Origin of the sequence: Ureibacillus sp. FSL W8-0352, from assembly GCF_038004345.1 — a bacterium.
Classification (GTDB): Bacteria; Bacillota; Bacilli; order Bacillales_A; family Planococcaceae; genus Ureibacillus; species Ureibacillus thermosphaericus.
Genome location: NZ_JBBOQT010000001.1, coordinates 1614803 through 1672473, shown reverse-complemented (window position 1 = coordinate 1672473; position 57671 = coordinate 1614803). Strand labels below are relative to the sequence as shown.

At 37.6% G+C, this 57671-nt stretch carries 60 protein-coding genes and 1 other annotated feature; of the genes, 26 read left to right on the top strand and 34 right to left on the bottom strand.

What is annotated here, in order from left to right; all coding sequences use genetic code 11:
- Positions 1–439 precede the first annotated feature (439 nt).
- On the bottom strand, positions 440–955 hold the full coding sequence (locus NST98_RS08580) for a DIP1984 family protein (RefSeq protein ID WP_096551997.1): 516 nt from the start codon (positions 953–955) through the stop codon (positions 440–442).
- A complete protein-coding gene (locus NST98_RS08575) occupies positions 952–1431 on the bottom strand; it encodes a B3/B4 domain-containing protein (RefSeq protein WP_340714918.1) in 480 nt (159 codons plus the stop codon). Before NST98_RS08575 ends, NST98_RS08580 begins: the two co-directional genes overlap by 4 nt.
- Before the next feature lie 89 nt (positions 1432–1520).
- On the opposite strand from NST98_RS08575, the gene NST98_RS08570 reads away from it, so the two are divergent.
- Entirely contained in the window at positions 1521–3101 is a 1581-nt protein-coding gene (locus NST98_RS08570) for a hypothetical protein (RefSeq protein ID WP_340714917.1), read from the top strand.
- Between the two features lie 484 nt (positions 3102–3585).
- Positions 3586–5325: an aminodeoxychorismate synthase component I gene (gene pabB / locus NST98_RS08565; protein WP_340714916.1), complete on the top strand. Its 1740-nt coding sequence runs from the start codon at positions 3586–3588 to the stop codon at positions 5323–5325.
- A 294-nt stretch (positions 5326–5619) separates the two neighbouring features.
- Here pabB and NST98_RS08560 read toward each other — a convergent pair whose 3' ends face one another.
- The 3 genes from NST98_RS08560 to fdhF all read right to left on the bottom strand — a co-directional run bounded on the left by NST98_RS08560 (position 5620) and on the right by fdhF (position 9362).
- Complete coding sequence (locus NST98_RS08560) at positions 5620–5808, bottom strand: hypothetical protein (RefSeq protein ID WP_340714915.1); 189 nt, start codon at positions 5806–5808, stop codon at positions 5620–5622.
- A 52-nt stretch (positions 5809–5860) separates the two neighbouring features.
- Entirely contained in the window at positions 5861–6340 is a 480-nt protein-coding gene (locus tag NST98_RS08555; RefSeq protein ID WP_340714914.1) for a DUF1641 domain-containing protein, read from the bottom strand.
- A gap of 97 nt (positions 6341–6437) precedes the next feature.
- Positions 6438–9362, bottom strand: coding sequence for a formate dehydrogenase subunit alpha (gene fdhF / locus NST98_RS08550; RefSeq protein WP_340714913.1), 2925 nt, complete (start codon positions 9360–9362; stop codon positions 6438–6440).
- 384 nt (positions 9363–9746) lie between these two features.
- On the opposite strand from fdhF, the gene NST98_RS08545 reads away from it, so the two are divergent.
- Genes NST98_RS08545 through moaA form a run of 3 tightly spaced genes read left to right on the top strand, consistent with a single transcriptional unit; the run spans position 9747 to position 11917 of the window.
- Positions 9747–10094: a DUF2294 domain-containing protein gene (locus NST98_RS08545; RefSeq protein WP_208650554.1), complete on the top strand. Its 348-nt coding sequence runs from the start codon at positions 9747–9749 to the stop codon at positions 10092–10094.
- A gap of 12 nt (positions 10095–10106) precedes the next feature.
- Entirely contained in the window at positions 10107–10907 is an 801-nt protein-coding gene (gene fdhD, locus NST98_RS08540; RefSeq protein ID WP_208650553.1) for a formate dehydrogenase accessory sulfurtransferase FdhD, read from the top strand.
- Between the two features lie 8 nt (positions 10908–10915).
- Complete coding sequence (gene moaA, locus NST98_RS08535; RefSeq protein ID WP_340714912.1) at positions 10916–11917, top strand: GTP 3',8-cyclase MoaA; 1002 nt, start codon at positions 10916–10918, stop codon at positions 11915–11917.
- Between the two features lie 23 nt (positions 11918–11940).
- On the opposite strand, the gene moaC is transcribed toward moaA, so the two are convergent.
- Genes moaC through NST98_RS08520 form a run of 3 tightly spaced genes read right to left on the bottom strand, consistent with a single transcriptional unit; the run spans position 11941 to position 13498 of the window.
- Positions 11941–12426, bottom strand: coding sequence for a cyclic pyranopterin monophosphate synthase MoaC (gene moaC, locus NST98_RS08530; RefSeq protein WP_340715703.1), 486 nt, complete (start codon positions 12424–12426; stop codon positions 11941–11943).
- The gene (locus tag NST98_RS08525; RefSeq protein ID WP_340715702.1) at positions 12426–13004 is read right to left on the bottom strand and encodes a molybdenum cofactor guanylyltransferase; all 579 of its coding nucleotides are present in this window, start codon (positions 13002–13004) and stop codon (positions 12426–12428) included. Before NST98_RS08525 ends, moaC begins: the two co-directional genes overlap by 1 nt.
- 2 nt (positions 13005–13006) lie before the next feature.
- The gene (locus NST98_RS08520; RefSeq protein WP_096552052.1) at positions 13007–13498 is read right to left on the bottom strand and encodes a MogA/MoaB family molybdenum cofactor biosynthesis protein; all 492 of its coding nucleotides are present in this window, start codon (positions 13496–13498) and stop codon (positions 13007–13009) included.
- A 93-nt stretch (positions 13499–13591) separates the two neighbouring features.
- Here NST98_RS08520 and NST98_RS08515 point away from each other — a divergent pair, with 93 nt between their 5' ends.
- From NST98_RS08515 to mobB, 3 genes are read left to right on the top strand one after another with little or no spacing between them, the layout of a single operon-like run.
- Positions 13592–14608, top strand: coding sequence for a MoeB/ThiF family adenylyltransferase (locus NST98_RS08515; protein WP_096552578.1), 1017 nt, complete (start codon positions 13592–13594; stop codon positions 14606–14608).
- Between the two features lie 15 nt (positions 14609–14623).
- The gene (locus NST98_RS08510; protein WP_340714911.1) at positions 14624–15916 is read left to right on the top strand and encodes a molybdopterin molybdotransferase MoeA; all 1293 of its coding nucleotides are present in this window, start codon (positions 14624–14626) and stop codon (positions 15914–15916) included.
- Complete coding sequence (mobB, locus tag NST98_RS08505) at positions 15877–16383, top strand: molybdopterin-guanine dinucleotide biosynthesis protein B (protein ID WP_340714910.1); 507 nt, start codon at positions 15877–15879, stop codon at positions 16381–16383. The genes NST98_RS08510 and mobB overlap by 40 nt, the downstream gene beginning before the upstream one ends.
- 244 nt (positions 16384–16627) lie before the next feature.
- Here the strand turns inward: mobB and NST98_RS08500 are convergent, their stop codons facing one another.
- The gene (locus NST98_RS08500; RefSeq protein WP_340714909.1) at positions 16628–18046 is read right to left on the bottom strand and encodes a DDE-type integrase/transposase/recombinase; all 1419 of its coding nucleotides are present in this window, start codon (positions 18044–18046) and stop codon (positions 16628–16630) included.
- 167 nt (positions 18047–18213) lie between these two features.
- Here NST98_RS08500 and NST98_RS08495 point away from each other — a divergent pair, with 167 nt between their 5' ends.
- Complete coding sequence (locus tag NST98_RS08495; RefSeq protein ID WP_340435280.1) at positions 18214–18672, top strand: molybdenum cofactor biosynthesis protein MoaE; 459 nt, start codon at positions 18214–18216, stop codon at positions 18670–18672.
- Between the two features lie 13 nt (positions 18673–18685).
- Entirely contained in the window at positions 18686–18919 is a 234-nt protein-coding gene (gene moaD / locus NST98_RS08490; protein WP_096552044.1) for a molybdopterin converting factor subunit 1, read from the top strand.
- A gap of 34 nt (positions 18920–18953) precedes the next feature.
- Here moaD and modB read toward each other — a convergent pair whose 3' ends face one another.
- From modB to NST98_RS08475, 3 genes are read right to left on the bottom strand one after another with little or no spacing between them, the layout of a single operon-like run.
- The gene (modB, locus tag NST98_RS08485) at positions 18954–19631 is read right to left on the bottom strand and encodes a molybdate ABC transporter permease subunit (protein WP_096552042.1); all 678 of its coding nucleotides are present in this window, start codon (positions 19629–19631) and stop codon (positions 18954–18956) included.
- Positions 19612–20379: a molybdate ABC transporter substrate-binding protein gene (modA, locus tag NST98_RS08480; protein ID WP_340714908.1), complete on the bottom strand. Its 768-nt coding sequence runs from the start codon at positions 20377–20379 to the stop codon at positions 19612–19614. Before modA ends, modB begins: the two co-directional genes overlap by 20 nt.
- Positions 20380–20397: 18 nt before the next feature.
- On the bottom strand, positions 20398–21471 hold the full coding sequence (locus NST98_RS08475; RefSeq protein WP_340714907.1) for an ABC transporter ATP-binding protein: 1074 nt from the start codon (positions 21469–21471) through the stop codon (positions 20398–20400).
- Between the two features lie 183 nt (positions 21472–21654).
- On the opposite strand from NST98_RS08475, the gene NST98_RS08470 reads away from it, so the two are divergent.
- Complete coding sequence (locus NST98_RS08470) at positions 21655–22536, top strand: S66 peptidase family protein (protein ID WP_340714906.1); 882 nt, start codon at positions 21655–21657, stop codon at positions 22534–22536.
- Positions 22537–22886: 350 nt separating this feature from the next.
- Here NST98_RS08470 and NST98_RS08465 read toward each other — a convergent pair whose 3' ends face one another.
- The 4 genes from NST98_RS08465 to NST98_RS08450 all read right to left on the bottom strand — a co-directional run bounded on the left by NST98_RS08465 (position 22887) and on the right by NST98_RS08450 (position 25885).
- A complete protein-coding gene (locus NST98_RS08465; protein ID WP_096550742.1) occupies positions 22887–23759 on the bottom strand; it encodes an IS3 family transposase in 873 nt (290 codons plus the stop codon).
- Positions 23756–24049 carry a helix-turn-helix domain-containing protein gene (locus tag NST98_RS08460; RefSeq protein ID WP_172597841.1) on the bottom strand — a complete coding sequence of 98 codons (294 nt, stop codon included), beginning with the start codon at positions 24047–24049 and terminating at the stop codon, positions 23756–23758. Before NST98_RS08460 ends, NST98_RS08465 begins: the two co-directional genes overlap by 4 nt.
- A 622-nt stretch (positions 24050–24671) precedes the next feature.
- Positions 24672–25187, bottom strand: coding sequence for a DIP1984 family protein (locus tag NST98_RS08455; protein WP_340714905.1), 516 nt, complete (start codon positions 25185–25187; stop codon positions 24672–24674).
- The gene (locus NST98_RS08450) at positions 25184–25885 is read right to left on the bottom strand and encodes a B3/B4 domain-containing protein (protein WP_340714904.1); all 702 of its coding nucleotides are present in this window, start codon (positions 25883–25885) and stop codon (positions 25184–25186) included. The genes NST98_RS08455 and NST98_RS08450 overlap by 4 nt, the downstream gene beginning before the upstream one ends.
- A gap of 133 nt (positions 25886–26018) precedes the next feature.
- Here NST98_RS08450 and queG point away from each other — a divergent pair, with 133 nt between their 5' ends.
- Together queG and trmL are read left to right on the top strand one after the other, a co-directional pair.
- Positions 26019–27155 carry a tRNA epoxyqueuosine(34) reductase QueG gene (gene queG, locus NST98_RS08445; RefSeq protein ID WP_340714903.1) on the top strand — a complete coding sequence of 379 codons (1137 nt, stop codon included), beginning with the start codon at positions 26019–26021 and terminating at the stop codon, positions 27153–27155.
- A gap of 19 nt (positions 27156–27174) precedes the next feature.
- Positions 27175–27675 carry a tRNA (uridine(34)/cytosine(34)/5-carboxymethylaminomethyluridine(34)-2'-O)-methyltransferase TrmL gene (trmL, locus tag NST98_RS08440; protein ID WP_445684035.1) on the top strand — a complete coding sequence of 167 codons (501 nt, stop codon included), beginning with the start codon at positions 27175–27177 and terminating at the stop codon, positions 27673–27675.
- Between the two features lie 175 nt (positions 27676–27850).
- Here trmL and NST98_RS08435 read toward each other — a convergent pair whose 3' ends face one another.
- Positions 27851–28735, bottom strand: a complete 885-nt coding sequence (locus NST98_RS08435; RefSeq protein ID WP_340714902.1) for a VOC family protein — start codon at positions 28733–28735, stop codon at positions 27851–27853.
- A gap of 362 nt (positions 28736–29097) precedes the next feature.
- Between NST98_RS08435 and NST98_RS08430 the strand changes: the two genes are divergently transcribed.
- Entirely contained in the window at positions 29098–29292 is a 195-nt protein-coding gene (locus tag NST98_RS08430; RefSeq protein ID WP_340714901.1) for a multidrug ABC transporter ATPase, read from the top strand.
- A gap of 40 nt (positions 29293–29332) precedes the next feature.
- On the opposite strand, the gene NST98_RS08425 is transcribed toward NST98_RS08430, so the two are convergent.
- Positions 29333–30943, bottom strand: a complete 1611-nt coding sequence (locus NST98_RS08425; protein WP_340714900.1) for a long-chain fatty acid--CoA ligase — start codon at positions 30941–30943, stop codon at positions 29333–29335.
- Positions 30944–31184: 241 nt separating this feature from the next.
- Between NST98_RS08425 and NST98_RS08420 the strand changes: the two genes are divergently transcribed.
- Entirely contained in the window at positions 31185–32012 is an 828-nt protein-coding gene (locus tag NST98_RS08420; protein WP_016838174.1) for an aldo/keto reductase, read from the top strand.
- A 405-nt stretch (positions 32013–32417) separates the two neighbouring features.
- On the opposite strand, the gene NST98_RS08415 is transcribed toward NST98_RS08420, so the two are convergent.
- The 3 genes from NST98_RS08415 to NST98_RS08405 are packed head-to-tail and all read right to left on the bottom strand — an operon-like array spanning position 32418 to position 34219.
- The gene (locus tag NST98_RS08415; protein WP_340714899.1) at positions 32418–33266 is read right to left on the bottom strand and encodes an RluA family pseudouridine synthase; all 849 of its coding nucleotides are present in this window, start codon (positions 33264–33266) and stop codon (positions 32418–32420) included.
- Positions 33267–33322: 56 nt separating this feature from the next.
- Positions 33323–33793, bottom strand: coding sequence for a thioredoxin family protein (locus tag NST98_RS08410; RefSeq protein ID WP_340714898.1), 471 nt, complete (start codon positions 33791–33793; stop codon positions 33323–33325).
- On the bottom strand, positions 33794–34219 hold the full coding sequence (locus NST98_RS08405) for a disulfide formation protein C (protein ID WP_016838171.1): 426 nt from the start codon (positions 34217–34219) through the stop codon (positions 33794–33796). It lies immediately after the preceding gene.
- 195 nt (positions 34220–34414) lie between these two features.
- Here NST98_RS08405 and NST98_RS08400 point away from each other — a divergent pair, with 195 nt between their 5' ends.
- The gene (locus NST98_RS08400) at positions 34415–35530 is read left to right on the top strand and encodes a GAF domain-containing sensor histidine kinase (RefSeq protein WP_340714897.1); all 1116 of its coding nucleotides are present in this window, start codon (positions 34415–34417) and stop codon (positions 35528–35530) included.
- A gap of 13 nt (positions 35531–35543) precedes the next feature.
- Complete coding sequence (locus tag NST98_RS08395) at positions 35544–36194, top strand: response regulator (RefSeq protein ID WP_016838168.1); 651 nt, start codon at positions 35544–35546, stop codon at positions 36192–36194.
- A gap of 115 nt (positions 36195–36309) precedes the next feature.
- On the opposite strand, the gene NST98_RS08390 is transcribed toward NST98_RS08395, so the two are convergent.
- Together NST98_RS08390 and NST98_RS08385 are read right to left on the bottom strand one after the other, a co-directional pair.
- Positions 36310–37194 (bottom strand): cation diffusion facilitator family transporter, encoded by an 885-nt coding sequence (locus NST98_RS08390; protein ID WP_340714896.1) that lies wholly within the window; start codon positions 37192–37194, stop codon positions 36310–36312.
- A 75-nt stretch (positions 37195–37269) separates the two neighbouring features.
- A complete protein-coding gene (locus tag NST98_RS08385) occupies positions 37270–38604 on the bottom strand; it encodes a hemolysin family protein (RefSeq protein ID WP_172597925.1) in 1335 nt (444 codons plus the stop codon).
- 416 nt (positions 38605–39020) lie between these two features.
- Here NST98_RS08385 and NST98_RS08380 point away from each other — a divergent pair, with 416 nt between their 5' ends.
- The 4 genes from NST98_RS08380 (at position 39021) to NST98_RS08365 (ending at position 43183) form a co-directional block, all read left to right on the top strand.
- Positions 39021–40163: a DUF445 family protein gene (locus NST98_RS08380; RefSeq protein WP_168412584.1), complete on the top strand. Its 1143-nt coding sequence runs from the start codon at positions 39021–39023 to the stop codon at positions 40161–40163.
- Positions 40164–40181: 18 nt separating this feature from the next.
- Positions 40182–40526 (top strand): YlbF family regulator, encoded by a 345-nt coding sequence (locus tag NST98_RS08375; protein ID WP_016838160.1) that lies wholly within the window; start codon positions 40182–40184, stop codon positions 40524–40526.
- 170 nt (positions 40527–40696) lie between these two features.
- The gene (locus NST98_RS08370) at positions 40697–42217 is read left to right on the top strand and encodes a coproporphyrinogen III oxidase (protein WP_016838159.1); all 1521 of its coding nucleotides are present in this window, start codon (positions 40697–40699) and stop codon (positions 42215–42217) included.
- Positions 42218–42391: 174 nt separating this feature from the next.
- Entirely contained in the window at positions 42392–43183 is a 792-nt protein-coding gene (locus tag NST98_RS08365; RefSeq protein WP_340714895.1) for an HAD family hydrolase, read from the top strand.
- A gap of 448 nt (positions 43184–43631) precedes the next feature.
- Here the strand turns inward: NST98_RS08365 and NST98_RS08360 are convergent, their stop codons facing one another.
- From NST98_RS08360 to serA, 3 genes are all read right to left on the bottom strand, one after another.
- Positions 43632–44912: an IS4 family transposase gene (locus tag NST98_RS08360; protein WP_340715701.1), complete on the bottom strand. Its 1281-nt coding sequence runs from the start codon at positions 44910–44912 to the stop codon at positions 43632–43634.
- Positions 44913–45178: 266 nt separating this feature from the next.
- The gene (locus NST98_RS08355; RefSeq protein ID WP_340714894.1) at positions 45179–45865 is read right to left on the bottom strand and encodes a TraR/DksA C4-type zinc finger protein; all 687 of its coding nucleotides are present in this window, start codon (positions 45863–45865) and stop codon (positions 45179–45181) included.
- 181 nt (positions 45866–46046) lie between these two features.
- A complete protein-coding gene (serA, locus tag NST98_RS08350) occupies positions 46047–47666 on the bottom strand; it encodes a phosphoglycerate dehydrogenase (protein WP_340714893.1) in 1620 nt (539 codons plus the stop codon).
- Between the two features lie 150 nt (positions 47667–47816).
- Positions 47817–48048 (bottom strand) — a binding site (T-box leader).
- A gap of 288 nt (positions 48049–48336) precedes the next feature.
- Here serA and NST98_RS08345 point away from each other — a divergent pair.
- Complete coding sequence (locus NST98_RS08345; protein WP_340714892.1) at positions 48337–49119, top strand: enoyl-CoA hydratase; 783 nt, start codon at positions 48337–48339, stop codon at positions 49117–49119.
- 70 nt (positions 49120–49189) lie between these two features.
- Here NST98_RS08345 and NST98_RS08340 read toward each other — a convergent pair whose 3' ends face one another.
- Entirely contained in the window at positions 49190–49375 is a 186-nt protein-coding gene (locus NST98_RS08340; protein ID WP_016838154.1) for a YhzD family protein, read from the bottom strand.
- 171 nt (positions 49376–49546) lie between these two features.
- On the opposite strand from NST98_RS08340, the gene yhaM reads away from it, so the two are divergent.
- Complete coding sequence (gene yhaM / locus NST98_RS08335; RefSeq protein ID WP_096551957.1) at positions 49547–50494, top strand: 3'-5' exoribonuclease YhaM; 948 nt, start codon at positions 49547–49549, stop codon at positions 50492–50494.
- Positions 50495–50747: 253 nt separating this feature from the next.
- Here the strand turns inward: yhaM and NST98_RS08330 are convergent, their stop codons facing one another.
- The gene (locus NST98_RS08330; RefSeq protein ID WP_340714891.1) at positions 50748–51620 is read right to left on the bottom strand and encodes a peptidylprolyl isomerase; all 873 of its coding nucleotides are present in this window, start codon (positions 51618–51620) and stop codon (positions 50748–50750) included.
- Positions 51621–51763: 143 nt separating this feature from the next.
- Here NST98_RS08330 and NST98_RS08325 point away from each other — a divergent pair, with 143 nt between their 5' ends.
- The gene (locus tag NST98_RS08325; RefSeq protein ID WP_096551953.1) at positions 51764–51868 is read left to right on the top strand and encodes a YjcZ family sporulation protein; all 105 of its coding nucleotides are present in this window, start codon (positions 51764–51766) and stop codon (positions 51866–51868) included.
- An 80-nt stretch (positions 51869–51948) separates the two neighbouring features.
- Here the strand turns inward: NST98_RS08325 and NST98_RS08320 are convergent, their stop codons facing one another.
- The 6 genes from NST98_RS08320 to NST98_RS08295 all read right to left on the bottom strand — a co-directional run bounded on the left by NST98_RS08320 (position 51949) and on the right by NST98_RS08295 (position 55334).
- A complete protein-coding gene (locus NST98_RS08320) occupies positions 51949–52140 on the bottom strand; it encodes a hypothetical protein (protein ID WP_096551951.1) in 192 nt (63 codons plus the stop codon).
- An 85-nt stretch (positions 52141–52225) separates the two neighbouring features.
- The gene (locus NST98_RS08315) at positions 52226–52786 is read right to left on the bottom strand and encodes a DUF3267 domain-containing protein (protein WP_340714890.1); all 561 of its coding nucleotides are present in this window, start codon (positions 52784–52786) and stop codon (positions 52226–52228) included.
- A gap of 123 nt (positions 52787–52909) precedes the next feature.
- Positions 52910–53491, bottom strand: a complete 582-nt coding sequence (locus NST98_RS08310; protein ID WP_184656237.1) for an HTH-type transcriptional regulator Hpr — start codon at positions 53489–53491, stop codon at positions 52910–52912.
- 184 nt (positions 53492–53675) lie between these two features.
- Positions 53676–54041 carry a YtxH domain-containing protein gene (locus NST98_RS08305; protein ID WP_340714889.1) on the bottom strand — a complete coding sequence of 122 codons (366 nt, stop codon included), beginning with the start codon at positions 54039–54041 and terminating at the stop codon, positions 53676–53678.
- 141 nt (positions 54042–54182) lie between these two features.
- Entirely contained in the window at positions 54183–54722 is a 540-nt protein-coding gene (locus NST98_RS08300; protein WP_340714888.1) for a tryptophan transporter, read from the bottom strand.
- Positions 54723–54908: 186 nt separating this feature from the next.
- Entirely contained in the window at positions 54909–55334 is a 426-nt protein-coding gene (locus NST98_RS08295; RefSeq protein WP_340714887.1) for an HIT family protein, read from the bottom strand.
- A 106-nt stretch (positions 55335–55440) separates the two neighbouring features.
- On the opposite strand from NST98_RS08295, the gene NST98_RS08290 reads away from it, so the two are divergent.
- Positions 55441–56175 (top strand): ABC transporter ATP-binding protein, encoded by a 735-nt coding sequence (locus NST98_RS08290; RefSeq protein WP_340714886.1) that lies wholly within the window; start codon positions 55441–55443, stop codon positions 56173–56175.
- A complete protein-coding gene (locus NST98_RS08285; protein ID WP_340714885.1) occupies positions 56168–57367 on the top strand; it encodes an ABC transporter permease in 1200 nt (399 codons plus the stop codon). Before NST98_RS08290 ends, NST98_RS08285 begins: the two co-directional genes overlap by 8 nt.
- Positions 57368–57671 lie beyond the last annotated feature (304 nt).

Genomic DNA, 57671 nt, shown 5'->3' with positions numbered 1-57671 from the left:
TGGCAACTATCTTCCCGAGTTTGACTATAATCCAGCTGAGTTTGACTAATAAATCATGAACTTTGACTATTATCCTTTGATTGGGGAGTCGGAATTTTTCGATTGGCAAATATCTTCCCGAGTTTGACTATAATCCAAAGCAGTTTGACTAATAAAACTTGAACTTTGACTATTATCAAAAATAAGAATCTCCGTTAGAAAAAAGTAAGGCTGTTTAGAAAGATATCATTTTCTAAACAGCCTATTGCTATAACGGCTGTACAAGAAAAAACACTTAGGTATTTTGACGATCGATTGCCTTTGCGCTAGTTGGTCATTAGTTACAGGTTACATAGTAACAGGTTAATGGTTATTGGTTTGCCATTTATGCACTATATCAAGTTTGACAGCCGTTATACCTCGGGGAGGACTCTCACCGCCCCGAGGAAATGATTTTGTTTTAGAAATAATTGGAATCATCAAATTCAATATGAACTTCATAGTTTTTGGCATTAATTAAATTAGATAGGCGGTGCGCTTCTTTTTCGAGCTGGTTTGCCCGCTCACGATATTCGCGTGGATCGTACATGGCAACTTCGTATAGAACAACTCCTTCACCAGTCGAAGTGTAGATTTTTTCCTTTTCAGAGTTGCCTAAAGTTTTGTATAAGGAAACCTCTGCCCGCAATTGAGTAGCAAGTTCGATAGCTTCAACAATGGGCATAACTTCCCCTTTAAATTCGATTGTATTTTCAATATTCGCCCGATAAATCAGTTTGTCTAATGTGCGGATATCTTTTCTCACTTGTGCCAGCTCTGCTTCAATTTCTTTTAAAGAACGGCCCGTTTGTTTTGGTGTTTCACCTTTTTCAACGACGACATGAGCATTTTTTTGAAACTCATACACTAATTCTTGAACTTTTTTCGTTAAAATGCTTTTTAATTTGATTCCTTCTGCCAGTGGAATAGTTTTCATTTTTTCACCTCAATCGTTACGCTCGGATTATCGGCGGATAATAATGCGGTCGTAAATTCTCCCCCTGCAACTTGTGTAAACATTTTACCGCAAGATGAAAGGAGTTTGTTGCAATAGTCTTCTTCTAAAGATGGACGTAAATAAAAAATTTGCAATGCTTCAGTAGTCTCTTCCGTAACGCTTGTTCTGACTGAATCGACAAATGGACTTCCAAAAGCCCCTTTTTCATCTTTGCTATATAAAATATTTGTTAATTTGTTATATCGGCCATTTAATCCATCATAGCCGGTTTCACTATTTCCTAAGTTAATTTCAACGTCCCCTACAATATGATTGACATCGTAAATACCAATAGGAATTTCATGTTCTAGCGAAAAGAAATTATTTAAATCCACCGCTAAATGAACAGGAGATAAATAGTTTTGTTTCGCAATTCTTCGCATTAAACTTTCAGCAGAATGACGGTAACGGCCCAATTTTTACCGGGGAAAGCCGGAAAAATCTCCGCGACAAAATCCAGACGCTGAATTTGAAAATCCATCAAGCGTCAAAAAGTATAGGAGAATTGAATGAAAAGCTGGCCAATGCCAAACACAATTTGACCAAATTGCAGGAAGAGATGGATCAGATCCGCAATGAATGTGAAAATGTGCATGAACATTGGGAATTTCCATCAGATGGAGAACATTTATTGCAAAATAAGATTATCAAAATTAAAGAGTTGAAACAGGCATTAAACAAGTTGGAAAAACAGGTTACTGAAAAGCTTTCTGCAAAGGAAGAGCAAAAAGGAAAAAGAAATCATTTGAAACAGCTTTTCCGTGAAAATTTTCCGGATTATGATATTTACACATTCTCCGTTCCATTAAACCAAGCGGAAGAAGAGCTTGCTGAAGAAAAGAAGGCGCTTCAAAAAGAGAAGAATTGTTTGGATGAACAGATGGAACAAGTGTCACGAGAGCAAAACAAGATTGATGAAGCGGAACGCGAGCTGATCAAATTCATTGAAAAACATCATTTTAACGCACCGCAAGTCGTGACAATCCCTTTAAGTGAAAATGAAAAAATGGATTTTATCTATAATCGGAAGAAAATGGTGAAAGCCATTATCCAAGAATTGGAGCAACATAGTGGACAAGTGGAGAAGGAAAAGGAAGCGGTGGATGCCCAAAAACAAGCTTATAAGCAGTTTTGTTCAACGATTTCTGATAATAAATTGCAAAAAATGGCGATTGAAGGTGTGGATTATAAGACGGGTTATGAAGGGTTATTGGATTTTAAAAAGAATATGATGATCCGAATCGAGCGGTCGACGAATTATGCCAATGAACATATACGGCAAAAAGATGAGGAATTGCAAGCATATATCAACCAAATCCATAACCATTTAAAAACAGTGGTAGAAGAGTTGAAACAAATTCCAAAACATACAAAAGTAAAAGAAGAGGATCAATGGAAAACGATTTATACTTTTACGATCCCTCAATGGGACGAAGAAGAAGGTAAGCAGCGGATTCGCGATTACATTGAGTGGATTATGCTTCAACTGGAGTCGGTTCGTTATGTAAAAGAAAATGGCCTTCAGGATGAAACGAAAGTTCGGAATGACATTGAAATGTGGCTGCAAACCAAACAGCTTCTGCAAGTGGTGATGAAAAATGAAGGCATGAAAGTAAGTTGCCGCAAAGTGACAAACGAAAATAAAGTGTCGACAAGGTCCTATTCTTGGGAGCAGAGCAATGTATGGTCAGGTGGAGAAAAATGGAGCAAAAATATGACGTTGTTTTTGGGCTTGTTAAAATACGTCGCTGAAAAGAAACAGCATCAAAAAACAAACATGAAGCACAGCCGGGTGGTGATTTTGGACAATCCATTCGGCAAAGCATCGAGCGACCATGTGCTCAGTCCGGTTTTCTTTGTTGCGGAACAATTGGGATTTCAAATCATCGCATTGACTGCCCATGCGGAAGGGAAGTTTTTGCGGGATTATTTCCCTGTAATTTATAGCTGCAAACTCCGTGAAGCCAAACAATCCAATAAACAAATCGTCGCAACGGAAAAATGGCTCCACCACGCATACTTCCGCGACCATGAACCGGAAGCGTTGGAAAGACTGACAGAAAAGGAACAAATGTCTTTGTTCTAGAAAACGTGGGTTTATTCAAAAGAGCGAATAAGAATGATGATTGGCTTTCTCATTCGCTCTTTTCTAATGCTTTAGCAATTATTTTGCCAGATTTGACTATTATCCTTGCATTTTGGCTATTATCGAATCAACTTTGACTATTATCGCCTCTCAGCATTCCCTATTTTTCCACAATGGCTATTATCTTATTAAGATTGACTATTATCTTTGGAGAAATGACTAATATCTTCCTCTATTTGACTATTATCGCCTCTCAATATTCCCTTTTTCCTCCTCTGGCTATTATGTTTACAAATTTGAAGCAGAATGACTATTATTGTGCCATCTTTGGCTAATATCCTGCTTGATTTATGCATGAATCAGCCACATCTTTTCTCTTCTCAAAGCTGTTGGATTCATGGTTGATAAAAAATAAAAATTTGCAATAACACACAATTTTACTATACTATGTATAGAAATTTCTAAACAGAAAAGGAAATGATTCATGAACGAACTAACGCCATTTCTCTATTTCGAATTTGCAAAATCGAATGGAATGATTGAGCCTATTGCTTTTCTTCATCCGGAAAAAATCATTTCTGCCAGCCAAATGCATGAAGTGTTAACTTGTCTTCAAGAAGTGCAAGAATGGGTAAAGAAAGGGTATTATGCGGCGGGGTTTTTATCTTATGAGAGCGCCCCGGCTTTCGACTCTTCATTAAAAACAAAGGCGGATTATCAGATGCCTTTGTTGTGGTTCGGCCTTTATAAAGAACCTACATATCAAGTGATGGCAAGCCAAGGTTTCCATTCATTGACGGAGTGGGAACCTGATACGAATGAATCGGAATATCGAGAAGCCATCCAATTTATTAAAAATTCCATTGCGAAGGGAATTACCTATCAAACGAATTATACAATTCGTTTACATGCACAATTTGAAGGTGATTCATTTGCATTATTCAATAAAATGAAAAAAGCTCAAGCGGCAAATTATTGCGCTTACATTCATACAGGTGAACATAGTATCCTATCAGCTTCTCCTGAATTGTTTTTCCATATTGAAGGGAACCACATTACAACTCGCCCAATGAAGGGGACAGTTAAAAGGGGAAAAACCTTTGAAGAAGATCAAGAAAAGGCAAAGTGGCTGTATCATTCCGAAAAAAACCGCGCAGAAAATGTAATGATTGTTGATTTATTGCGGAATGATTTGGGAGCCGTTGCTGAAACGGGTACGGTGAAAGTGACCAAATTATTTGAAGTAGAACAGTATCCGACTGTTCATCAAATGACATCCACCGTAACTGCAAAGCTCAAAAAAGGCACAGAACTGGTGGATGTTCTAAGAGCCATCTTTCCATGCGGTTCCATTACAGGAGCTCCAAAAGCCAGCACAATGGAAATCATCTCAAAACTGGAAAAATCGCCTCGGGAAGTGTATTGCGGAGCCATTGGATACATCACGCCCGATCAGGAGGCCATTTTTAACGTGCCGATTCGGACGGTAATGATTGACCATAAGACAGGGAAAGCCATGTATGGTGTCGGAGGGGGCATCACTTGGGACTCCACCGCTGAAGACGAATTTCATGAAGTTCTTGCGAAATGCGCTTTTCTTAATAGGGAAGAAAAAGCGTTTCAGTTGCTGGAAAGTTTGCTGTTGGATGATGGAGAGTATTTTCTGTTAGACAAGCATCTCAACCGTTTGAAAAAATCGGCAACCTATTTTCAGTATGCTGTCAACATCGATGAAGTGGAAACGAAGCTGAAGGAATTTGCCAACATGAATCCTTCGGGCCAATGGAAAGTGCGATTGCTTTTGGAGCAAGATGGTGCCTGTACTATTGAGGGGCAGCCGATTGTGAAAATGCAGTCTCCGAAAAAAGCGTCCCTTGCGAAAAGTCCCATCCATTCGGAACATTTGTTTTTATATCACAAAACGACGAACCGGGATATGTATGAGCAGTTCAAGCCGTCATCAGAAGGAATTTTTGATGTTCTTCTTAGGAATGAAAGAGGGGAATTGACAGAGTTCATCAACGGGAATGTCGTGTTGGAAATCGATGGGAAGCTGTGGACGCCGCCTGTCACAAGCGGGCTTCTTGCAGGCACTTTCCGTGAGCATTTGTTGAAAGCGGGGCAAATTGAGGAAAAAGTTTTAACGTTGGACGATTTGAAAAAGTGTTCGAAAATATGGTTCATCAATAGCGTAAGAAAATGGATTAAAGTGGAATTGGTGTAATGCAAATGGAGCTGTGCCGGAAAGTCGATTCAAAAGACTTTTCAGCACAGCTCTCCTATTTTCTGCCAAGTTTCACCCCAACGAGAGCTTATTCCAATCTTTGATCACTAAATCCTCTTTCGTAAATTGCACCATGTTGCCGACAATCGGCATATGGATCCAGCCTTCCAGCACCGGTTTGCCGGAAGCTTCGGTCAAAGCGTGGGCATAGATCTTAGGTACGCGCTGCCAAAAGTTCTTCGCGGCCCGGGAATGTTTTATGGTAGATGATGACCCATCCGTCCGGCAGTTCAATTAAACAATCGATGACTCCTGAAGCCTTTTGATTAAGGACTGTCCGTTGACAATGATTTCTCCATCCTCTTCGCCAACCCGGATTGCCGAAAGGATCGGACGGCCATCTGTTGCCATTTGTTCATTGAGCCAAGTTGCTTTTGAAAAATCGCGGGTTGCCAGTACCAAATAGTCCCGGGCACGGGTCATTCCCACATAGAGCAATCGCCCCGACTTTCCAAAACGAAAGCGGGGGATTCATTTATTCCTTCAAACTTTTCCCAAAGCCTTTCAAAAAGTGAAGGGCGAAGTGGAGGCCGCGGTTGACGTCCGGGTCGTTGAGCATTTTTAATAAATCGAATACGCCGAGTTTTTCATCATTGTTCAATGCATTTTTCGCTTCATCTAAGCCATTGGTGAAACTATTCGCTAATGTTTTCGTTGCTTCCGGGTCGATGGTAGATAATGCACCAGCTGCATTCATCAAATGATTCATGAGATTTGTCGCTGGTTTTCTAGTCAGTTGGCCAAGGGCGATTTCCGCCACATCTTCCCGAGCTTCAAGAAGTTTTTCCGCTGCTTCTAGTGCACCCATTTCCTGAAGTTCATTTAAAATCGAAAAGAGTTGATGAATAGTTTCCTTATTTTCCGAAACAAGCTCTTTCAAGTTCTCCAAATTTTGTTCTACGATTTCTTCTTTTGTTACTGGCTGCTTTCGAATTGTCCGAATTGGTGAGGCCATGTTTTCCCTCCTTTTGCATTGCTTGTTTGTGATTGGACAGAACTGCTCTGCCCAATGCAATTTCCGATTGTTCAGAGCTGCTCTATTACTGCTTCTCCTAATTAGTCGTGATCGGCACGTAATCAGGGCGCTTCCATTTTCGTTCCACTTCGACACCATTTTGCGGATTTCGTTTTTTCGTTCTTGGATTTGTTTTTGGAAGCGGGCGTTTTCCTTTATCTTTCAATACCTCTAGCCGCACTTTTGTTTGCTTGTAGGCAGGGGTTTTTGTGTTCACATCCGCTGCCGGACCCGTTAAGAAGTTGATGGCCGAATCTTTGCTTACAGAGTTCATTGGCAGGAAGAGTTCGTTTCCTTTCACCCGGTCTGTCACAAGGGCTTTGACTTTACATGCCCCATATGGAGATACAAGGCGCACGAACATGCCATCTTCAATGCCTCGCTCTTTTGCCAGCTCTGGCGATACTTCCACGAAGATTTCCGGCACTTTCGATTGAATGCCTGTGGATTTGTTCGTCAAATTGCCTTCGTGGAAATGTTCGAGCATCCGTCCATTATTGATGATGCAATCGAATTGTCCTTCATATTCCACTGGTTCTACCCAGTCGTCTAAAGCAAAACGGGCTTTTTTGTCCGGGAAGTTAAAGCCGTCCAAATAGAGTAAAGGCGTATCTTTACCATCGAGGCTGCCCCAGCAGAAGCTTCCCCAGCCTGCCAACACATCATAGTTGGCTTGGGAGAAGATGGGGGTGAGGCTTGCCATTTCATCAAAGATTTCACTAGGATGGCTGTAGTTCCAATCATAGCCTAAACGCTGCGCCACTAATTGAAGAATTTGCCAATCTGGTTTTGATTCCCCAAGAGGCGGCAATACTTGATACAACCGCTGCACGCGGCGTTCTGTATTCGTAAAAGTTCCTTCTTTTTCTAAGGAAGGAGAAGCCGGCAAAATGACATCCGCATATTGGGCAGTACGAGAGAAGAACACATCTTGTACGACAAAGAACTCCAATTTAGAAAGGACTTCATCTACATGATTGGCATTGCAGTCCACTAAAGTCATTTCTTCCCCGACTAAATACATTGCTTTCATTTTGCCTTCCATAATGGCATCAAGCATTTCCGGATTTGTGCGACCAGGTGTAGAAGGAATTTTGGTACCATAAACTTTTTCAAATTTTTCCCGGGCTTTTTCATCCGTTACCCTTTGATAGCCTGGCAGCATATTTGGCAATGAGCCCATATCGCAAGCCCCTTGCACATTATTGTGGCCGCGGAGAGGGAAAGCACCTGCCCCAGGACGTCGATAGTTTCCTGTTGCTAATAGAAGATTGGAAATAGCCGCAGAAGTATGGGAACCGCCTGTATTTTGGGTAACCCCCATTCCCCAAAGTACGCATGTGCCGTCTGCATCGCGAATCATTTCCGCCACTTGCATCAACGTTTCTTTCGGAATGCCTGTCACTTCTTCCGCATAGTCAAGGGTATATTTTTCAAGGAGTTGTTTATATTCCTTAAAGTTTAGGACATTTTCTTGGATAAAGGCTTCATCATGCCAACCTTGGTCAATGATGTATTTTGTGACGGCCATAATCCAAACTTGGTCTGTTCCTTGTTTCGGGCGGAGGAAAATATCTGCTCGTTCTGCCATTTCATTTTTGCGAAGATCAGCCACAATCAATTTTTGACCGTGCAATTTATGGGCGCGTTTAACTCGCGTTGCTAAAACCGGATGGCATTCTGCAGGATTAGCGCCAACGATGATGACAAGCCCTGCTTTTTCGATGTCTTTGATGGTTCCAGAGTCACCGCCGAAACCTACCGTGCGGATCAGTCCGTCAGTTGCCGGCGATTGGCAATAGCGGGAGCAGTTATCCACATCGTTTGTTTGGAAAATTTGCCGAGCCATTTTTTGCACTAAGTAATTTTCTTCGTTTGTCGTTTTGGAAGAAGAGATAAAGCCGATTGAACCCGGACCATAAGTTTTGTGAATGCGGAGAAGGTTTTCTGCCACAAAGTCTAATGCTTCATCCCATGACACTTCCACAAATTCACCATTTTTCCGGACTAAAGGTTTTGTAAGCCGTTCTTTAGAGTTGACGAAATCCCAGCCGAATTTTCCTTTGATGCAAGTGGAAATGCCGTTGACTGGACCTTCAGAAGGCTGCACTTTCAAAATTTTTCGCCCTTTTGTCCATACTTCAAAGGAACAGCCGACGCCGCAGAAAGTGCAAACCGTTTTCGTTTTCTTGATGCGTTTTTTGCGCAAGGACGCTTCCATCTCGGAAATGGCGAAAATCGTGCTGTAATCCGGTTCCACTTCTTTCACTAAATCAATCATTGGATTTAAAATTTCTTTTTTCAGCCCTGTTAGAAATCCAGCTTCCCCAAGCATGGATTTTTCCATCAACGCATTGGTTGGGCAAACAGTCACACATTGTCCGCAGCTGACGCAGGAAGATTCATTGATTTTTACGCCATCATCCCAAATTACTAAAGGTCTTTCTGCTTCCCAGTTGATGGAGATTGTTTCATTTACCTGTAAGTTTTGGCAAACCTCCACACAGCGGCCACAGGCAATGCATTGGTTCGGGTCATAACGGTAGAAAGGATGGGACATATCGACTTCATCAGGATCCACTTTTGGACGATATGGATATTTTTGCGATTTGATGCCCATCATCATCGCTGTGTTGTGGAGAATACAGTCGCCATTGTTATTGTCGCAAACGGTGCAGTACAATAAGTGATTTTCAAGAATGCGGTCCATCGCTTCTTTTCGAGCAGCTCGCGCCCTATCTGAATCCAGCTTCACATTCATGCCATCTAAGGCTTTGGTGGAACAGGATCTAACAAGCTTTCCATCCACCTCCACAATGCATGTATCGCAAGTTTGAATTGGATCAACAATCGGCGCACGGCAAATTTGCGGGTGAGGGATGCTGTTTTGATTCAAAATATCCAAAATCGTTGCCCCTTCAGGAATATCATAAAGAGTGCCATTAATATTGATTTTCTCCAAATTGAGAACCCCCTTATCGTGAGCGAAAGATTTCTAGTTTTGACACCTGAAAAATAAAAAATCCACCATGAAACGGCATGAATGTTCATGCTGCTTAGTCATGGTGGATTAAATTTTTAGCAAACTCTTACTAAAAACCCAATCTCAAACATTATCATTTGGAAAATATATTATGATTTTCATGCATAGGTTTTGACATATACATAAAAATCAAAATATATCCAATTCATCCACATTATCCTTTTTTATATTATAACGCGGAACGTTCAATTCAACAATAGAAAAGTAATTTCTTAATTTTCGAAAATATTTTCTCTTTTATTTTTCAGAATTTGTTATTATTATCAAATTATAAACGAGTTTCTAAATGTTGGAGGGTTCAACTTGTCTAAAAAGATACATGAATTTAATAATATCATCAGAAAACTGCGCAAAAATTTATTTGGGAAAGGGCCGGACCGCATTCATACGGTGTTTATTGATAATATCGTTGTATCGCTTTTATACGGCAATCTAACCCCAACAGAACGATTTATTGCCACAACGCCAGAAGGAGCCAAAATGGTGCATACCGCCCGCACAACGATGATTAAAGATTTATATGCCAAATCAACGCCGAAAGAAATGGAAGAATTGATGGGCTCTAAACTGCTCCATTTGTTTACCGACATCAAAATCGAGGAAGACTGTGCTGTTTCGGTCTTTATTTTTGAAGATCCAATTTCGGAATAAAGGAGAAAATCGATGAAAACTACGGTTACTCGGGAAATTATCCGAATTGAAAACGGCGAAAAACAGCAAGTCACGGATTTAATTGTTTCGGAATATGCACTCACTGTAAAGGTCAACCAACAGGAAATCGTGACAATGGTTTGCACGCCGGAATATGTGGAAGATATGGTCATTGGCTATCTCGTTTCAGAGCGCATTCTTCATTACAAAGATATTGAGGATATTTGGCATCAGGAAGAAGAGGGCTTTGTGCATATTAAAGCAAGGAAAGTGAACCCTTTTGTCCAACAACTGCAAAATAAACGGTATTTGACTTCTTGCTGCGGGATGAGCCGGCAAGGATTTGTCTTTGCAAGCGATGCATTGGCTTCTAAAAATTTGGAAGATGTGAAACTTAGCATCGCTCCGGAAGATTGTTTTCGATTGATGAAGGAAATGCAAGATTCTGCGCAAGTTTTTAAACAGACGGGCGGCGTCCACAATGCCGCACTTTGCGATGTAAAAGGCATTGTCATCAGCCGCATGGATATTGGGAGGCACAATGCCCTTGATAAAATATATGGCTATTGTTTGCGAAATAACATCCCGGTAAAAGATAAAATCATTGTTTTCAGCGGGCGCATTTCCTCGGAGATTTTAATGAAAGTGTCTAAAATCGGCTGTGCAATGGTTTTATCGAAATCTGCTCCTACAGAATTGGCCCTTAATTTAGCAGAACAGCTGGGCATCACAACGGTCGGATTCATCCGCAATGAGTCGATGAATATTTACACCCATCCAGAAAGAATCCGGCTAACGAAAGAAGGCGATTGACTATTACAATGCTACAAGACCAATTGAAAAGACCTTTGCGTGATTTGCGAATATCGGTGACAGACCGATGCAATTTCCGCTGCCAATATTGCATGCCTGCCGAAATTTTCGGCCCGGATTATCCTTTTTTGAAATCGGAGCAGCTGCTTACTTTTGATGAAATCGAATGGCTCGTCAAGATTTTTGTGTCGCTGGGTGTGAAAAAAATTCGGTTTACAGGGGGAGAGCCTTTGTTGCGCCCCCGTTTATCGGAATTGATAGAACGTATTGCCGCTATTAGTGGAGTGGAGGATTTGGCCCTTACAACGAACGGCAGCTTGTTGAAAAAGCATGCGGAGGATTTGGCAAAGGCGGGGCTGAAAAGAGTTTCAGTCAGCCTAGATTCGCTGGATGAAGGCCGTTTTTCGGAAATAAACGGCCATCGGGGCAGTGTGAAGGCTGTTTTAGAAGGCATTGAAAAAGCCCATGAAGCAGGCTTAAAAGTGAAAGTCAATATGGTGGTAAAAAGGGGAGCCAATGAGGAAGATATTGTCGCCATGGCAAAATTTTTCAAAGAGAGAAAGCAAATTCTCCGTTTTATTGAATATATGGATGTGGGCAACACCAATGGATGGAAATTGGATGAAGTTGTCACAAAACAAGAGATTCTTGAACAATTGAACGATGTGTTTCCTTTAAAACCCATTAAGCCCAATTACCGAGGGGAAGTGGCAAAACGTTATCAGTATCTAGATGGAGATGGGGAAATCGGGGTTATTTCATCGGTTACAGAGCCTTTTTGCGCAACTTGTACCCGGGCTAGGCTGTCGGCTGAAGGAAAATTGTATACTTGTTTATTTGCTTCAAGCGGCACGGATTTGCGGAGTTTGTTAAGGAATGGCGCGGATGATGAAACCATCCAGCATTGTGTAATTAACGTGTGGGAAAACCGGAAAGACCGCTATTCCGAAGAACGCAATCAATATACAAAGAACAAGCTGAAAGTGGAAATGTCCCATATCGGAGGATAAAAGAAAAAGCGGCATTCGCCGATCTATACATGATGCACGAACCTTCCGCTTTTTCCTCCTGTTTTTTGGACAAGATAAATATCTTTAATGACCATCCTTTTATCAACAGCTTTGCACATATCATAAAAAGTGAGGGCCGCCACACTTACAGCCGTTAATGCCTCCATTTCAACGCCGGTTTTTCCGGTGCATTTTACCGTTGCTTGGATATGCAATTCGTAGCCGCTTTTCGATTTCGTATATTCAAATTGAAAATCAACGCCTTGCAACATGATTGGGTGGCACATTGGAATAAGGTCCGGCGTTTTTTTCGCCCCCATAATTCCGGCAATTTGCGCCACTTGCAATGGGTCGCCTTTTTTGATTCCTCCCTTTTGTATGGCTTCGTACAATTCATCGGATAAGGTAATTATGCCGCGTGCGATGGCTGTACGCTTTGTTGTATCTTTTTCGGAAATATCGACCATTTTCGGACGACCTTCTTCATTCCAATGGGAAAAATTACTCATCATTTTTTCTCCTTTTTTAGAATTTCCAGCAAATCTTGTTGGGTATTAATATTGGCAAAGGTTTGGCATTCCTCATCAAATTTAACATAGCAAACCTTCAGCTCCTTTAAAAAGTCTTTCATGCTTCTTTTATGTTGTTGAATGACAGAATCAAGTATCGGCAAAGTTCTACGCCGATAAATGGCAGCAAGGGGCTGGATTTTTGAATTTTGCTTTGGGACGATGGCTTCATACCGGTCATCGATTTGGTTTAGCATTTTGCGGATAAAATCTGCGTCTATAAAAGGCATATCGCTTGCCAGCACAACAAACCAATCAACATCAGGAAAATGTTGCATGACGTTTTGGAGTGCAACTAAAGGCCCTTGATGCAGTGTTGTTTCAATACGGAACACCACATTTTCTTCCGCAAAATTTGGCTGTAGTTCGGCATTGGTTGCGATGATGATAGGATGCAAAGAATTTCCTTGCAAAGCTTTTAAACTTTTTTTATACAAAGGTTCTTCTTCAAAGATTTCAAACATTTTTGGGCGGCCGAATCTCGATGATTGACCTCCTGCTAAGACAACCCCTGCCATGTTCATTGGCGGTTCAGCTCGCTCACAAAATGTTGCACCGTTGGGAGAATAAGTTTGGTCATGGCAAGCGTTACGGCATTTTGGGAGCCTGGCAATAAATAGATGGCTGTTTGATTTCTGCATCCCGCTGTGGCACGGCTAAACATCGCTTTTGCTCCGATTTCTTCATAGCTTAAGTAGCGGAACAATTCCCCGAAGCCAGTCATTTCTTTCTCCAAAAGTGGAACAATCGTTTCGTAAGTTTGGTCCCTTGGTGTAAAGCCGGTGCCCCCTGTCACGATAATGGCATTGATGCTTTCATGTTCGCACCAGTTTTGAATGTGGCTTGCGATTTCTGAAGGCTCATCTTTGACGATTTGGTAATCTGCAACGTGAAAAGAAGCCCCTTCAAGCAATGATTTGATTTTTTGTCCGCTGAGGTCATCGTCTTTTGTACGTGTGTCGCTTACCGTTAAGATAGCGGCATGGATAGGAATTTGTTTTGTAAGGTGCAATAGTAGCCCTCCTTTGGTACATTTCTATTTTTAGGAAATTATAGTTTATCATAATAGTTGAAGCAAATTTTTGTAAAGGAAAGATGCGTCATGATGAGTGATCGATATTCAAGACAACAATTATTTCGCCCCATTGGAGAAAAAGGACAGGAGATGCTGAAGCAAAAACACGTCCTGATTGTAGGCATTGGTGCATTGGGCAGCGCATCGGCAGAAGCCTTAGCAAGAGCCGGCGTCGGGAAACTTACCTTGGTGGACCGGGATTATGTGGAGTGGAGCAATTTGCAAAGGCAGCAATTGTACACGGAGCAGGATGCAGAGGAGAAACTGCCTAAAGCGATTGCAGCAAAAAACCGGCTTCAAGCAATCAACTCAAGCATTGAAGTAAAAGGGTATGTACTTGACGCTTTCTCCGAACCATTTGCGGAACTCTTAAAAGATGTGGATGTAATTTTGGATGCAACGGATAATTTTGATGTCCGCTATTTAATCAATGACCTTTCCCAAAAATATTACATACCTTGGATTTATGGTTCCTGTGTGGGAAGCTACGGTGCCACTTACACCATCTTTCCCGGAAAAACCCCTTGCCTTCGCTGTTTGCAAAAGGTCATTACGAATACAGGGCTCACTTGCGACACGATTGGCATCATTAGCCCAGCGGTTCAAATTACCGCAGCCTATCAAGTGGCAGAGGTGTTGAAAATTTTAGTGGGTGATGAAGAGGCGCTGAGAAAGACGTATTTACTCTTTGATGTATGGAAAAATCAGCATTATGAAATCAATGTGGAAAAAATGCAGAATGAGGATTGTCCTTCATGCGGGATGCATCCGACGTTTCCGTTTTTATCTTATGAATCTCAAACGAAATTGGAAGTATTGTGCGGTCGGGATGCGGTGCAAATTCGTCCGGCAAAACCCCTTTCTTATTCTTTGGACGAACTTGCCCATCGCCTGCAAAATTACGGGAGAATCCAAAGAAATCCATTTTTAATTTCATGTCTAATGGAAAATGTTCGAGTGGTGATTTTCAAAGATGGACGCGTCATGATTCATGGCATTCAAGAAATTGAAAAAGCGAAAAGCATTTATTATCGATTATTAGGATAAAGAAGGTGTGTTAAGTTGTTGGAAAAAAGAAATCCCATACCAGTAAGGGAAGCGGTTCATAGGGTAATGGAATTTGCCTTTGAAGCGAAGAAAGAAGTTGTGCCTTTAACGAAAGCGCATGGCCGTTTTTTAGCGGAAGATATTGCGGCAGATATAGATGTTCCAGCCTTTGACCGCTCTCCTTATGACGGTTTTGCAATCCGTTCTATCGATAGTAAGGGTGCAAGCAGGGTCAATCCCGTAATTTTTAAAGTCGTGGGGGAAATTGGTGCAGGATATGTCTTTGAGGGAACGGTGGGCAAGCAAGAAGCGGTAAGAATTATGACGGGCGCTCCGATTCCTAAAGGATGCGATGCTGTGGTGATGCTAGAGTTGACCCAGGAATTTGAAGAAAATGGCCAAAGTTTTATGTCCATTAAACGTCCTTTTGAAGCAGGAACGAATATTTCTTATCGCGGCGAGGAAGTTCGAAAGGGAGAGGCACTCATCGAAAAAGGAGAGTTCATTAACCCTGGAGTGATTGCGTTGCTTGCAACCTTTGGGGTGTCGGATGTGCCTGTTTTCCGAAAACCGGTTGTTGGCGTGATTGCAACAGGCAGCGAACTGGTGGAGCCGGGGGAAGCTTTGCAGCCGGGAAAAATCCGCAACAGCAATGCTTATATGATGATGGCTCAAGTGGAGCGGGCAGGGGGTACGGCAATGTATTTAGGCAAGTTGAAAGATGACCTTGAAGAATGCATTGATGCTGTTTTGAAAGCAATGCAAGAAGTGGATTTATTAATCACTACTGGCGGCGTATCTGTCGGCGATTTTGACAATTTGCCTGCGATTTATAAAGCAATCGGCGCAAAAGTATTGTTTAATAAAGTGGCGATGCGGCCGGGAAGCGTGACAACGGTGGCTGTGAAGGATGAGAAGCTATTGTTTGGGCTTTCCGGAAATCCATCCGCCTGCTACGTTGGATTTGAACTGTTCGTTCGTCCAATTCTTCGGAAAGCATTTGGCTCTAAACGCCCGCACCTAAAAAGAGCCCAGGCCATCTTAGGGGCGGACTTTCCAAAACCAAATCCTTTTACCCGTTTTGTGAGAGGAACAGCTTTTCATGAAAATGGGACATTAAAAGCCATTCCTTCCGGGTTTGATAAATCAAGTGCTGTTTCTTCTTTAGCAAAAGCCAATGCTTTCATTGTACTCCCAGGGGGTTCCCGGGGATATGAAAAGGGAATGCAGGTGGATGTATTGTTGCTTGATGACCAAGAAGGAAGTGAGTGGCCTTGGGACGATTTCGTAAAATCTTACAAATTGTAGGGTATTCTGGCAGCGGAAAAACTACGTTGATGGAAAATCTTATTTCCCAAGCAGCTGCTCAAGGTTTGCGCGTTGGTGCAATTAAACACCACGGGCATGGAGGCATCCCAGTGGAATTCTCTAAAGACAACGTTCGCCATGAACAAGCAGGAGCCTGTGTTGCAGCAGTGGAAGGGCACGGTACATTGCGTTTAAGCATTCATCAGGAGAGCTGGACATTGGATGAAATATTAATGATGTATGATTTGTTTAATCTCGATCTCATTTTGATAGAAGGCTATAAACAGGAACGATTCAGGAAAGTGATTCTTTTGCGAAATCCAGAGGAGATGGAGCTGCTTGAAAAGTTGTCCAATATTTTATGCGTCATCCACTGGCCAACTTGTGTAATAGAGAAAAAGATGGATTATCCTGTTTTCTCCATTGACGAAGAGGAACGGTACATAAAATTTTTGATGGAAGGGTAGTGTCAAAAAATCTATGAAAACTTAGTTTTGGAGGGATGTGATCTAGCGAAACTAGAGGAAATGCCGCCGCAATCGCTCTTGACAAACACGTCAATGGTTTGATTTCGAACCAACAAGGGCGAAGGGAACAAAAAGAAGGCACACCAAAGAAGCCCTTGCCAATTCCCATTTTAAACCATTGACTGGTTCGGTTTGTCAAGAGTTCGCTTCGCCGATGCTGGTAAGGGCTCTGCTAAACAAAAAGTTAGGCAGTTTGCTCTACTAGCCATTGTTGAGCTAAACCAATCAGTTTTGTCCAACGTGCAGGCATATTCGGCAGTCCTTTTAGCTCTGGAATAACTACAGGCACTTTGCCTTCCAGGGCTGAATGTGGCCGCAAGAAATTAAAATAAGCCACAAACAAAGTCACATAAGAAACGGATCCGTGTGTCGATCTGTAATTGCCCTTAAATGTTCGATTCAGTCTTTCAATAATTTGTTTTAGCGGTCTGTATTCCGTTGAAACCTGGTCTTCGTTGGTTAGTCCAATGACCTGCTTCACATCAAACGTAATACCGTGCTGGGCAAAAAAGTGTTGTGCTAAAAGGTAAATCGGATTGCCATCTACGACAAAGGTGAGGTCTTCCGGGATCTCTTTCATCTTCCATAAGGCCTCATCAATCGCACGAATGGCTGATACCGTATCACGATTTGGAGAAACAGGGTAGGACAGAATAATTTTCTTTACCGCATCAAAAAAGAAAAAAAGATAATGCCAACGACCATTCACCTTAATGTATGTTTCGTCTCCGCAGAATTGATCAGAAAGCTCGTAAGGATAATGATCCACATAAGGTTTGAGAAGAAGTGCTACGCTGTTTTCGTAATTCAATATACTCTGGTGAGAGATGGGTACGCCATGAACATCCTTCATCAGTGCAGCTGTTTTCCGAGCCGATAAGCCATAGTTTACATGGTAGGTTAAAATGAGCCCCAATGTGTGCGGTGACACATGAAGCCTGGACAAATCCACTTTTGGCTTCTTAGGTGAATGTTTGGCTAACGGCTGATAATCAATTTGAAACTGACGGAATATGTATCGAACTTTAAAAGACGGAGGATCCTTTTCGAACTGCTTTTTCTCTTTTTTAGACATTCCTTGCAGTTTCTTTTTGTAATACGGACAGTCATTGTTTTTGCACTTAAATACGAGAAAATCTTTTCTTTCCTTGATCTTCTCGAGTGTTTTCGAACAGTGTGGACATTTTAGTATAGCCTCCTTGGCATATTGATTCTTTTTATTAAACAGACACGCACACACCTTGCATTGATACTGTCCTTTACCTCCGTTATTGGCATAAAGATAATCTGACGGAGCACCACACCTTGGACATTTCATGGATGAAGGTACTTTACCTTTTGAATTGGAACGCCTCTGAACAGGTTTGAGAGGTTTCCCGTTCTTCTCCAAATATTCTTTGAGAAGAATTTGATAATCGAGCTTTTGTAGAGTTTCAATGATTGGCAGCTCATCCACCTGGAGTTTTTGATAAGGCTTATTGACAGGCTTTTCAGTTGGCTTATCAAACATGTTTTTTCCAATCAGAAGGGTAAGTAATGTTCGAATCATTTGATCTTGGTACTTGATATATTCAAGCAAATAGGTTAATAATTGAGGTAACAACTTGTCACTTCCTTTATTAGGGATTTTTGAGTGTGTGGTTACCTCATAAATACCCTAATTTTAAGGGGGTGGCAAGTTTTTTTTATATAAAACTAGTTATATCAACAAAAACGTAAGTTTTATTAAGTAATTTTTGACAATACGGATGGAAGAATGGAGGGGAAATCATGGAAACGTCATTGTTTGAAATTGTTGAACATCCCATTGATGTTGAAGAGGTCAGAAAGAAAGTGGTAAACCGCAATGCCGGCGCAATCACCTTATTTGTCGGAACTGTGCGTGAAATGACCAATGGGAAAAAGACGTTATTTTTGGAATATCAAGCATATCCGGAAATGGCGGTAAAAATGTTTGAACAGATTGCAAAAGAAATTAAGGAACGCTGGCCGGAAGCGAAAATCGCCATTACCCATCGAGTGGGCCGGTTGGAAATTACAGAAATTGCTGTAGTCATTGCCGTATCTTCCCCCCATAGGAAAGCAGCATATGAAGCGAATGAATATGCCATTGAGCGAATTAAACAAATTGTGCCAATCTGGAAAAAAGAGCATTGGGAAGACGGCAGCGAATGGATTGGCGATCAATTGGAAAATGTGCCATATGCGGAAGGAAAACCACGATTCTGAGAGGTGAACAAGGATGATTAAGGTATTGTTATTTGCCCACTTGCAAGAAGCTGTTGGACAATCAAAGGTCATGGTAGAGCTAGAGGGCTGCACAGTACAAGATGTGAAGAAATGGATGGAGAAGGAATATCCTCAACTTTCTTTGGAGCAAATGATGGCTGCAGTGAATGAAGAATTTGTCACAGATGATGCAGTCGTAAAAGATGGCGATACCCTTGCCTTCATTCCGCCGATTAGCGGAGGGTGAACTTGAAGCAAATAAAAAGGAGGCCTCTTAAATTTTAGAGCCTCCTTTTATTTTTCAATTGAACCACTAAAAGTAGCGCGAAGGAAAGCAGGAAGATGGATATGCACCACATCCAAGCCCAAGCCATATTGCCTGATTCGATGGCAATATAAATGGCGGTTGGGATAGTTTGCGTTTCTCCCGGAATATTTCCAGCAAACATCAACGTTGCCCCAAATTCCCCCAACGCCCGGGCAAAGCTTAATATGCTTCCGGAGATGAGCGATTTTGAAGCAAGGGGGATAGAAATATACAAGAAAATTCTCCATTCGCTTGCCCCGTCAATTCTTGCGGCATCTTCAATATCTTTGTCGATGGCTTCAAATCCTGCTTTTGCGGATTGATACATTAAAGGGAAAGCGACGACCACCGCTGCAATTACCGCTGCATACCAAGTGAAAATGACGGGCTGCTGAAATAACCACTCTAAAAATTGTCCCACTGGGCTGTTTTTCCCAAAAATCACAATAAGGAAAAAGCCGACAACGGTTGGAGGAAGCACCATCGGAAGCAGAAGAAACGTTTCTAGCAGAACTTTCCCTCTAAAATTTTTCCGCGAGAGCAACCTTCCGGCAATCGTTCCAAAGACGATTACAATCATTCCTGCAATGGCAGCCGTTTTAATAGATAGCCAAACCGGAGTCCAAAATTCTTTATTTAACAATAAATCCATAGGCTTCAAACACCTTTATTGCATTTTCGCTTTGCAAATATTGATAAAAGGATTTGGCTGCATCATAATTTTGTGATTCCTTGATGACCCCAACAGGATACATTATTGGCGCATGGATGCTTTCATCTGCTGTTGCTGCAATTTTGACTTTATCGGAAACTAATGCATCCGTTTTATAAACAATGCCTGCATCCACATTGCCCGTCTCCACATAGGACAACACTTGTCGGACATCTTTTGCATACACCAATTTGGATTCCACAGCTTCCCATAAATTCATCCGTTCAAGGGTTTCTTTTGCGTATAGGCCGGCTGGGACAGTTTCAGGCGTTCCAATGGACATTTTATGGATTTCTTCAGCTGCAAGGTCTTCAAAACGTTTAATGGAAGAATTGTTTTTGGGAACAATTAATGCAAGTTCATTTCCAAGCAGGTTGGTACCTTCTTCTATAATGCCTTTTTCAGCAAGTTCGTTATAGGGCTCTATTGCCGCAGAGAAGAATAAATCGACAGGCGCCCCTTGAAGGATTTGCTGCTTAAGAGAACCAGAAGAGCCGTAATTGAAGGTTAAGGAAACATCCGGATGTTCCTTTTCGTAGTGCTGTTTTATTTCATCTAAAGCATCCTTTAAACTAGCTGCTGCGGATACCGTAAGTTTAACCTCTTTACTTTCCTGGTCGGAGTTCGAACATGCTGCAAGAATGAAAGAACATAACAAAATTGTCGTGAACATGCACAATTTTTTCATCAACAATTACCCCAGTCTTTAAAAAATCCGATTTTTTGTTTGGCTTTCAAAAAAATGTATTTTCTCTAAATCTATTGATAAGGTGTGAGGTTGTCCAACTTGAACATTCGCTGTTGGTTTCAATCGGGCGGTGAAGGGCTGCTCTCCTAATTTGAAGTGGACAAGAACTTCAGCACCTAAAGATTCAACGATTTCTGCTTTTGCTTGGAAACTGATGCCTCTTTTTGGATTGAATGAAAAATCTTCCGGCCGAATTCCGATGATGATTTCTTGCTGATTGTAATCTTCTAAAAGAGTCAATTGACTTTCTAATAGAGGAATTGAAAGGGAGTCGATTTGAATTTTTCCGTTATTTATGATGCCGTTGAAAAAGTTCATGCTTGGTGAGCCGATGAACCCTGCCACAAATACATTTTTTGGCCGATTGTATATTTCCTGCGGTGTTCCGATTTGTTGGATAGTTCCTTGATTCATGACGACAAGGCGAGTAGCCATCGTCATAGCTTCAGCTTGGTCATGGGTTACATAAAGGGTTGTTGTTTTTAGGTGTTGATGGAGTTGAATGAGCTCTTTTCGCATTTTTATGCGTAGTTGAGCATCTAAGTTGGAAAGGGGTTCATCCATTAACAAAAGGTTGGCATCCCGGATAATGGCCCGTCCAATGGCTATGCGCTGCAGCTGCCCTCCTGAAAGTTCATTAGGCTTTCGTTTTAATAAATCTTCAATATGCAAAAGTTTAGCAATATTTTGGATGCGAGATTCAATTTCCTCTTTTGGGGTTTTCCGGCTTTTTAATCCGAAGGCCAAATTGTGGTAAACATTCATATGGGGATAAAGGGCAAAATTTTGAAAGACAAAGGAAACATTGCGTTCCTTTGGTGAAAGATGATTGATGCATTGCCCATCCATGATAATTTGTCCGTGGGAAGGCTCCTCCAACCCTGCAATAAGTCGCAATAGAGTCGATTTACCGCAGCCGGAAGGACCAACAATCACAATAAATTCCTGATCTTGAATCTCAAAATTGACATCCTTAATAGCATCGAATTGGTGATAGGCTTTGTGCAGATGCTCTAATTTTAACTTGACCATGTTACTCATCCTTTGGAGGTTGGAATGAATAGTTACAAAGATTGTATAATAATTAATGACGAATTTAAAGGAAAAAATTGTTAATGATTTGTTTTAGTCCAAAGAAATCGGATTTATGTAATGGTTTTTTCTGAGGCAATTTTGTTAATATAACTTTAGTAAAAAGAACGCAGGAGGAAATCCATGATTATACGACCGAAGCATTTAAACAAAGGAGATACAGTTGGAGTGATTGCCCTTAGCAATCCGATGGATGTAGAAAGTTTGCAAAATCCCTTATCGATCTTTAGTGAAATGGGATTACAATACAAATTAGGACAAACCATCGGACTTTCTGGAAAGTACTTGGCAGGAACAGATGAAGAGCGGGTGCAGGATTTGCATCAAATGATTATCGATCCGGAAGTAAAGGCGATTTTTTGCGTGACAGACGGATATGGCGCTGCAAGAATAGCTGATCAAATTGACTATCCATTGCTTGCTGAACATCCTAAAATTTTTTGGGGATGTTCAGATATCACGTTTTTACATATTGCCTTTCATCAGTTTTCCAATGTGGCAACCTTCCACGGACCTGCTCTTTCAAAAATTGCAGATGAACAATCGAAAAAAATGTTTTACCAATTATTTACACCTTACGAAATTTTTTATGATGAAAGCCTTTCGCCGCTTGTGAGCATTATTCCTGGCGCGGTTCGGGGAGAAATTATCGGCGGGAACTTGCGAAGAATTGTGGATACCCTTGGCACAAAATTTGAAATTAATACGCTTGGCAAAATTTTGCTTTTGGAAGAAGCAGATTTGCAGATTGAAGAAATCGACCGTTTGCTGAATCAGTTGAGGCTTGCAGGAAAGTTAAAAGAAGCAAGCGGCTTTGCAATTGGAAGTGTTGGTAAGGAAGACATATTAGCTTTATTCAAGGAATATTTATCCCCATATAAAAAGCCAGCAGTAGCGGGATTCAACATTGGGCATTCGAAGCCAAACATCGGTATTCCACTAGGGGTTGAAGTGATTTTGGATGCGGATGAGAAATTGCTGCGGCTCTTGCCAGGAGTGGAATAAGCGTTAGAGGTAAGTTACATGGATTGGCTAAAAATACTGTCTTTAATTTGTATCGCACTCGGATTTATTATAGGTATTTACGGTTTGAAGAAAAGATCTATATTGACCATTATTTCAGGGATTTCCTTTTTACTAATTCCGATTTTCTTTTCATTTGGATGGTATGGATTTATTTTATTCTTTCCTCCGTTAGTGTTTGTTTTTTCCAATAACAAATCGAAAAAGTAGAAGGCTGGATAATCGCCGGCTTTAGCAAAATAATCGCCAAAGCGTAAAAGTTAATCGCCACCTAGGATATGCTCATGCTCCTGTCAAGTAGACATTTTTATCCGCCCCGTATTAATCCAAATTTATGCTGCTTTTGTTCTATATTCCATCGGGCTCATTTTTAGTTTAGTTACGATACGTTTGGTGTTATAATAATTAATATAGTTTTCTACTGCTTCGTAAATTTCTCGTACAGTTTCGGGTTGACTAAAACATCCAAGTTCAACCTTCAGATGACTAAAGAAATTTTCAATGCAGGCATTGTCCCAGCAGTTGCCTCTGCGGGACATGGATTGAGTTATCTCCATCTCACGGAGATACTCTTGATAATCGGGATTAGTAAAGTGAGTGCCTTGGTCACTATGGAGAATCGCTCCTTTACTATATCCCCTTTTTTTAAGCATTTCTAAGGCGCGATACACTAATTTCATTTCCAAACTTGTCCCCATTGAATAAGCCACGATTTCCTCATTAAATAAGTCTTTAATGGCACAGAGATATACCCATTTTTGACGTCCTCTTTTCACGCGAATATACGTAATATCAATGGAAAACTTTACTCCTTCTCGAATGGCTTTGAAGTTACGGCTAAGAAGATTGGGAATTTTTCCATGAACACTTGGACGATATCTAAATTTCTTTTGGCGAATTTTGCATACCAATCCATATTTCCTCATTAAACGGGCAATCCGTTTTTCATTGATGACTAACCCATATTGTCTTTCCAATTCAATTTTGATTCGTTTTCTCCCCACAGTACCACGGTGATCGTTAAACACCTTTAGGATATAAGGGATTAACCGTTCATCAATTTGATCACGATGTTTTTCTCCATTTCTCTTTAACCATTTATAATAACCCGCACGGGATACATTGGCGATTTCCGCTAAAATAGAAATCGGATATTGTTCTGCGTAAGCGTGAATAAAGGCAAATTGTTGTTCTTTATCATTCACCCCTTTCTTAGATCTAACAACTTTTTTAAGTATTCGTTCTCCAACTGTAATAGAAGATATTTTTCTTCCAAAGATTTTTCAACAGGCGACTGTTTCTGTTTAGCTACTTTTTCTCTTTTGGTTAAGAGAGCTTCATAGCCTCCTTCTTTCACAATTTTCACCCATTCAGAGACTCTTCTCCGATGAATGTTATATATTTTAGCTACCTCTGTGGAAGAATACCCTTCGAAATATTTTTCAATGACTTGTTTTTTGAATTCAAATGTGTAATATCGATATTTTTTCGCCATTTCCATATCCTCCATTCATGTACGAAGTACGCCACCATTGACACCTACCTGATTGTCCGTAGTGATTGTAGATTGCAGATGATCTCAAAAAATAGCTCCTTGCGCTCACTCCGTTTGTCATTGTACTACGGACAAATCGATTCTAAGTACTTGTTGGCGGGGCCCCGACCCCATCCACCAAGTACTAAGAATCGTGGTAGGTGTCAATGGCATTGCAGCTACGCTGTGGCTTTTTAATAAACCCAATAAATTCCCACATTTTATATTTATTATGCTCATCTTATGGGCGCTTTAATGTGTAAACTTTACAGGTATAATAGCAATAAGATAATCGCCAAACGAAAAAAATAGAGCCTTAGAAGAAATCGCCAATCGAAAAAGCCTTGCCCAAAGAAAAAGGCTGTTTAGAAAGAAAAATCTTCCTAAACAGCCTATTGTTATAACGGCTGCACCAAAAAAACTAGGTATCTTGTTTGACTTCCTTTGCGTTAGTTGGTCATTAGTTACAGGTTATATAGTAACAGGTTAATGGTTATTGGTTTGCCATTTATGCACTATATCAAGTTTGACAGCCGTTATACCTCGGGGAGGACTCTCACCGCCCCGAGGAAATGATTTTGTTTTAGAAATAATTGGAATCATCAAATTCAATATGAACTTCATAGTTTTTGGCATTAATTAAATTAGATAGGCGGTGCGCTTCTTTTTCGAGCTGGTTTGCCCGCTCACGATATTCGCGTGGATCGTACATGGCAACTTCGTATAGAACAACTCCTTCACCAGTCGAAGTGTAGATTTTTTCCTTTTCAGAGTTGCCTAAATTTTTGTATAAGGAAACCTCTGCCCGCAATTGAGTAGCAAGTTCGATAGCTTCAACAATGGGCATAACTTCCCCTTTAAATTCGATTGTATTTTCAATATTCGCCCGATAAATCAGTTTGTCTAATGTGCGGATATCTTTTCTCACTTGTGCCAGCTCTGCTTCAATTTCTTTTAAAGAACGGCCCGTTTGTTTTGGTGTTTCACCTTTTTCAACGACGACATGAGCATTTTTTTGAAACTCATACACTAATTCTTGAACTTTTTTCGTTAAAATGCTTTTTAATTTGATTCCTTCTGCCAGTGGAATAGTTTTCATTTTTTCACCTCAATCGTTACGCTCGGATTATCGGCGGATAATAATGCGGTCGTAAATTCTCCCCCTGCAACTTGTGTAAACATTTTACCGCAAGATGAAAGGAGTTTGTTGCAATAGTCTTCTTCTAAAGATGGACGTAAATAAAAAATTTGCAATGCTTCCGTAGTCTCTTCCGTAACGCTTGTTCTGACTGAATCGACAAATGGACTTCCAAAAGCCCCTTTTTCATCTTTGCTATATAAAATATTTGTTAATTTGTTATATCGGCCATTTAATCCATCATAGCCGGTTTCACTATTTCCTAAGTTAATTTCAACGTCCCCTACAATATGATCGACATCGTAAATACCAATAGGAATTTCATGTTCTAGCGAAAAGAAATTATTTAAATCCACCGCTAAATGAACAGGAGATAAATAGTTTTGTTTCGCAATTCTCCGCATTAAACTTTCAGCAGAATGACGGTAACGGTTCGGATCAGCACCTAACGCTTTCCAAACGGTTCTCCATTCTTTAATACCTGGACGTTCTGTTACAGGAGATTCTTGCAGTTCAAAAAATAAATTTTCTTGAAATAATTGCATTCGTCCTTTCAACATTTGAGGCGATTGTGATACAACAATTTTGTTATAATGAATAATGCCGATTTTTAGTTGCGGGACTTGAGAAAATAGTTCTTTATTGATTGAAAGGTTCATTAACATTCACCTGCCAATTATTTGTAAACCTATTGTACCATAAATGAAAAGGAAAGTAGATTGATTCTCAATAGACTTTGAATGATGTGAACGAGGGGAGGTGCAATTGCGACTTTTTCATCGCGATTAGAATATGAATGTAGAACAATTGAAAATGGATTTAATTGAATATGCGAAGTCCATCGGGGTAGATAAAATCGGATTTACCACAGCGTCTCCCTTTCAAGAAATGAAAAATCGTTTGAAAAGGCAACAGGAATTGAATTATCAATCCGGCTTTGAAGAAGAGGATATCGAGAAGCGAACAGAGCCAAAGAAGCTATTGCCTGAAGGAGAAAGCATTATTGCGATTGCTTTAGCTTATCCATCTAAAATGAAAAATCCCCCAACTGGTAAAAAAGGTGAACGGAGAGGGATTTTTGCAAGAGCATCTTGGGGATTGGATTATCATGTGGCAGTAAAACAACGACTAGAATTGATGGAACAATGGCTACGAGAAAGAGTTCCCAATGTCTCGGTTAAGTCGATGGTCGATACGGGTGAGCTTGTAGACCGTGCTGTTGCAGAACGAGCGGGGATTGGTTGGAGCGGGAAAAACTGCTCGATTATTACCCCTGAATTCGGTTCATATGTCTATTTAGGAGAAATGATTACAAATATTCCATTTCCACCAGATTCTCCGATTGAAAATGAATGCGGCGATTGCAGGTTATGCCTAGATGTTTGCCCGACTGGTGCATTAGTAGAACCTGGTCAATTAAATGCAAAACGCTGTATTGCCTTTATAACACAGACGAAAGATGTTGTACCGGATGAATTTCGAACAAAAATTGGAAACCGAGTATATGGCTGTGATACATGTCAAACGGTTTGTCCAAAAAATAAGGGGAAGACGAATTGGATTCATGATGAATTTTTGCCAGATCCTGAACTGGCAAAGCCGCTCCTCGTTCCACTGTTGAAACTTTCGAATAAAGAATTTAAAAACAAATTCGGTACAATGGCGGGTTCATGGCGAGGGAAAAAACCCATTCAGCGAAATGCAATCCTTGCACTGGCTCATTTTAAAGAACAATCAGCCGTGCCAGAGTTAATTGAATTATTGAAAAAGGATGAACGTCCTGTCATTCGGGGTACTAGTGCATGGGCTCTCGGGAAAATTGGTGGAGAGAAGGCAAAAGATGCATTGCTTGAAGCATATCATCAAGAAAAAGATGAAGAAGTGCTGCGTGAAATAAAAAAAGGGCTGGAACTAGTGGAAAGAGGCTAGCCCTTATTCCAAATAAAAGATGTATAAAAGAAGGAAGTGTCTAGTTTTGCCATTACATATCGTATTATATCAACCCGAAATTCCAGCTAATACAGGAAACATTGCACGTACTTGTGCTGCTACGAATACAACTTTGCATTTAATTCATCCTCTAGGGTTTTCTACTGACGATAAAATGTTGAAACGTGCAGGATTAGATTATTGGGAACATGTCAATATCCTGTACCATGACTCTTTAGAAGATTTTCTCGAATATGCAAAGGATGGGGAATTATATTTAATCGAAACGTATAGCGATGAGCCTTATACAACTCATGATTTTAGCGATAGGGAAAAAGACATTTATTTCATGTTCGGGAGAGAAACGTCTGGTTTGCCGAAAGATTTTGCATACGAACGTCGCGATAAAGTGCTAAGAATTCCTCAAACAGATAAAGTGCGTTCTTTGAATTTATCGAACTCGGCAGCCATCATCATTTACGAAGCATTACGCCAACAAAATTTCCCTGGGCTAAAATAAATTGCAAAGGGATGGTCTGAAAAAATGAAATGCTCCCTATTAAATCATCTATACAAATAGGGAGCTTTTACAAATGTCCAAAAGACGGCCAGTTTGCGACGAGGATAGGGGAAACTTGCTTCAACTAGAAAGGAGGTGTCTGGAAGTTTTCGACTTTCAAGACACCTTTTAATATTTATTCGCCATCCAATGTAAAAACAATGCGGATTCCTGAAGGATCAATGGTAGAAAACTCTTGATGGCCTCCATATTTTGAAGCTCCTTCAAATCGTTCAACAACATACCCCATTTCTTTTAAATTACCTTTAATTTTTTCTGCTTGTTCCTCGTTATCCAGCACTAATGTATAGGATTTTAAACCAACACTTTTTTCACTAGAAGGAGAACCTCCTAAGCTCTCCCAAGTGTTTAATCCAATGTGATGATGGTATTTTCCAGTGGAAATGAATAACGCCTGGCTTCCATATCTTGTAACAACTTCAAAACCTAAAGCTTTTGTATAAAATTCTTCTGATTTTAAAAGATCAGATACAGATAAATGAATATGCCCCATCACTGTTCCTTTAGGTAATCCATTCCAATGACCATCCGCTAAATCAAGAAGGGAACGGAAATTAACGGGTTCTGTTGTCATATAAACGGTATTTTCATTCCAAAACCACTGTGCTTCTGGACGGTCTGCATACACTTCAATGCCATTTCCGTCCGGATCGTATAAATAAATGGCTTCGCTCACATGATGGTCACCTGCACCAATTTGAACATTTAGTTGAGAAATATGTTGAAGGAAATTTCCTAAATCCTTTCTAGTAGGGAGCAATATCGCAAAATGATAAAGACCAGTTTGACCTCTCTGTAAAGGAAGTGCATTGTCTACTTGCTCAATGGAAAGAATGCTTGTTTTTCCATCTGTTGTAAAAGCAGCTGCTTTTTCGGTTTGCTCCAACACGTCAAAGCCAATAACATTTTTGTAATATTCTAAAGAGCGATCTAGATTTGATACCTTTATTTGAACGTGAGAAACATATGTGTTTGGTTTTTTATGAAAATGTGTCGCCATACAAAGTCTCCTTAAAGTGATATTAATCAATCAACTTACTTTATGTAACTAAGTTTATTTTGTTAAGTATAAAAAGTCAAGACATAAAACAAAAAGGCAACCCTAAAATAGGATTGCCTTTTTTCGTATTTCGAATGATAAGAGATTATTCTTCAGTGTAATCTCCTTCACGTCCAGCAGTTAAAATAGCTGTGAGAAATGAAGCACATACTACTAGTAGTAAAACAGTACCCATGGAAGTATACCTCCTAAGTAAATGTTATCTCTAATTTAGTATAGCTTAAATAAATTTACTTTACTATATCATTTTTTTGAAGGATTTGTTCACAATAACTCATATAAACAATTGGGAGGTTACTTCTGTGGAAAACAAAAATGAAATGCCAGTTAGCGGGCATATGACGAATAATCTAGAAGATTGTATTTGGCTTGGGAAACAAATGGAACGATTGCGGGATGGGGAGCAGTTAGAAGATGACCATCGAATTCCAGATCCAATTCAATCAGATGTTGTAGATCATTCAAATAAAGATGAAAGATTGAAAAGAAAAAATTAAATAGAAGGGGCAAATTTACAAAGATTCGCCCCTTAGTTTATTATGCATTCACTTTATAATTCTTTAATTCTTCTCGTAGTTTGGCTTTTAAGAATTTACCAACGGATGTTTTTGGAATCTCTTTTAAGAATACAATGTCATCCGGAATCCACCATTTCGCAAATTGATCTTTTAAATAATCGAGTAGTTCTTCTTTTGTAGCTTGTTTTCCTTCTTTTAATACAACGCATGCAAGTGGACGCTCTTGCCATTTTTCATGAGGAATGGCGATGACCGCTGCTTCTAATACAGCTTCGTGAGTCATGAGGGCATTTTCCAAATCGACAGATGAAATCCATTCGCCTCCGCTTTTGATTAAATCTTTTGTACGGTCAGTAATTTTGATATAACCTTCTGGTGTGACAACTGCAATGTCTCCAGTATACAACCACCCATCACGGAATGCTTCTTTTGTTCGTTCATCTTTATAATATTCATGGGCAATCCAAGGACCTCGAATCCGCAGTTCGCCCATCGTTTTTCCATCCCATGGAACTTCTCCTTGGTCATTTACTACTTCCGTATCAAGAAGTGGAACAGTAAGGCCTTGTGTTGCACGGATATTTAATTTTTCTTCCCGCGTCCAATCTTCCATTGCGGATGTATAGTTGGAAAGAGAAACAAGTGGTGTTGTCTCGGTCATACCGTATCCAATAACGTACGGAACATTGTATTTATCTTCAAATGCTTGAATTAACCCTTTTGGCGAAGCAGAACCTCCCGATACAATAGCTTTTAGGGAAGAAATATCGCGAGGATTTTTTTCCTGTTCTTGAAGTACGCCAAGCCAAATAGTTGGAACACCTGCTGTTAACGTCACTTTTTCTTGTTCAATTAAATCAAGTAGTAAACTAGGTGAAAAGTGAGGACCTGGTAATACTTGCGTTGACCCATAATTTACTCCAGCAAATGGCATTCCCCATGCATTCACGTGGAACATTGGAACAACCGGCATGATAATGTCTCTTTCGGTAATTCCCATTCCGTCTGCTAAACCAAGTGCCATACTATGAAGTACTAATCCGCGATGAGTGTAAACGACACCTTTTGGCATTCCAGTAGTTGCACTAGTGTAACAAATTCCTGCTGGTGAGTTTTCATCTAAATCATTCGGAAATTCAAATTCATCTGCTTCTTCTATAAGATGTTCATAAGAATAGACATTCGGGAAAGAGGATTCAGGAACGGTTTTATCATCTTGCATGACAACAATATGTTTAACCGTTTTTAAGTAAGGAATCGCTTTTTCAAGTAGTGGGAATAGATCTCCATCGACTAACAAAATTTCATCTTCCGCATGATTAATCACATAAATGATATGTTCTGGCGAAAGGCGAATGTTAATCATGTGCAAAACGGCTCCGGCACAAGGAACTGCAAAATATGCTTCTAAATGCCGGTGATGATTCCAAGCAAAAGTACCAACTTTTGTTCCGCGTTTCATCCCAAGCTTTGTGAGAGCGCTTGCAAGTTTTCTTGTGCGTTTGACATAGTCTTTGTAAGGAATGCGGTGAATTGTGTCTGGGCTTGTACGCGAAATAATCAACTTTTCAGGAAAGTAGCGCTCAGCCCGTTTTAAAAAACTCGTTAATAATAAAGGTGTGTCCATCATCTTTACATCATCCCCCTTGTTTTTTTTCCCTTTCAATAAATATATTTAGAAGAATACTACATTATTACTAAAAAATGTGACGTATTATAGAATATTTTAACTTTAAAGAGAAAATAATGCTATGAATTTATTAGGAAGTTTCTATTAATTTTAATTCCTATAATATTGATGGATTAGATAATTTTTTTATTTATATTTTTCAGTTTATAATGAGGTTAATGAATGTAAGGGGAGTGATTTTATGGCAATACCGTCAAAAACATTAGCCAATGGTTTAGAGATGCCTTACTTAGGATTAGGCGTGTATAAAATGGAAGATCATGAAGAAGCTTTAAATGCAATGGCTACAGCGTTAAAGTTAGGCTATCGAGCAATTGATACAGCTTCACTATATAACAATGAAAGAGAAGTGGGAGAAGCGATACGAGCTAGCGGCATCCCACGTGAGGAAATTTTTGTAACAACTAAGGTATGGAACAATGATCAAGGTTATGACGAAACGCTTCGAGCATTTGAAACTTCATTGAAAAAATTGGGGCTAGATTACGTGGATCTTTATTTAACTCACTGGCCTGTTGAAGATAAGTTTATCGATACTTATCGTGCCATTGAGCGTCTGTATGAGGAAAAATTAATCCGAGTACCAGGTGTATCAAATCACCATCAACATCATTTAGAAAAAATCTTCGCAAAAGCAAATGTGAAGCCAATGGTAAATCAAGTTGAGTGCCATCCGTATTTGCAACAAGATGAATTAAGAGCATTTTGCCGCGAACATGAGATTGCCGTGACTGCATGGTCACCAATTGGCAAAGGTCGCCTATTAAATGATAACACTTTAGTAAAACTCGCTGAAAAGTATGGAAAAACTCCAGCACAAATCGTTTTACGTTGGCATTATCAAAATGATACAATTACAATTCCAAAATCAGTAACACCAAGCCGCATTGCCGAAAATATGCAAATTTTCGACTTTGAATTATCAAATGAAGATATGCTTGAAATAAAAATGATTAATAAAAATGAGCGATATGGACAAAATCCTGATAATTTCCATTTTGATTTTTAAGGGAAATAAAAAGCGAATCTAGGATGGCTATTATTTTAATATGATTGACTATTATTCTTTTTGGATTGACTAATATTAAATTGAGTTTGGCTAATATCCTATTTTTTCAACAATACTTTTGATGGATTGGCTAATAAATTAATGAGTTTGACTATAAATCAACAGCATTTGACTATTATCTGCCCAACTTTGACTATAATAGCAAAATTATGAAGCTTTAACGAATAGCTATCAACTTCATAAATTTGACTATTAACTTATTGTGAATGGCTATTATAGTCATTCGTTTGACTATTATTTTCCCTTAATAATCTTTTAATTCAATAGTATGATTAAAATAAGAGAAGGCTGTTAGAAAAATTCATTTTCTAAACAGCCTTATAAATTTTTCATTCTGCGGAAAGATTAAGAACTTGCTTTATCATTAACAATGATACGTTTATCTAGAAAAGGATGTTCAAATTCTAATTGAATGGCATGAAGTTCATAATCGCCCTTCGAAGTTTTACGAGCATTGTACATTACATCGCCTACAATAGGATGGCCGATATGAGCCATGTGGACGCGGATTTGATGGGTTCTGCCTGTTTCTAATTGTAAATGAACAACTGTTGAATGTTCTTTTCGTTTCACAACCTTAAAGTGAGTGACAGCATGTTGACCAGTTTTTGAAACGATTCGTCGTGTAGGATGATGACGATCTTTTCCGATTGGTGCATTAATGGTTCCACGATCTTTTTTTATGATTCCTTGGACTTCCGCTTCATAAGTTCGAACGATGGATTTTTCTTCAATCATTCGGTCAAATACTGATTTTGCAATGGGATGTTTTGCAACAATTAATAGACCTTTTGTTCCTTGGTCTAGCCGATGAACGTGCTCTGCGTATTGTAACCCTTTATCTTTCATATAAGCCATTACGTGATTCATGCAAGTATTGTGATCGTCCCTGTCGTTCGGATGTGTACTCATTCCTTTAGGTTTTGAAACAATTAAAATATGATCATCTTCGTATTTTATTTCGATTTCACATTGTTTCGTTGGGGAATAGTTGGATTTCGGGACGCTAAAAATAAAAAATAGCATTGTTCCTTTTGATAATGGTTCATTCCATTTAACTGCTTCACCATCTGTATTTTTCACAGCTTTCGCCATTCGTAGTTCATGAACGAGTTTTTTTCCTAGTTTCCATTTTTCGCGCAACAAAGTTTCTACCGTTAATCCATCTTGCGAAATTTCATAGTGAAAATGCATACGTTTTCCTCCAAAGAAAAATCGTGTCCATATAAAGAACACGATTTCCATTTTACTTATTTTAATACCACTTCTTCAAAGAATTTGCGAATGTTTTCATCAGGATGTGCTCCTACCATTCGCTGAACTTCTTTTCCATCCTCGAAATAAATTAGCGTTGGTGTATATTCAACGTTATACTCGTCCCAGCCTTTTTCATATTCTAAGATGTTTAATTGATCGATATGAACATTCATTTCTTTCGCAATTGGCATGAGTCGAGGCGTCATTTCTTTACAATGTGGACATTCAGGACTAAATAAATAAGCTACAACTGGTTCACCTAATGCAATTTTTTCTCTAAGAGCATCTGGCAAAATAATATTTTGATAATTTTCATCATCTAATAAATCAATTGTAGATTGTTTTAAATTGTCTGTGCCATAAGGATTGTTTTCTAACTTGCTTTTGTTTGATAAATTTGTTAACACAATAATCACTGCAAATAAAATTACAACGATTGCTGCAAGAATTCCAAGCTTTTTCAACTATTTGTCCTCCTTCAAAACCTTTAACATATAAAAACTAGTAATTGCAATTAAGATAAATGCAACTAACGCTAAAAATGGAATCGTAATGAAACCAAACCAGTTAATATATTGGCCTGTACATGGTACTCGTCCACAAGCTGGTGCATGTTGCGATAAAAAGTCCAATTTTTGAATTCCATAATGGTATAGGGAAATCGTTCCACCAATGCAAGAAAATACGGCTGTTGTTACCGCAATCCGAGCATTTTTTTGTAAATATGCCACAAGGGAAATGAGTACAATTGGATACATTAATATCCGTTGATACCAACAAAGTTCACATGGTTCATAACCCCGAACTTCGGAAAAATATAAAGAACCTAGTGTTGCTACCAAAGAGACTAACCATACAAATAGCAAACTATTCTCTAATTTTTTGCTCATTATTACTCTCCTAAAAGATTTAATCTGTGCAGTTTGATTATAAATTGTTTTGACTTCGAAGTAAATGAATTCATATGAATAGAACGATAAAGTTCGAGAAATTGGAAATTCATTCAAAAGTCTTAGAGTTGAACGAATGCGAGGGAAAAAGGTGAATGTTATGATTAAACTACAAAGTGTTTGTTGAGGTGCTATATGGTAGTAAATGATCATTCCAATATTACATTATTAAAAGAAATTGCGGAACTGCTTAATGAAGAAACAGAATTAATACCAATGCTAAAAGGAGCACTTAAAAAATTTTTAGCAGGAACTAATTTTTCGACAGGATGGATTTTCTTTATTAATGAAAAAGGAAAGATTGATCTTGTAGTCCATGAGAATTTGCCGGATGGGTTATGTTACAATGACTGCCAATATTTAAAAAAGGGTGGTTGTTGGTGTGTTTCTCGATTCCGACGCAATGAGCTAAAAAAAGCATCAAATATTATTGAATGTCAAAGAATTGAAAATGCCATCGAGGCAAAGGTGGGCGATACGGCAGGAATTACTCATCATGCAACGGTGCCATTACAATCAGGGAATGAACGATTTGGGATATTAAATGTCGCCACTCCCAATACGGTCGTTTTTACAGAAGAAGAGTTAGAATTGCTAGAATCTGTAGCTTTCCAAATGGGTTCTGCCATTAAACGTATTTATTTGACGAAACAAGAACAAGAAATGGCATTGGTTCGAGAGCGAAATCGGTTGGCTCGCGACCTGCATGATTCTGTAAATCAGTTGTTATTTTCTGTCACGTTAACGGCTCGCGCTGGAATTGAGATGACTGATAATATTGAAATCAAGGAAACCTTTAAAGAAATTCAAAATTTGACGCAGTCCGCATTAACAGAAATGAGGGCCCTTATTTGGCAATTAAGGCCTCAAGGATTGGAAAGTGGACTAATTGATGCAATAAAAGCTTACGCAGAAATGTTAAAGATCAAATTAACGATTAATGTATCAGGAGTCATTCAATTTCCTTCAAGAGTAGAAGAAACATTATTCCGAATCACTCAAGAAGCTTTAAATAATGTCCGAAAACATTCGGGCGTGATGGAAGCAATGATTTATTTAACGGTGACACAAACAGATATTTTACTCGTTATAAAAGACGAGGGTAGAGGTTTTAAAATTGATCAAAACATGAATATCCCTTCCATTGGATTGCAATCGATTCGAGATCGAGCAACTGCAATTGGCGGCACAGCTGAATGGGTATCGGAGATTGGAAAAGGGACCGAATTGTTCGTTCGATTACCTTATTGAGGAGGGAAGCAGGATGATACGTGTTTTAATTGCGGATGATCATCATGTTGTTCGTAGAGGCTTATTATTCTTTTTGAAGACCCAAAAAGATATTGAAGTAGTTGGGGAAGCGAAAAATGGGATGGAAGCAGTTCGATTAGTGGAAGAATTAAACCCGGATATTGTATTAATGGACTTAGTTATGCCGGAGATGGATGGCATTGAAGCGACGAAACAAATTAAAGCGTGTTGGCCAGAAGTACAAGTTATTATATTGACAAGCTTTTCAGATAAAGACCATGTTCTTCCCGCCATCGAAGCTGGGGCAGCTGGCTATCAGTTAAAGGATATTGAACCGGATGATTTAGTCAATTCCATTCGACAAGTAATGCGTGGAGAAAGCATTATGCACCCGGTAGCCACAACACAATTGGAAGAATCATTAAGGGAGGAAGGAAATCTGCCGCATGTGAAAAACCCATTAACTCCACGTGAACAAGATGTGCTGGCGGAATTGACGAAAGGAAAAAGCAACAAGGAAATTGCATCGTCATTATTTGTTACAGAAAAGACAGTCAAAACCCATATTTCGAATATATTTGCGAAATTGGAAGTGCAAGATCGAACACAAGCAGCTCTTTATGCAGTAAAACATGGGTTAACAGAAGGAAGCGGGAAAATTTAAATTAGAGTTATGTCATTTGCGAAGGAAAGCATTTATAAAATAAATGATTAAAGGGAACAGTAGAATTTCGACAAAATGGATCTACTGTTCCCTTTAAATTAGTACTTCTGTTCTTTTAATCTGCACCTTCTTCTGCCTCGTGAGGTTCAATATGTACAAGCGCTGTACAATTAATGTCAAATCGTTTAATCGTTGACTCGATATTTTCTGTAATGCGATGGCTTTCCCAGACGTTTAAATATGGATTTACTGTCACTGTCACTTCAATAAATGTTGCATTTCCGTGTGTTCTTCCTTTTAAATCCACCAATTCAATAACACCATCTACATTTTTTATTAATGTGGATAAAGTTTCGATTTCCTCGGTATCAAACGCATCTGTCAATGTTTGCACTGATTCCCAAAAGATTTCCAATGCAGTTCTAATAATAATCACTCCGATGATTAAAGCAGTAATGGTATCTATAATTGAATAGCCGATAATCGAAGCAAAAATACCGATGGCTGTACCAACGCTAACTAATGCATCGGAACGATTATCATAGGCAGCCGCTTTTAACGCAGAACTTTTAATTTTTTTAGAAAGAGCTAAGTTATATCGATATACCATGTACATGACAGCAGCACTGCCTAATGCAACAATAATGGTTAAAGTGGATGGCGAATTGCGAACAGGGTCAAATATGTTCATAATTGAGCTAAAGATTACTTCAAGTCCAACGACCATCATAATAAAAGAAGCCACTAAAGATGCAACCGTTTCGGCACGCAAATGACCGTATTGATGATTTTCATCAGGAGGACGTTGCGAAATCTTCAGACCAATTAAAACTGCTATAGATGCAATAATATCTGTAGTATTATTAAGACCATCTGCTTTTAAAGCTTCTGAATCGCCGATGTGTCCTATGATAAGTTTCATTGCGCTAAGAAATATGTATGCGCCTATAGATATCCAGGCACCTTTTTCCCCTGCTCGTAAATTTGTATAAAGCTCCACTTTTTTTCCTCCCTACAAAAGTTCCGAACATGACAAAACGACTTTCTTAGAAAAGAAAGTCGTTTTTGAAATACGTTATTCAGCAACTGAGTACAAGTCGAGTTCTTGTTCTTCTGGCAATTTGATGACTTCAATGTATAAAATATGGTGACCATCTAATTCTTTAATTTTGAATTCGTAACCATCATATACAAAACTGTCACCCTCAACAGCGTCGTAGCGTTGAGTCCAGAACCAGCCGCCGATTGTATCGATATCTTCATCATCGATATGAATATTCAACATTTCATTTACATCTTCAATTAACATTTTTGCATCTATAATATAATGGCCATCACTAATTTCTTGAACTTCAGGGATTTCGTCATCGTCGAATTCGTCTTGAATATCACCAACGATTTCTTCAATGATATCTTCGATGGTTACTAAACCGGAAGTTCCCCCGTATTCATCCATTAAAATTGCCATGTGTATACGATCATGTTGCATTTTTAATAAAAGATCGCTGATTGGAACAGTTTCAATTACTCGAATAATTGGTTGCATATATTCTGTAATTGTTTTTTCTGCATTTTTAGGATCTTTTATATATGCAGTTAATAAATGTTTTAAGTTGACTAAACCAATTACGTGGTCTTTATCGCCATCAATCACCGGATAGCGAGTATATTGTTCCACACCCATTACTTCAAAAACATCTTTTAGTTTTGCTTCCTTATCAATCGTTGTAATTTCTGTTCGTGGCACCATGATTTCTTTGGCCGTGCGGTCTGAGAATTCAAATATACTGTTTACATATTCAAATTCAGAATATTTGATTTCACCGCTTTTAAAGCTATCAGCCATAATCATACGAAGCTCTTCCTCCGTATGGGCTGTATCGGTTTCGTTAAATGATTTCACACCGAAAATTCTTGCCAAACCACGAGCAGACATGTTTAAAAGGTGAATGAAAGGATACATCACTTTATAAAATGTATACAACGCTCCTGAAAAATTAAGCGTTACCCATTCAGCTTTTGTAATCGCTAACGTTTTAGGCGCCAATTCACCTGCCACAACATGGATATACGTTACAATACTGAATGCAATAATAAATGAAAGAACTTCAGTGATAGGTCCTGTTACACCAATCCATTTAAATAATGGACTTAATAACAACTGTACAGTAGGTTCACCTAACCAACCTAGACCTAATGAAGTAATGGTAATTCCTAATTGACAAGCAGATAAATACTCGTCAAGGTTCTCAATTACCTTTTTAGCCTTAATTGCTTTTTTGTTTCCTTCTTCTAAAAGTTGATCAATACGCGTTACCCGAACTTTTACTATCGCAAATTCTGTGGCAACAAAAAATGCTGAAAACAAAATTAATAAGGCAAAAACAGCTAACTTAATGGTCAGCCCCACTATGTCTCCGTCCAAATACTTTCCCCGTTCCACGCCCGAATGAGGGGTGAAATGAGGAGTACACCTCCTACAATAAAATTAATTTTTAATAAGATAATCATAACGGATTTTTGAAAAAAATACAAATCATCCATCTCTGAAATTTTCAGAAGATTGTGAGTCGTTTTGTTATATATAGTATGCGATTTTGTAAATAAATTTAAATCTTTTGGGGGAAAGAATAATTTTCCTAAAGCAAGTTAGAGCTATTATTGGGAGGAAAAATAAATCGCGAAAAAAAGAAATAGTCCGTAATAACTTTCAATGTTCATGAAACAATAATGAAATATAATCGTATATAACAAAAGGTATGTTATTATTTATTTCGCAAAGTAACTTTTGTTAGTGAAATCATTGTGTTAGAAAAGAGGATATTAATGGATGTAGTACTATTAATACTATCTATGGCAATTATCGGTGCAATCATTGGTAGTGCAACAAACTTTTTAGCGATTAAAATGATTTTTAGACCATATAATGCGCTTTATTTAGGAAAATGGAAGCTTCCTTTTACACCAGGACTAATTCCAAAACGCCGCGGGGAATTGGCAAGACAAATAGGGGTGACGGTGCAAGATTATTTATTGACACCTGATGTCATCAAAAATAAATTATTCTCTCAAGAAATTCGATTTGGAATTTTACAGTTTGCACAATCAAAGTCGGAAGAATTGATATTTTTAAATAATAAAACACTGAAAGATTGGTTGGAACTAGCAGGAATAAATGGGTTGCCAGAAAAGATTGAAGGGCAAGTGGATGATTTTATAGAAAAACAATTTGTATCTTTTAAACATACTTTATCGACAAAATCGATTGAAGAAGTGTTGCCGGAAGATATTACAAAAACGATAAATCAAAAAGTACCAGAATTAGTGACAACCATCATTCAAAGAGGGGAAGATTATATTTTATCTTCCAAAGGAGAAATCACCATTAAAAATCTATTAGATGATTTTCTTTCTTCAAAAGGGACAATCGGTGGACTTTTCCAAATGTTTTTCAGCGATTCTTCATCCATCGTCTCTAAAATTCAACATGAGCTCGTTCGACTTCTTCGCTCATCTGAAACAAAAAGTTCATTAGTGAATATTATGAATGATGAATGGGGAAAAATAAAAAAACAGCCTATCATGAATTACCTAAATGAGATACAATTAGAACCAATACTAATAAATATCCAATCCTATGCCAAAAGAGAATTAGCTATTGAAGAACGATTCAATAAATCCATAAACTATTACTTTCCAAATGGCAACGACTGGGTAAAGTACGATTTGATGCCTAAAATTGTCGATAAGGCTTTGGAACTTGCTGAATCAAAACTTGAAGATGTACTGAAAAAATTAGACATTAAAGAAGTTGTTCGAGAGCAAGTTGACTCTTTCCCAATCGAAAAGTTGGAAGAAATCGTGATAGGAATTGCAAATCGTGAGTTAATGATGATTACTCTATTAGGCGGTTTCTTAGGAGGATTAATTGGTATCGTACAAGGTTTAATTGTACAATTTTTAAATTAATAGAGAGTAGGATTATAAATGAATCAATTTATGGAACTTATTCAAAAGTTAGAGACATCCATTAGTCAAACGGAAGCGTTTCAAAAATTAAAAGATACTGTTGACATTGTTCGTGATGATGAACAAGCAAGAACGATTTTCACTCAATTCCGCGATGTTCAGGTAAAATTGCAACAAAAGCAAATGCAAGGAGAAGAATTGCTAGAGGAAGAATATCTCTACTTCCAAAAAACTGCTCAACTTGCTCAACAAAATCCTAAAATTATGGCAATGTTAGAAGCTGAAATGGAATTAAGCCGTCTTATTGATGAAGCAAATCGTTCGCTAATTAAACCGATTCAATCCCTCTATGATGGACTATAAGATCGGTAATTGGACCGCACTGAATGTGTGGTCTTTTTTATTTCCATAAAAAACATGCATGATTTTATAGTCAATAAAGCCTTTCGCTGTTAAAATAAACAGGAACTAAAAATAAAAAAATCACGTAAACAAGTAAAAGTGCAACAAGTTCTATAAAGGAAGAGGTATGAATGAAAAAAATAATCATCCACGAAAGTTTCAAGCAAGACTGGATTAATGTTTTAACACATATAGCAAATCTATTTTTTGAAGATTGTAAGCTTTACGAAATCATTGAGGATCCGGATTTGTCTGTTCGTTTTCAATATAAAATGGAAAACAACGTGTATTACACTGCTAGTAAGTTAGAGGTGGATGGAAAAACGTTTATTAGCACTTATTCAAAAAAATATGATACGGATGGAACAGAAAAAGAACAAAATATTCGAATGAAGCGCGCATTATCTCACGTGCTGTTGGACGTGTTAGAGCAATATACTGGAATAAAGCAACATTGGGGGATTTTAACGGGAGTACGACCAACAAAACTTTATCATAAATTAAGAAAACAAGGACTTACACGCAATGAAATTGCAGAAGTATTACAAACAGATTTTCGTGTATCCACTGAAAAAATTCAATTATTGGAATCGATTGTTGAGCGCCAATTAGCAACAATTCCCGATTTAGATGAGATTGGGAAAGAAATTTCTATCTATATCGGTGTCCCTTTCTGTCCGACGAAATGCGCTTATTGTACTTTCCCAGCCTATGCAATCGCGCCGAATCGAAAAACAGGACGAGTGGCTTCTTTCCTTGATGGATTGCATATCGAAATGAGAGAAATGGGAAAATGGTTGAAGGAAAATGATATGAAAGTGACTTCGATATATTGGGGCGGCGGTACGCCAACAGCAATCGAGTCGGATGAAATGGATGCCCTTTATGAGACGATGTTTGAATCGTTCCCAAATCCTGAATCTATTCGTGAAATCACTGTAGAAGCAGGTCGACCTGATACGATTACACCGGAAAAAATAGAAGTGTTGAAAAAGTGGGGTATTGATCGCATCTCAGTCAATCCGCAAAGTTATACCGATGAAACGTTAAAAGCGATAGGCCGTCATCATACTGTACAAGAAACAATCGATAAATTTTTACTTGCTCGCAATTTAGGAATGAATAATATCAATATGGATTTAATCATCGGTTTACCAAATGAGGGAGTTGAAGAGTTTCAACATTCTTTGAATGAAACTGAAAAACTGCAACCAGAATCCCTTACTGTGCATACGTTATCTTTCAAACGTGCTTCCGAAATGACGCAAAATAAAGATAAATATAAAGTGGCTGATCGTCCAACGGTGTCGAGGATGATGGAAATGGCTCAAAAGTGGACTCGCGAAAATGGATACAATCCGTATTATTTATATCGCCAAAAAAACATTTTAGGTAATTTAGAAAATGTTGGATACTCTAAACCGGGCGAGGAAAGCATCTATAATATCGTCATTATGGAAGAGGTACAAACGATATTAGGTATCGGTTGTGGGGCAGCTACTAAATTTGTAAATCCCAAAACTGGTAAAATCACACAATACCATAACCCAAAAGAGCCTTATCAGTATATTTTATCTTTTGAAAATGCGATTGAGAAAAAGATTGAAATGCTCAATGATTTATATCGAGTGCAATTGAAAAATGAATGTTGAGTTACTTGTTAACGATAACACCTCCTTCTATTACTGTGGAGGTGTTTTTAATCTAAATGAACAAAATTGCGGAAAGTGTATAAATAGAAATAGGGATTCCAATTTCAATGTAGCTAGATTTTCAATATATGCTAGAATAATAATTACTACAATCATAAATAGGAGAAGTTGGAAATGGCAATTACGACGATCATATTCGATTTAGATGACACGTTACTTTGGGATAAAAAAAGTATCAAAACAGCTTTTGAAAAAACATGTCAATATGCGGCAACGAAATACGATATTGAACCTGAACAGTTGGAAGAAGCGGTACGCAAAGAAGCACGAAAGCTTTATGAATCCTATGAAACTTATGATTATACGGTGTTGATTGGTATTAATCCTTTTGAAGGTTTGTGGGGAACTTTTGATGATCCTACTGACTCATTCCAAAAAATGAAAAACATTGTGCCGAATTATCGAAAGGATGCTTGGACAAACGGTTTAAAAGCGTTAGGCATTGATGATGAAACATTCGGCGCTGAGCTCGGAGAACGTTTTGTTGAAGAACGGAAAAAACACCCTTTTGTTTATGATGATACGTATCAAGTTCTTGATGCATTAAAAGGAAAGTACCAATTAGTACTATTAACAAACGGTGCACCAAGTTTACAAAACTTAAAATTAACTTTAACACCAGAAATCCGCCCTTATTTCGACTATGTGATTATTTCTGGTGACTTTGGAAAAGGAAAGCCTGATACATCTCTATTTGAATATATGATGGAAAAGGCCGGCATTACTGCGGATGAAGGGATTATGGTAGGCGATAATTTGAATACAGATATTTTAGGCTCATCTCGGGTAGGCATGCGAAATGTTTGGATCAATCGGGAAAATAATCTGCAAAACCCTGATATCCAACCAACTTACGAAGTTTCATCATTAACGGAATTTTTACAATTAGTTGAAAAGCTTTCATAATAAAATGAGAGGCTGGGACATAATCAAAAAATTAAAGGGGCAGTTGAAAGAGTTTTGATAAAAAATTGATATAACGAAAAATTGATTGAAGTGACGGGGCGAGTGCTCCTGTCGCGCACGCTTAGTCGCAAAGCGGAGCAAGTTCAAGGAAGTAAATTCAAAGCTTTCCTGCGACGAGCCCTCTCGAGACACCGCAGGAGCGAAGGAATGACTCAGAGGAGGCTCGAGCTCAATGTCAGAAACTTATACAACCAATAATTTACAGTTAGTAGGCAACCATCTGGTTGTCTACTTTTAAAAATACTATTCAACCTACAAAGTGTTGATAATTTTCTAAAATCGGCTAAAAAAGGCAATAGGATGCCCGGGGCTTAAATTTTTATTTTTTTAAGCCCCTAATTTATTTACATTTAATAAACAAATAGGATATATTTATCCTATGTATTGTTTATAGACACCTTTTTTGGTTTAGGGGATACTTTGTTGAGGACAGACCATTCCTTCGTGGGTAGCTTCTCCCAAACCGAATAGGTGTCTTATTTCTTATAATCACTTTCATGATTTTTGTAAACATTCTCTCTCTTTTGATTGGACAATCTTCTAATAATAAGTGAACCATCCTATCTTTTAATTTTCCTATTAAGATATTTGTGTTTACTTGATAATCATGTTTTCGTCTTTTTTTCTTACTCTCCTCATTAATTGTTTCATTGGCATCATTTCTCAATAAACTGACCATATTCGATAAATATATTGATGCATAGAAATCTTGTTCAATTGCGATTTTCGAACTACCCGTGAAATTTTCTATTTCGATTTTATTTTTCACATCATTATATTCTGTTTCAATTCCCCAGCGTTTAAAATAAAGAGATTTAAACTCAGAGATATCAAACTCTTCCTCGGTTAAATTTGTGACAAGTATTTCTTCCGTGCCAGAATCCAGTGGGAATCTAACTACACGAGCAGTAATCACTTGTTTCCTATGTATTATATGAATGTTTTGATCAGCATCTTTCGCTTCGACAATTTCCTTTATCGTATTTTTTTGACATCGCATCACATATTTGATACCAAGGGCATCTAAATAGGCAATAAAATCTCTCGATGGATACCCTCGATCAAATAAAAAAAGATCATTTTTTAATCCAATTTGTACGAGTTCTTCAATCATATCCTTTGCACTATCTCGCTCAGCTACCTTATATGGATTGATTCTAGAAGTAATAATGATTCCATTCTCAAGATCGTAAATACAAGAGGCACTAGCTCTTGCATAACTTGTCTTATGATTTTTTCCATACCCAAAATAATTTCGAAGCTCCTCAGTATCAGGGATTTGGAGCACACTTCCATCGATTGCGCAAAGTCTAAATCCACGATAAGTTTTAAAGGAATTTTCTTCATAATACCAATTCACAATCGCTTTTGTAAGTTTTACAAAAGCGAGAGGAGAAATCTTTTTTCGTGCGGCTGAATAGCCTTGTTTGGAAATACTAATTTCTGATAAATTAAATTTGTCGAAAAAGTCGTCAAGTTCAATTTGGAGGCTCTTTTTAACAAAGTTTAAGCTAAATAGAATAGTATTTTTAAAATTTAACTTCTTTTCTTTTCGTGTAAAATACGTTTCTTTTGTCCGAGATTCAAGCATAAACATCACATCATTCAGCAACTTTCGAGTAATCTCAATTGCCCCTAAAAAAGTACTTTTTGTTTTCAAAAAAACCACCATCCTCGTTTTATTAACCAAAAATTGGATTCTAAAACGATTTTGGTGGCCTTTTTAAAATTACAAGAGGCTTATTACCTAATTTTATAAAAGTTAAATTAAATATTATTTTCCATTAAATGTAACGTTAAGTTGATGACATTGGGCTCGAGCTGGGCCCGCGGAAAGCGTCCCCGGAACGGAAATCAATTTTAATAACATATCAAAAAAACATCATTTTCTCCTTGGAGAAAATGATGTTTTTTTAGATTTGTCCCAACCTCTTTCTATTCTAAATAATCATATTTGCTTGCTTCTTCAATTTCTCGTTTTGACATTGGAAAAGGTATTTCATCCTTTGTCGATACATGGAAGGACTGAGGTTCATCGTTATTTGCGTATTCTTCAGGGTCGTCATATAGCTCATTGAAATCTTCAAAATCCCCTTCAAAATCTGATGGCGTTTCAGATGTACCGTATTTTGCAACCACTTGGAATGTATCTTCAAAATCTTGAATTGCCCCTTTAACTTCTCTTTCAGCAAAGGAATTATCCACAGGAGGAATGAGTAAATCTTCTTCCACTGGTCGATCAGTAGGGATGTTTTTTGCATCTGCATGTTCAATACAGAAGGAGGTATATGGAATAGCTGCTAATCGATCATATGGAATTTCTTTTTTACATACTTCACAAATTCCATATGTACCGTTTTCAATTTTCTCTAAAGCAGCGTTAATTTTAGCTAATTCATCTTCTTTGTGAACTTTTAAAGATAGATCCTTTTCTCTTTCGAAAAGTTCTGTTGCTATGTCTGCAGGATGATTGTCGACTGTTGATAATTCATCAATAGCGTCTCGTAAGCTGCCACGGTCAACAAACTCGTCATCTACAGATTGATTTTTTAACAACGCATGTTTTTGTTCAATCAGTTGTTTTTTTAGCTTAGCAATTTGTTTTTCCGTTAAAATGGTCATCACGTCCTTTCGTTCATCCATAGTATGAACTGAAAAATGAAATTTAAAGGAGAAACAATTTTCTATCGGAAGTTTTTTGGGCAAAATAAAATACAGGCAATGGTAAAATTCCATTGCCTGTATATTTAGGGACACAAAGCACCATTCTGTTCTATCTCACCAAGTAGTCGTGCCGGGCAGCTTAAAGAGTAATTGCTTTTACTTCATCGATATTTTCTAATTGTTCTACGTAAACTAAATCTTCAGGAGTTACTTCATTATCGATTGAAAGAATCATGACAGCAGCACCGCCAACTTGTTTACGTCCCACTTGCATCGTTGCAATGTTGACGTCTTTCTCAGCAAGTTTCGTTGCAACGCGGCCGATTGCTCCTGGTTTATCGATATTTTTAATGTATAATAAGTGACCTTCTGGAATAACATCTACAACAAAGTTTTCTACTTTTACGATACGAGCTCCAAGACCGTTTAGAAGTGTACCTGCAACACTATGTGTTTCATTTTCCGTAATTACTTCAACAGTAATAAGGTTAGTAAATCCTTTTGCTGTTGTTGTTTTATTTTCGTTAATTTTTACGCCAACTCTTTCTGTTAAATAACGTGCATTTACGTCATTTACATTTTCGCCGTGAGTTTTCTTTAAGTAACCTTTTAATGTATTTGCAGTCAATGGACGTACATCGTAATTTGCGATTTCACCAGCGTAGAACAAATTAATTTCTTTTAATGGTTCTATTGTTACTTGTGATAAGAAAGCACCTAGTTTTTCTGCTAATTCAAAGAATGGTTCAACTTCAGCTAGCAGCTCTTTTGGAATTGATGGCATGTTCACAGGGTTTGTAACAGTACCAGTTTTAAAGTATTTAATAATGTCGTTAGAAACATCTACCGCAACAGATTCTTGTGCTTCAACTGTAGATGCACCTAAGTGAGGTGTAGCAATCACTTGTGGTAAAGTTAGCAATTTATGATCTGTAGCTGGTTCTTCAACGAATACGTCAAGAGCAGCGCCTGCTACTTTTCCTTCCACGATTGCATCATATAAATCATCTTCGTTGATGATTCCACCACGTGCACAGTTAATAATGCGTACGCCAGGTTTCATAAGAGCGAATTTTTCTTTATTAATCAAATTTTTCGTTTCAGGTAATAGTGGCGTATGCACAGTGATAAAATCAGCTTGTTGGCAAATTTCATCAACAGTTGCTTTTGTTACACCAAGTTCTTTCGCTCTTTCTTCAGTTAAGAATGGATCATATGCCATAATATTCATACGTTGTCCTTTTGCACGGAAAGCCACTTCTGTACCGATACGCCCCAAACCGATAACACCTAACGTTTTGTTTTTCAATTCAACCCCAACGTAAGTTTTGCGATCCCATTTTCCATTTTTTAAAGATAAATAAGCTTGTGGAATATGGCGAGCAAGAGAAGTCATCATCGCAATGGTATGTTCAGCAGCAGAGTTTGTATTTCCATCTGGTGCGTTGACTACAATAATACCGTGTTCAGTTGCAGCTTGTAGATCGATGTTATCTACTCCTACACCAGCACGACCAATTAATTTTAAATTTTTTGCAGCTTCAATTACTTCACGAGTCACTTTCGTAGCACTGCGCACGATTAATGCGTCAACATCTTTAATTTTTTCAATGAGTTCTTCTTGTGAATTCCCAGTATCCACAATGATTTCTAAATTCAGATCTTTTTCTTCGCGCAATGGGAAAATACCGTCTTCACTTAATGGATCCGCAATAAACACTTTAATTACATCTGTAGCTGTAGTTGCTTTTGTAACCATTTAAAAAACTCCTTTTTCATTAATATTTTTTAATAAAGAATTAAAGACAATAGCCAACTATCGAACAATTGCAACAATTGTTAGACTTTCTCGATAAAAAGACCCCTTCCATTTTTTTAGGTATTAAAAAAAGCCTTCCACCCCCTATAAATTAGGGGCGAAAAGCTGTCATATCAACTTCACGCGGTGCCACCCTTTTTCGTTGCCTAATTCAAGGCAACCTCAAGTGATGCGTAACGTGCATTAACCGGAATTGGCTTACTTATTTGTTCAGCCATTCTATTCAGGAGTGGAACTACAAACGCCAGAAACACTGATTTGCACCAACCATCAGCTCTCTGAGAATCTGAACGTAAGAGCATGTCTCCGTCATAATATTTTGACTCTTATTAATGTGTTTCCATAATAAACTGATTGTTCATTAATGTCAACTAATTTCCTAAAATGATTAAAAAATTTTAATGAAAACGCTTAAATTTTTCGTTAATTAACGAACATTGTATTTGTTGTTTGTTATTAATATTCGTGTTTTTATTGTTTTTTTATAAAGATTTTTTAATTGATGAATATACATTTATTGTTGCTAAAATTTGATTGTCTATGTTCGAAAGGAATTTTTTCCATCTAAGTAGAAGTAATAATTGTACATCAAAATTAAGGGGTGGAAGAAATGGCATACGAAACAATTGAATTAAGTCGTAATGATCGTCTTGCTGTGCTCACATTGAAGCGTCCACAAGCGATGAATGCAATGAATGAAGTAATGTTAAAAGAACTGGCGGATTGCTTTGAACAGTTACAAGGCGAAAAGGATATTCAAATATTAGTTATTAAAGGGGAAGGGCGAGCATTCTCTGCTGGAGGAGACATTAAAATGATGCTTCAATCAGAGCAATTGCAAGAGTTTCATGATATCATGGATTCGATTTCCCGAATGATGCTTGCTTTCTATCAATTGCCGATGATTACGATAGCTCAAGTACATGGTGCTGCAGCAGGTCTTGGATTCAGCCTTGCCATTGCATCAGATTATGTCATTGCTGAAGAAAATAGCAAGTTGGCTATGAATTTCATAGGAATTGGCCTCATCCCAGATGGTGGTGGGCATTTCTTTATGAAGGAACGAGTTGGAGTAGCAAAGGCAAAGCAAATTATTTGGGAAGGCAAAGTGATGAATGGGGAAGAAGCATTAAAGCTTGGATTAGTGGATGCCGTTGTAAAGGATGGAGAAGCGCAAAAATACGTGCAACAATATACAGAGAAAATTTTATCTTCTCCTATTTTAGCGATGCTTGAGACAAAACAAATTTATCATACTGAGCGCATTTCTGAATTAAATAAAGTGCTGGCAAAAGAGTTGGAAGCACAAATAAAGATGAGGAATACGAAAGACCATTTGGAAGGCATTAAAGCCTTTGTTGAAAAGCGTGCCCCTCAATTTATAGGGCAATAAAACTTGTTTAGCAAAAGAAAAATTAACTGGAGGTTGGCTATTTATAGTGAAAAGCCAACCTCCAATTTTTTTATACATGGAATAAAATGATTTTTCCTGAAGAGTTTACGAGTCGATGCGTTTTATCTTGAACCCCTTTTTCTTCAATGCGTTTTTGGCCTTCTATTATGGCTTCTTGTTCATTTTCAAATTCCCAAACTTCATTAAATAATAGTTCCCCTGATTTTTCATAAGCCGTGAAATAAAAATTTGCCATTTTCATCCCATCCTTTTTTGAAAATTCAATTTTATTATACAACAAAAATAAAGCAAGTTTATAGAATTATAATTTATGAATTCTAACATCGAATCAAGTTTAAACAAATGGTACAATGAAAAATGAACGATAAATTTGAACGATGAAGGGAAAGAAAAGGGAGTGTCGGATATGCCAGGTATTACTCAACTTCAGCCAGGAGATGCAGTGAATCAATTTTTGCTTATTAAACAGGCAACCAAGGGAGTAACAACGGTGGGTAAGCCTTTCATGACGCTCATTCTCCAAGATAAAAGTGGCGATATCGAAGCAAAGCTTTGGGATACGAATGAAGAGCATGAAAAAATGTACCAACCGCAAGTGATTGTAAAAATCGGTGGAGAAATCCATGAATATCGCGGTAAAAACCAACTTCGCATAAAACAAATTCGACTAGCAAAACCGGAAGACGGGATACAGATAAATGATTTAATTCCTTCTGCTGCAACACCAAAGGAAAAATTATTTGAAGAGTTAACCCAATTTTTCTTTGAAATCAAAAATCCCAAAATTTCTAGAATCACCCGTTTTCTAATGAAAAAATATCAATCAGAATTGACTGTTTTCCCCGCAGCCTCTAAAAACCATCATGATTATGTTTCTGGATTATTAGATCATATCGTGCATATGTTGAGATTAGGGAAGGCAATTTGCGAATTATACCCATCATTAAATAAAGATTTAGTTTATGCTGGAATTATATTGCATGATATAGGGAAAGTGAAGGAACTGTCCGGTCCCGTATCAACAACATATACGGTAGAAGGAAATTTACTAGGTCATATTACAATCATGGTTGATGAAATCGGGCAAGCGGCAAAGGAATTAGGAATTGAAGGAGAAGAAGTGATGGTATTACAACATATCGTTCTTTCTCATCATGGGAAGGAAGAGTGGGGAAGCCCGAAAAAACCGATGATTCAAGAGGCAGAAATTTTGCATTATATTGATAATATTGATGCGAAAATGAATATGTTAACGAGGGCATTAAACAAAACAAAGCCAGGAGAATTTACGGAACGTATATTTGCGCTGGATAATCGTTCATTTTATAAACCGAAATTTGAAGAATCTAAATAATGAACAGGGAAAAAGAGGAGACGAAGAAAGCAATGGTTTTCTTCGTTTTCTTTTTTTAAGGAATGTTTGACATGTTATCGTAAGAGAGTATTTCTTGATTCAGGATGATGTTCTTTGAAATATTAATTATGGTGGAAAGCTACTGAATTCGGTAAATTATTTATTGAAAAAATAAAAGGTGCTGGGAGGATTCGCCAGCACCATTTTTAGCATGGAAAGGTGATCTTTCAAAACATTTCGTACTTAATCTGTATTATTCTTTTTCTTTAGAATCTTCTTCAGTTAATAAAATTTGTGAAAATGCATCTTTTAAGTCTTTATCTTTAATTTCAATTTTCGCTTCTTTCACTAACTCTGTTAATTTCGTAGCAAATCCGCCTTTCATATCAATCAATTCTTGGCGAATTTCATCTTTTTTCTCTTCTAAAGTACCATAATCTTCAACTTCACGTTTGTCCAAAAGTTGAATGATGTGGTAGCCGAAATCTGTTTTAACTGGTTCGCTAATTTCATTTACTTCTAATGCATAAGCAGCATCGTTAAATTCTGTTACCATTGTCCCAACAGTAAACCAGCCTAAATCACCGCCTTGTTCAGCGTTGGCAGAGTCTTTAGAATATTCTTTTGCTAATTCAACAAAGTCTTCACCTTTATTAAGCTTTTCAAGGACTTCTTTAGCAGTAGCTTCGTCATCCACTAAAATATGGCGAGCATGCAATTCATATTTTCCTTGGTTATAATACTTTTCAATTTCTTCATCTGTTACTTCGATATCCTTTTCAGCTTTTTCTTGTAATAAAGTAAAGCGGATATTTGATTTAAATTGCTCTTCCGTTAATCCTTGTGATTGTAAAACGTCTTTGAAAGAATCTCCGAATTGCTCTTTATATTGATTGAAGCGCTCTTCTACTTCTTCGTCTTTTACTTCATAATTATTTTCTAGAACATGCTCAATCACTACTTGCTCTAATAACATGCTACCAGCTAATTGTTTAATTTCATCATAGAATTCATCTTTTGTGATGTCGCCATATTTTGTGGAAACCACTACTTCATTACCAGAGTTGCAAGCAGATAATGTAAATACGGATGTTGCTAATGCAATAGCTAAAAATGTTTTCTTCATAAATATACTTTCTCTCCCTGTCTTTAAAATCCAATTGTAACTATAACATAAACGAATAAAAATCTAAATGGTTGCACTAATATGTTTGCCTAAGTAGCCCATTACCTACTGCATAATATAGGCATTAGAAAGGAGGTGTCGTTATGGGTCAAAGTTATGGTGGTGGATACGGAGGTAGCTCCTGGTTCGCGCTATTGGTTGTGTTGTTTATCTTATTAATCATTGTTGGTGCAGCTTACATGTATTGATTACAGTGAATTGAGCTAAAGGAATTCCTTTAGCTCTTTTATCTATATTGAACTATAATTGTAACCTACATCTCCTCTTATTAAAAATTGATAGCAACATACACCTCAATATAAAAGGATATTAGTAAAATCGTTATTAATATATTAATTGTGCTAAAAATTTTTGGTTGTTTTTCTTCAGGTATTTCTTTTTGCATACATAGTGCATATGTCATTTTGTTAATTTGGAATAAATAAAATACCGAGAATAGCACTACAATTAACAGTAGCAAGTCTATTCCTCCCCTCTATCACTTCATTTAAGAATAACAAAAAGTGGTACCATCCCACAAGTGAGTAATTGAATATTTTATCGTTTTAATTGTTGGGAATGTTTGAAAAACTAGGAGGAACTAGAATTTCATAACCTTTAGGCGTTTCCTCTATTACAGCATTTTTTGGTGCTTTCACCAAATGTATAAAATATAATATGTCTACTAAGCAAATACCACAATGATATCCGAGTAGTAAACAAGCGTAATGTGAATAATAGGGAAGGAATATTGCTACAAGTATAAGTAAAGTATTTACAATAATAAATGGAGTTAAAAGAATAAACATATATCTTTTTTTCGGTAACATTTTTTTAATTCGAATTTGAACTATAGGAATCAGTTTAAACTCAAATCTCCATTTTAATTTAACCGATTTGCGATAAGAAAACAGTGAGTAATAATGAATTAGCTTATGCAGCGGGTATAAAAGTAAACAAACTAATAAAAATAATGGGAAATGATGAGCATCATATATTAATGGACGGTTTGCACCGATGATAATAAATGAAAAAGAAAAAACAAGAATAAAAATAATGACTCCATATAATACTAGGCGAGGTGTACGATATTCTCTTTTTATGTTAATCGTTTTCCAACAATGCATATTTGCAATACTCCTCTATCTGAAATTAAGAAAATTGTAAAACAAACTGAATTATTATGCTAATAATTTTGCAGACAAAAGAAAAAAGAGTGTACCTAATACACTCCCCATAATCCCCAATTGCTATTTATTCATTAATATTTCATTTTTAATAACTACTTCATGCGTATCTTTTTCTTCTATAGATTCTTTAAAATTTTTGAAAGATCTCTCAAATATTTCGATAAAATCTTCCCCGTAAATATTTCGAATAATTGCCATAACGTCTAAAAATTCTGGAAATCTACCATACAATTCTTTCAATGCTAGAGATCCTTCCAAAATAGAGTGTTCCGTATCCAAGTAATGATCATACATACGAATCACTAGCTCTGCTCCCTCAGGAGTGAGTTCAACATACGTATTGCGCTTGTCATCATCGCGCTTTGAAAATTTAAGAAGCCCGCGCTCTTCTAATTTCTTTGAGAAGTTGAACGCAGTTGATACGTGCATTACCCCAAACCTTGCAACATCTGAAATTGATGCACCTTGCAAATGGAAAGCAATCCATAAAATGTGGTGTTCGTTAATGTTTAAATTAAACGGTTTAATCCATTGTTGCCAGTCTTTTTCAACTGCTTTCCACAAAGCCTTTGAAAGTTGAGCAATTCGTTGGCTATAAATCATAGCCTCTTTCAACGTATAAGATTCTACAGACAATTTGATTCACCTTCTTATTATAGGATTTTAAAATATTATAGCAATAAAAGAAAAAAGTTTAAAGTTAGAAAAAATAAATAAATGAAAAGTGATTAATAAATGTTATTTTTTAATAATATTTGAAAAAAAGTGCTAAAAACACATTGTTGTTTAGTTATAAAGTCATGGTTATTATTATACTGAGTATATTTTAACTTTTTTTGATTTGTGAAAGATTATTCTCGATTTCGCTTAGACTTTTCTGTAATTGTTCCAATTCTTCTTTTAAATTTTGTGAACTTGGTTGAACTTCTTGTGTAAATTGTGAAATGGAATTTTTTACTTCGAATAATATTTGTGGAATAGTAATTTTCACTTCATTTGTTAAAGTGGAGATCCCATTTTTTATGTCATTGATTTGATTATTTAATTGACTCATAGTTGTTTTTAAATTTTTGGAAGTAGTCGCGATATTCATTCGTAATTGATTACCTGTTTGTGGAGTTGTGAAAATTGCAGTCGTAATTCCTGCAATGACTCCAGCAGTTAGTCCGATTAAAAATGGTTTTGCACGCATTGAAAATCTCTCCCTTTTTTTGTAATTAGTATGTAAAGAAATTGTCTAAAATATTAATTCTTGTACTTATTCATATTAAACCAAAATGAAAGAAAATAAAAAAGCTATCTAAGTAAAACTTAGACAGCGAAATATCCAATATTATGATACTTGTGTAACAGAAGTTTCGAATTTGGAACGCATTAACAAACCTTTTAAAATAGGATAAATAATTGCAAATGCAATGATATTTGCAATCGTTGCAGGAATTACTCCCGTTACAAACATAATGCCAAAAGCTGCTGGCATTTCGCCTACTAATAATAGCAACATTGATAAAAATACAGTTCCTGATAACAACGTTCCTAATCCAATCAATATACCGTAAGCTACAACATTTTTTGCAAATTTATTTACTAAAAGTACTACAACAAAAAAGATAAAACCTGTGGCAAATTTATCGATGATATTTGGCATGAGTGATCCTGGAATTGATGAGAATAAACCGGAAAGAACACCAGTTACTACTGAAAGGATAAAAGTATCTCGAACAGTAGGGAATAAAATAATCCCGACAAACATCATCGTTAACATTAAATCTGGCTTAATTCCACCACCGATTGGAACTGGTGGCATCACTAAATAAAGAGCTGTACCGATCCCCACTAAAAGGGCCATTAACACTAAATTTTTCGTTTTCATTATAAATCTCTCCTCTACTAAACTATGCTCTACTTTCCTAACGTGCCCTCAAGCCGTTAGCGAAAATATAGTATGATTGTAATCTTAAAAGAAATAATTTTCAAGCAATTTTAATAGGATAGTAACAACTTTTTTAAATGACAAAGACTGACTCGAGAAATTGTTTTGAGCCAGTCTGAGAAAGCATTACTTATTCAAATTTGCTTTAATTTCATCAGCAATTGCTTTTAATGTGTCAGGAGTAAACTCATCTTTTTTCGTTTCCCAACGTACTATATATCCATCGTTTTCGTCATAGCGTGGAATGAAGTGCAAGTGATAATGGAATACTGTTTGTCCAGCAAAGGCACCGTTGTTGTTCAATGTATTCATTCCTTGTGGATTAAACGCTTTTTTAATGGCATTTGCAATTTTTGGTGCAGCTGCATATAAATTTCGTGCTACATCTTCAGGCATTTCAAATAAGTCTTTGACGTGTTGTTTTGGAATTAATAAAGTATGTCCTTTTGTTAATGGTGCTACGTCCGTGAAAGCTAAAACATGTTCATCTTCATATACTTTATTTGATGGAATGGAACCTTCAATAATTTTGCAGAAAATGCAGTCGCTCATTTCACCCAATCCTTTCATACAAAATTTATCTACATTTTAACATATTTCATGAGATGAATACATTTTCTAATTTTGATAAACTGTAGGAAGAATAGGAGTGTTAACTATGTTGGAAGTAAAGGATGTAACAGGTGGATATACAAGAAAACCCGTCATTAAAGATTTGAACTTTTCAATTGGACAAGGGGAATTGGTTGGCTTAATTGGTTTAAATGGCGCTGGAAAAAGTACGACTATTAAACATATAATTGGGACGCTTCTTCCACAAAAAGGAGAAATCCGTTTAAATGGTGTTACGTTAAATGAAGATATTGAAACATATCGTTCTTCTTTTTCCTATATTCCCGAAACGCCCGTATTATATGATGAACTTACGTTAAAAGAACATTTGGAGTTAACAGCGATGGCATACGGCATTGATCAGCATACTTTAAAGGAACGTTCCGGAAAATTATTAGAAGAATTTCGGATGGAGAAGCGCCTCAATTGGTTCCCATCTCATTTTTCAAAGGGAATGAAGCAAAAGGTGATGATTATGTGCGCCTTTTTAGTAAAACCTTCATTATATATAATTGATGAACCATTTATTGGGCTCGATCCTTTAGGAATTCAATCATTGCTTAACCAAATGACTGAAAGGAAAAAAGAAGGGGCTTCTGTTTTAATGTCTACGCACGTTTTATCGACGGCTGAGAAACATTGTGACCGCATCATTTTCCTTCATGAAGGACGAGTTCGTGCACAGGGAACGATGGAAGATTTACGAAAAGCGTTTAATATGCCCAATGCAACGTTAGATGATTTATATATTGCCATGACGAAGGAGCAACATAATGAGTAATTTGTCAGAAGTATGGTCCAAACGTTTCGAACACTATATGATTGAAGTTCAAAAATATATGCGTTTTGTGTTCACTGGACATTTGGCTATTGTGATGGTGTTTGCCATTGGAGCGCTTGGGTTTCAATATAGCCAGTGGTTGCAAGTTGTATCACCCAATTTTCCAGCTGAATGGCTTGTTGCTGTAGTGGTAGGAATTATCGTTGCATTTTCTCGTCCAGTCACTCTTTTAAAAGAGCCAGATCAAGTATATTTATTGCCATTAGAAAAACAGATGCCCATCTATTTTCGAAAAGCATTGAATTGGACTTTTTGGTCACAAGTTTTCCTATCTGCAATTTGCTATCTTATCGCGATTCCTTTATTGAATGCAGTTACGGAATTAGAATCATTGCGTATTTGGCTTGGGTTGCTGTTTATCATCATACTGAAATATATTAATGTTCAAACTGAATTCCATTATCGCTATGTCAATCGAGGGAATTTCATCGCTTTTGATCGCATAGCGAGAATGGCGGTATCAATTTTAGCGGTGCAAGCCATTCTATCGATTCATTTTTGGTGGGCTTTCCTATATATATTGTTGCTTATAGTGTACAATCAGTCGTTAAAAAAGAAAGTATTCGTTCAACCAATTCCTTACGAACATTTTGTAAAATTGGAACAAAATCGCATGATGGCCTTTTACCGATTTGCGAACTACTTTACAGATGTTCCTCATATTCGCGGTGCAATAAAACGCAGAGCATGGTTGGATATCATTTATAAATTTGTTCTATTTAATAAGGAAAGTACTCAAAGTTATTTAGTTTTCCGTACTTTTGTAAGAACGAATGACCATTTTTATTTATGGGTGCGGTTAACAGCCATTTTAGTGATTGTCGCGTTGACGATCGATATTCCGGTTGTATTATGGATTGTTGCAGGGGCATTAAGTTTTGCTACGACCATTCAGTTAAAATATGCGTTATTGTCTTCTTCTGATTTTCGTATGGATATGCTTTTTCCAATAAAAGAGAATCAACGAAAGAAAGCTGTTCAAAAGCTATTGCGTATCTTTATGATTGTTCAAGGGATGCTAGTAATGCTTTGTGCCATTGGACAGCCATATTTCTTTGTTCCAGCAATTATTATCATTGTGATGAACGAGTTGACGTTTAACTTGTCAAAAGATCCGGTTGTGCATGTTTAAGTTGGATTATACATCTGCTATATAAGCGTATTGGATTTCATAAGTGTTTTCCAATGCGCTTTTATTCGTGCGCCCGGCATGTACATGAACTATAGGGTGTAAGTCCCGAACCCCGAAGACAGAAGTAGAGGTTAGCCAAGAGCAAGGGTGTCCGTGGTGACGCGGAATCTGAAGGAAGCTGGAGGCAAAACACCGGTCCGAGGAACACGAACCTCATATAAGGCTAGGTATGATTGAGTGAGTTTGCGAAACAAAACAAAGCTCTTTCTGTCGAAGGTCATATCGAGTAAATGAGGCGGATAGA

Coding starts and splice junctions, on each gene's coding strand:
- moaD (WP_096552044.1), top strand. CDS start 18,686: ATGATTAAGGTATTGTTATTTGCCCACTTGCAAGAAGCTGTTGGACAA.
- NST98_RS08460 (WP_172597841.1), bottom strand. CDS start 24,049: ATGGCGAAAAAATATCGATATTACACATTTGAATTCAAAAAACAAGTC.
- NST98_RS08560 (WP_340714915.1), bottom strand. CDS start 5,808: ATGACCCGTGCCCGGGACTATTTGGTACTGGCAACCCGCGATTTTTCA.
- NST98_RS08405 (WP_016838171.1), bottom strand. CDS start 34,219: ATGAGCAAAAAATTAGAGAATAGTTTGCTATTTGTATGGTTAGTCTCT.
- NST98_RS08290 (WP_340714886.1), top strand. CDS start 55,441: ATGTTGGAAGTAAAGGATGTAACAGGTGGATATACAAGAAAACCCGTC.
- NST98_RS08300 (WP_340714888.1), bottom strand. CDS start 54,722: ATGAAAACGAAAAATTTAGTGTTAATGGCCCTTTTAGTGGGGATCGGT.
- NST98_RS08295 (WP_340714887.1), bottom strand. CDS start 55,334: ATGAGCGACTGCATTTTCTGCAAAATTATTGAAGGTTCCATTCCATCA.
- NST98_RS08340 (WP_016838154.1), bottom strand. CDS start 49,375: ATGGCAAATTTTTATTTCACGGCTTATGAAAAATCAGGGGAACTATTA.
- NST98_RS08375 (WP_016838160.1), top strand. CDS start 40,182: ATGAATCAATTTATGGAACTTATTCAAAAGTTAGAGACATCCATTAGT.
- NST98_RS08395 (WP_016838168.1), top strand. CDS start 35,544: ATGATACGTGTTTTAATTGCGGATGATCATCATGTTGTTCGTAGAGGC.
- NST98_RS08450 (WP_340714904.1), bottom strand. CDS start 25,885: ATGAACCTTTCAATCAATAAAGAACTATTTTCTCAAGTCCCGCAACTA.
- modA (WP_340714908.1), bottom strand. CDS start 20,379: ATGAAAAAATTGTGCATGTTCACGACAATTTTGTTATGTTCTTTCATT.
- NST98_RS08420 (WP_016838174.1), top strand. CDS start 31,185: ATGGCAATACCGTCAAAAACATTAGCCAATGGTTTAGAGATGCCTTAC.
- NST98_RS08435 (WP_340714902.1), bottom strand. CDS start 28,735: ATGGCGACACATTTTCATAAAAAACCAAACACATATGTTTCTCACGTT.
- NST98_RS08580 (WP_096551997.1), bottom strand. CDS start 955: ATGAAAACTATTCCACTGGCAGAAGGAATCAAATTAAAAAGCATTTTA.
- NST98_RS08515 (WP_096552578.1), top strand. CDS start 13,592: ATGAGTGATCGATATTCAAGACAACAATTATTTCGCCCCATTGGAGAA.
- queG (WP_340714903.1), top strand. CDS start 26,019: ATGAATGTAGAACAATTGAAAATGGATTTAATTGAATATGCGAAGTCC.
- NST98_RS08455 (WP_340714905.1), bottom strand. CDS start 25,187: ATGAAAACTATTCCACTGGCAGAAGGAATCAAATTAAAAAGCATTTTA.
- moaC (WP_340715703.1), bottom strand. CDS start 12,426: ATGAGTAATTTTTCCCATTGGAATGAAGAAGGTCGTCCGAAAATGGTC.
- NST98_RS08400 (WP_340714897.1), top strand. CDS start 34,415: ATGGTAGTAAATGATCATTCCAATATTACATTATTAAAAGAAATTGCG.
- NST98_RS08470 (WP_340714906.1), top strand. CDS start 21,655: ATGATTATACGACCGAAGCATTTAAACAAAGGAGATACAGTTGGAGTG.
- NST98_RS08330 (WP_340714891.1), bottom strand. CDS start 51,620: ATGAAGAAAACATTTTTAGCTATTGCATTAGCAACATCCGTATTTACA.
- NST98_RS08345 (WP_340714892.1), top strand. CDS start 48,337: ATGGCATACGAAACAATTGAATTAAGTCGTAATGATCGTCTTGCTGTG.
- NST98_RS08325 (WP_096551953.1), top strand. CDS start 51,764: ATGGGTCAAAGTTATGGTGGTGGATACGGAGGTAGCTCCTGGTTCGCG.
- NST98_RS08370 (WP_016838159.1), top strand. CDS start 40,697: ATGAAAAAAATAATCATCCACGAAAGTTTCAAGCAAGACTGGATTAAT.
- NST98_RS08495 (WP_340435280.1), top strand. CDS start 18,214: ATGGAAACGTCATTGTTTGAAATTGTTGAACATCCCATTGATGTTGAA.
- yhaM (WP_096551957.1), top strand. CDS start 49,547: ATGCCAGGTATTACTCAACTTCAGCCAGGAGATGCAGTGAATCAATTT.
- NST98_RS08555 (WP_340714914.1), bottom strand. CDS start 6,340: ATGGCCTCACCAATTCGGACAATTCGAAAGCAGCCAGTAACAAAAGAA.
- NST98_RS08305 (WP_340714889.1), bottom strand. CDS start 54,041: ATGCGTGCAAAACCATTTTTAATCGGACTAACTGCTGGAGTCATTGCA.
- NST98_RS08315 (WP_340714890.1), bottom strand. CDS start 52,786: ATGCATTGTTGGAAAACGATTAACATAAAAAGAGAATATCGTACACCT.
- fdhD (WP_208650553.1), top strand. CDS start 10,107: ATGAAAACTACGGTTACTCGGGAAATTATCCGAATTGAAAACGGCGAA.
- NST98_RS08425 (WP_340714900.1), bottom strand. CDS start 30,943: ATGATGGACACACCTTTATTATTAACGAGTTTTTTAAAACGGGCTGAG.
- NST98_RS08525 (WP_340715702.1), bottom strand. CDS start 13,004: ATGGCAGGGGTTGTCTTAGCAGGAGGTCAATCATCGAGATTCGGCCGC.
- NST98_RS08475 (WP_340714907.1), bottom strand. CDS start 21,471: ATGGTCAAGTTAAAATTAGAGCATCTGCACAAAGCCTATCACCAATTC.
- NST98_RS08380 (WP_168412584.1), top strand. CDS start 39,021: ATGGATGTAGTACTATTAATACTATCTATGGCAATTATCGGTGCAATC.
- pabB (WP_340714916.1), top strand. CDS start 3,586: ATGAACGAACTAACGCCATTTCTCTATTTCGAATTTGCAAAATCGAAT.
- NST98_RS08355 (WP_340714894.1), bottom strand. CDS start 45,865: ATGACCATTTTAACGGAAAAACAAATTGCTAAGCTAAAAAAACAACTG.
- serA (WP_340714893.1), bottom strand. CDS start 47,666: ATGGTTACAAAAGCAACTACAGCTACAGATGTAATTAAAGTGTTTATT.
- moaA (WP_340714912.1), top strand. CDS start 10,916: ATGCTACAAGACCAATTGAAAAGACCTTTGCGTGATTTGCGAATATCG.
- NST98_RS08365 (WP_340714895.1), top strand. CDS start 42,392: ATGGCAATTACGACGATCATATTCGATTTAGATGACACGTTACTTTGG.
- NST98_RS08415 (WP_340714899.1), bottom strand. CDS start 33,266: ATGCATTTTCACTATGAAATTTCGCAAGATGGATTAACGGTAGAAACT.
- modB (WP_096552042.1), bottom strand. CDS start 19,631: ATGGATTTATTGTTAAATAAAGAATTTTGGACTCCGGTTTGGCTATCT.
- trmL (WP_445684035.1), top strand. CDS start 27,175: ATGTATAAAAGAAGGAAGTGTCTAGTTTTGCCATTACATATCGTATTA.
- NST98_RS08285 (WP_340714885.1), top strand. CDS start 56,168: ATGAGTAATTTGTCAGAAGTATGGTCCAAACGTTTCGAACACTATATG.